57 protein-coding genes, 1 other RNA gene and 1 pseudogene (1 of these 59 running past the window's edge) are annotated in these 53,495 nt (G+C 67.7%); 27 read left to right on the forward strand and 32 right to left on the reverse strand.

Features of this window, described 5'->3' with window-relative positions; translation table 11 throughout:
* Positions 1-250: transposase (locus CJZ78_RS07290; protein WP_143592866.1), on the forward strand; the 250-nt coding region annotated here is incomplete at its 5' end.
* Positions 251-594: 344 nt separating this feature from the next.
* On the opposite strand, the gene CJZ78_RS07295 is transcribed toward CJZ78_RS07290, so the two are convergent.
* Genes CJZ78_RS07295 through CJZ78_RS07325 form a run of 7 tightly spaced genes read right to left on the reverse strand, consistent with a single transcriptional unit; the run spans position 595 to position 9,933 of the window.
* Positions 595-3,180, reverse strand: a complete 2,586-nt coding sequence (locus CJZ78_RS07295) for a ligase-associated DNA damage response DEXH box helicase (RefSeq protein WP_094560254.1) — start codon at positions 3,178-3,180, stop codon at positions 595-597.
* Complete coding sequence (locus CJZ78_RS07300) at positions 3,177-4,283, reverse strand: type III polyketide synthase (protein ID WP_094560255.1); 1,107 nt, start codon at positions 4,281-4,283, stop codon at positions 3,177-3,179. Before CJZ78_RS07300 ends, CJZ78_RS07295 begins: the two co-directional genes overlap by 4 nt.
* On the reverse strand, positions 4,274-5,461 hold the full coding sequence (locus CJZ78_RS07305) for an NAD(P)/FAD-dependent oxidoreductase (RefSeq protein WP_094560423.1): 1,188 nt from the start codon (positions 5,459-5,461) through the stop codon (positions 4,274-4,276). Before CJZ78_RS07305 ends, CJZ78_RS07300 begins: the two co-directional genes overlap by 10 nt.
* Positions 5,454-6,221: a methyltransferase domain-containing protein gene (locus CJZ78_RS07310; protein ID WP_094560256.1), complete on the reverse strand. Its 768-nt coding sequence runs from the start codon at positions 6,219-6,221 to the stop codon at positions 5,454-5,456. Before CJZ78_RS07310 ends, CJZ78_RS07305 begins: the two co-directional genes overlap by 8 nt.
* A gap of 58 nt (positions 6,222-6,279) precedes the next feature.
* A complete protein-coding gene (locus CJZ78_RS07315) occupies positions 6,280-7,914 on the reverse strand; it encodes an ATP-dependent DNA ligase (protein ID WP_094560257.1) in 1,635 nt (544 codons plus the stop codon).
* A gap of 2 nt (positions 7,915-7,916) precedes the next feature.
* Positions 7,917-8,942, reverse strand: a complete 1,026-nt coding sequence (locus CJZ78_RS07320; RefSeq protein ID WP_198953859.1) for a ligase-associated DNA damage response exonuclease — start codon at positions 8,940-8,942, stop codon at positions 7,917-7,919.
* 34 nt (positions 8,943-8,976) lie between these two features.
* Positions 8,977-9,933 carry an aldo/keto reductase gene (locus CJZ78_RS07325; RefSeq protein ID WP_094560258.1) on the reverse strand — a complete coding sequence of 319 codons (957 nt, stop codon included), beginning with the start codon at positions 9,931-9,933 and terminating at the stop codon, positions 8,977-8,979.
* Positions 9,934-10,092: 159 nt separating this feature from the next.
* Between CJZ78_RS07325 and CJZ78_RS07330 the strand changes: the two genes are divergently transcribed.
* Entirely contained in the window at positions 10,093-11,175 is a 1,083-nt protein-coding gene (locus CJZ78_RS07330) for a class I fructose-bisphosphate aldolase (protein ID WP_094560259.1), read from the forward strand.
* Between the two features lie 16 nt (positions 11,176-11,191).
* Here CJZ78_RS07330 and nadA read toward each other — a convergent pair whose 3' ends face one another.
* On the reverse strand, positions 11,192-12,145 hold the full coding sequence (nadA, locus tag CJZ78_RS07335) for a quinolinate synthase NadA (protein WP_094560260.1): 954 nt from the start codon (positions 12,143-12,145) through the stop codon (positions 11,192-11,194).
* A 47-nt stretch (positions 12,146-12,192) separates the two neighbouring features.
* On the opposite strand from nadA, the gene CJZ78_RS07340 reads away from it, so the two are divergent.
* From CJZ78_RS07340 to CJZ78_RS07350, 3 genes are all read left to right on the forward strand, one after another.
* Entirely contained in the window at positions 12,193-13,083 is an 891-nt protein-coding gene (locus CJZ78_RS07340) for a TIGR04168 family protein (protein WP_094560261.1), read from the forward strand.
* 14 nt (positions 13,084-13,097) lie between these two features.
* A complete protein-coding gene (locus tag CJZ78_RS07345; RefSeq protein ID WP_094560262.1) occupies positions 13,098-14,177 on the forward strand; it encodes a hypothetical protein in 1,080 nt (359 codons plus the stop codon).
* A 277-nt stretch (positions 14,178-14,454) separates the two neighbouring features.
* Positions 14,455-15,174: a glycoside hydrolase family 104 protein gene (locus CJZ78_RS07350; protein WP_233128567.1), complete on the forward strand. Its 720-nt coding sequence runs from the start codon at positions 14,455-14,457 to the stop codon at positions 15,172-15,174.
* On the opposite strand, the gene CJZ78_RS07355 is transcribed toward CJZ78_RS07350, so the two are convergent.
* Positions 15,166-15,981, reverse strand: a complete 816-nt coding sequence (locus tag CJZ78_RS07355) for a TPM domain-containing protein (protein ID WP_094560264.1) — start codon at positions 15,979-15,981, stop codon at positions 15,166-15,168. The two genes, CJZ78_RS07350 and CJZ78_RS07355, sit on opposite strands and share 9 nt — an antisense overlap.
* A gap of 47 nt (positions 15,982-16,028) precedes the next feature.
* Between CJZ78_RS07355 and CJZ78_RS07360 the strand changes: the two genes are divergently transcribed.
* Complete coding sequence (locus CJZ78_RS07360) at positions 16,029-17,207, forward strand: class I SAM-dependent methyltransferase (protein ID WP_233128568.1); 1,179 nt, start codon at positions 16,029-16,031, stop codon at positions 17,205-17,207.
* Here the strand turns inward: CJZ78_RS07360 and CJZ78_RS07365 are convergent.
* From CJZ78_RS07365 to CJZ78_RS07375, 3 genes are read right to left on the reverse strand one after another with little or no spacing between them, the layout of a single operon-like run.
* Positions 17,167-17,865: an SDR family oxidoreductase gene (locus tag CJZ78_RS07365; RefSeq protein ID WP_094560265.1), complete on the reverse strand. Its 699-nt coding sequence runs from the start codon at positions 17,863-17,865 to the stop codon at positions 17,167-17,169. The genes CJZ78_RS07360 and CJZ78_RS07365 overlap by 41 nt on opposite strands.
* Positions 17,862-19,817, reverse strand: coding sequence for a glycosyltransferase (locus tag CJZ78_RS07370; protein WP_094560266.1), 1,956 nt, complete (start codon positions 19,815-19,817; stop codon positions 17,862-17,864). The genes CJZ78_RS07365 and CJZ78_RS07370 overlap by 4 nt, the downstream gene beginning before the upstream one ends.
* A complete protein-coding gene (locus CJZ78_RS07375) occupies positions 19,817-20,512 on the reverse strand; it encodes a DUF4079 domain-containing protein (protein WP_094560267.1) in 696 nt (231 codons plus the stop codon). The genes CJZ78_RS07370 and CJZ78_RS07375 overlap by 1 nt, the downstream gene beginning before the upstream one ends.
* 95 nt (positions 20,513-20,607) lie before the next feature.
* Here CJZ78_RS07375 and CJZ78_RS07380 point away from each other — a divergent pair, with 95 nt between their 5' ends.
* The 4 genes from CJZ78_RS07380 (at position 20,608) to CJZ78_RS07395 (ending at position 24,654) form a co-directional block, all read left to right on the forward strand.
* Positions 20,608-21,606 carry an ATP-binding cassette domain-containing protein gene (locus tag CJZ78_RS07380; protein ID WP_094560429.1) on the forward strand — a complete coding sequence of 333 codons (999 nt, stop codon included), beginning with the start codon at positions 20,608-20,610 and terminating at the stop codon, positions 21,604-21,606.
* 50 nt (positions 21,607-21,656) lie between these two features.
* Complete coding sequence (locus tag CJZ78_RS07385; RefSeq protein ID WP_094560431.1) at positions 21,657-22,391, forward strand: ABC-2 family transporter protein; 735 nt, start codon at positions 21,657-21,659, stop codon at positions 22,389-22,391.
* Positions 22,392-22,394: 3 nt separating this feature from the next.
* The gene (locus CJZ78_RS07390) at positions 22,395-23,198 is read left to right on the forward strand and encodes an ABC transporter permease (protein WP_094560268.1); all 804 of its coding nucleotides are present in this window, start codon (positions 22,395-22,397) and stop codon (positions 23,196-23,198) included.
* A 64-nt stretch (positions 23,199-23,262) separates the two neighbouring features.
* Positions 23,263-24,654 (forward strand): Rieske 2Fe-2S domain-containing protein, encoded by a 1,392-nt coding sequence (locus tag CJZ78_RS07395; RefSeq protein ID WP_094560269.1) that lies wholly within the window; start codon positions 23,263-23,265, stop codon positions 24,652-24,654.
* Here the strand turns inward: CJZ78_RS07395 and CJZ78_RS07400 are convergent, their stop codons facing one another.
* Complete coding sequence (locus CJZ78_RS07400) at positions 24,655-24,855, reverse strand: Nif11 family protein (protein WP_094560270.1); 201 nt, start codon at positions 24,853-24,855, stop codon at positions 24,655-24,657.
* Between the two features lie 165 nt (positions 24,856-25,020).
* Between CJZ78_RS07400 and CJZ78_RS14415 the strand changes: the two genes are divergently transcribed.
* Complete coding sequence (locus CJZ78_RS14415; protein WP_233128569.1) at positions 25,021-25,428, forward strand: hypothetical protein; 408 nt, start codon at positions 25,021-25,023, stop codon at positions 25,426-25,428.
* On the opposite strand, the gene aroB is transcribed toward CJZ78_RS14415, so the two are convergent.
* Positions 25,413-26,534, reverse strand: coding sequence for a 3-dehydroquinate synthase (gene aroB, locus CJZ78_RS07410; RefSeq protein ID WP_094560271.1), 1,122 nt, complete (start codon positions 26,532-26,534; stop codon positions 25,413-25,415). The genes CJZ78_RS14415 and aroB overlap by 16 nt on opposite strands.
* 90 nt (positions 26,535-26,624) lie before the next feature.
* Here aroB and CJZ78_RS07415 point away from each other — a divergent pair, with 90 nt between their 5' ends.
* The 3 genes from CJZ78_RS07415 to ssrS all read left to right on the forward strand — a co-directional run bounded on the left by CJZ78_RS07415 (position 26,625) and on the right by ssrS (position 29,023).
* Positions 26,625-27,536 carry a carbohydrate ABC transporter permease gene (locus CJZ78_RS07415; protein WP_094560272.1) on the forward strand — a complete coding sequence of 304 codons (912 nt, stop codon included), beginning with the start codon at positions 26,625-26,627 and terminating at the stop codon, positions 27,534-27,536.
* Positions 27,537-27,601: 65 nt separating this feature from the next.
* Entirely contained in the window at positions 27,602-28,813 is a 1,212-nt protein-coding gene (locus CJZ78_RS07420) for a 5-(carboxyamino)imidazole ribonucleotide synthase (protein WP_233128570.1), read from the forward strand.
* Between the two features lie 26 nt (positions 28,814-28,839).
* Positions 28,840-29,023: non-coding RNA, 6S RNA (gene ssrS / locus CJZ78_RS07425), on the forward strand.
* 28 nt (positions 29,024-29,051) lie between these two features.
* Here ssrS and CJZ78_RS07430 read toward each other — a convergent pair.
* Positions 29,052-29,699 (reverse strand): NAD(P)H-dependent oxidoreductase, encoded by a 648-nt coding sequence (locus CJZ78_RS07430; RefSeq protein ID WP_094560273.1) that lies wholly within the window; start codon positions 29,697-29,699, stop codon positions 29,052-29,054.
* A gap of 78 nt (positions 29,700-29,777) precedes the next feature.
* Between CJZ78_RS07430 and CJZ78_RS07435 the strand changes: the two genes are divergently transcribed.
* Positions 29,778-30,209: a hypothetical protein gene (locus CJZ78_RS07435; protein ID WP_094560274.1), complete on the forward strand. Its 432-nt coding sequence runs from the start codon at positions 29,778-29,780 to the stop codon at positions 30,207-30,209.
* Here CJZ78_RS07435 and CJZ78_RS07440 read toward each other — a convergent pair.
* Together CJZ78_RS07440 and clpS are read right to left on the reverse strand one after the other, a co-directional pair.
* A complete protein-coding gene (locus tag CJZ78_RS07440) occupies positions 30,164-30,481 on the reverse strand; it encodes a DUF2103 domain-containing protein (RefSeq protein WP_094560275.1) in 318 nt (105 codons plus the stop codon). The two genes, CJZ78_RS07435 and CJZ78_RS07440, sit on opposite strands and share 46 nt — an antisense overlap.
* The gene (clpS, locus tag CJZ78_RS07445) at positions 30,481-30,771 is read right to left on the reverse strand and encodes an ATP-dependent Clp protease adapter ClpS (protein WP_094560437.1); all 291 of its coding nucleotides are present in this window, start codon (positions 30,769-30,771) and stop codon (positions 30,481-30,483) included. Before clpS ends, CJZ78_RS07440 begins: the two co-directional genes overlap by 1 nt.
* A gap of 149 nt (positions 30,772-30,920) precedes the next feature.
* Between clpS and petN the strand changes: the two genes are divergently transcribed.
* The 4 genes from petN (at position 30,921) to CJZ78_RS07460 (ending at position 33,833) form a co-directional block, all read left to right on the forward strand.
* On the forward strand, positions 30,921-31,022 hold the full coding sequence (gene petN, locus CJZ78_RS07450) for a cytochrome b6-f complex subunit PetN (RefSeq protein ID WP_094560276.1): 102 nt from the start codon (positions 30,921-30,923) through the stop codon (positions 31,020-31,022).
* A gap of 20 nt (positions 31,023-31,042) precedes the next feature.
* Positions 31,043-31,195 carry a hypothetical protein gene (locus tag CJZ78_RS14050; protein ID WP_158217050.1) on the forward strand — a complete coding sequence of 51 codons (153 nt, stop codon included), beginning with the start codon at positions 31,043-31,045 and terminating at the stop codon, positions 31,193-31,195.
* Between the two features lie 143 nt (positions 31,196-31,338).
* Positions 31,339-32,448, forward strand: a complete 1,110-nt coding sequence (locus CJZ78_RS07455; RefSeq protein WP_369802037.1) for a CofH family radical SAM protein — start codon at positions 31,339-31,341, stop codon at positions 32,446-32,448.
* Positions 32,445-33,833: a hypothetical protein gene (locus tag CJZ78_RS07460; RefSeq protein ID WP_143592867.1), complete on the forward strand. Its 1,389-nt coding sequence runs from the start codon at positions 32,445-32,447 to the stop codon at positions 33,831-33,833. The genes CJZ78_RS07455 and CJZ78_RS07460 overlap by 4 nt, the downstream gene beginning before the upstream one ends.
* Here the strand turns inward: CJZ78_RS07460 and psb29 are convergent.
* Entirely contained in the window at positions 33,769-34,515 is a 747-nt protein-coding gene (gene psb29 / locus CJZ78_RS07465) for a photosystem II biogenesis protein Psp29 (protein ID WP_094560441.1), read from the reverse strand. The genes CJZ78_RS07460 and psb29 overlap by 65 nt on opposite strands.
* Positions 34,516-34,564: 49 nt before the next feature.
* Between psb29 and clpP the strand changes: the two genes are divergently transcribed.
* Positions 34,565-35,182, forward strand: coding sequence for an ATP-dependent Clp endopeptidase proteolytic subunit ClpP (gene clpP, locus CJZ78_RS07470; RefSeq protein WP_254987201.1), 618 nt, complete (start codon positions 34,565-34,567; stop codon positions 35,180-35,182).
* Between the two features lie 87 nt (positions 35,183-35,269).
* On the opposite strand, the gene ftsH is transcribed toward clpP, so the two are convergent.
* The 4 genes from ftsH to pyk form a co-directional block, all read right to left on the reverse strand.
* On the reverse strand, positions 35,270-37,225 hold the full coding sequence (gene ftsH / locus CJZ78_RS07475) for an ATP-dependent zinc metalloprotease FtsH (RefSeq protein ID WP_094560279.1): 1,956 nt from the start codon (positions 37,223-37,225) through the stop codon (positions 35,270-35,272).
* A gap of 123 nt (positions 37,226-37,348) precedes the next feature.
* Complete coding sequence (locus CJZ78_RS07480) at positions 37,349-37,642, reverse strand: DUF1830 domain-containing protein (RefSeq protein WP_198953860.1); 294 nt, start codon at positions 37,640-37,642, stop codon at positions 37,349-37,351.
* Positions 37,643-37,785: 143 nt separating this feature from the next.
* Positions 37,786-39,015: an ABC transporter permease gene (locus tag CJZ78_RS07485; protein WP_094560280.1), complete on the reverse strand. Its 1,230-nt coding sequence runs from the start codon at positions 39,013-39,015 to the stop codon at positions 37,786-37,788.
* A 17-nt stretch (positions 39,016-39,032) separates the two neighbouring features.
* Positions 39,033-40,817 (reverse strand): pyruvate kinase, encoded by a 1,785-nt coding sequence (gene pyk / locus CJZ78_RS07490; RefSeq protein WP_094560445.1) that lies wholly within the window; start codon positions 40,815-40,817, stop codon positions 39,033-39,035.
* Between the two features lie 57 nt (positions 40,818-40,874).
* Here pyk and CJZ78_RS07495 point away from each other — a divergent pair, with 57 nt between their 5' ends.
* A complete protein-coding gene (locus CJZ78_RS07495) occupies positions 40,875-41,204 on the forward strand; it encodes a nucleoside triphosphate pyrophosphohydrolase family protein (RefSeq protein ID WP_094560281.1) in 330 nt (109 codons plus the stop codon).
* Between the two features lie 8 nt (positions 41,205-41,212).
* Positions 41,213-41,668, forward strand: a complete 456-nt coding sequence (locus tag CJZ78_RS07500; protein ID WP_094560282.1) for a hypothetical protein — start codon at positions 41,213-41,215, stop codon at positions 41,666-41,668.
* A gap of 12 nt (positions 41,669-41,680) precedes the next feature.
* On the opposite strand, the gene CJZ78_RS07505 is transcribed toward CJZ78_RS07500, so the two are convergent.
* From CJZ78_RS07505 to ilvA, 3 genes are read right to left on the reverse strand one after another with little or no spacing between them, the layout of a single operon-like run.
* Positions 41,681-41,968: a YggT family protein gene (locus CJZ78_RS07505; RefSeq protein ID WP_094560283.1), complete on the reverse strand. Its 288-nt coding sequence runs from the start codon at positions 41,966-41,968 to the stop codon at positions 41,681-41,683.
* 34 nt (positions 41,969-42,002) lie between these two features.
* Positions 42,003-42,626 (reverse strand): SMC-Scp complex subunit ScpB, encoded by a 624-nt coding sequence (gene scpB, locus CJZ78_RS07510; protein ID WP_094560284.1) that lies wholly within the window; start codon positions 42,624-42,626, stop codon positions 42,003-42,005.
* Between the two features lie 28 nt (positions 42,627-42,654).
* Complete coding sequence (ilvA, locus tag CJZ78_RS07515) at positions 42,655-44,226, reverse strand: threonine ammonia-lyase, biosynthetic (protein ID WP_094560285.1); 1,572 nt, start codon at positions 44,224-44,226, stop codon at positions 42,655-42,657.
* 73 nt (positions 44,227-44,299) lie between these two features.
* Here ilvA and dxs point away from each other — a divergent pair, with 73 nt between their 5' ends.
* Both dxs and CJZ78_RS07525 read left to right on the forward strand, forming a co-directional pair.
* On the forward strand, positions 44,300-46,228 hold the full coding sequence (gene dxs, locus CJZ78_RS07520; protein ID WP_094560286.1) for a 1-deoxy-D-xylulose-5-phosphate synthase: 1,929 nt from the start codon (positions 44,300-44,302) through the stop codon (positions 46,226-46,228).
* Between the two features lie 44 nt (positions 46,229-46,272).
* The gene (locus CJZ78_RS07525; RefSeq protein WP_094560287.1) at positions 46,273-47,466 is read left to right on the forward strand and encodes an NAD(P)/FAD-dependent oxidoreductase; all 1,194 of its coding nucleotides are present in this window, start codon (positions 46,273-46,275) and stop codon (positions 47,464-47,466) included.
* A gap of 28 nt (positions 47,467-47,494) precedes the next feature.
* On the opposite strand, the gene psaK is transcribed toward CJZ78_RS07525, so the two are convergent.
* From psaK to CJZ78_RS14805, 5 genes and pseudogenes are all read right to left on the reverse strand, one after another.
* Entirely contained in the window at positions 47,495-47,752 is a 258-nt protein-coding gene (gene psaK, locus CJZ78_RS07530; RefSeq protein ID WP_094560288.1) for a photosystem I reaction center subunit PsaK, read from the reverse strand.
* 66 nt (positions 47,753-47,818) lie between these two features.
* Positions 47,819-48,154 carry a DUF3593 domain-containing protein gene (locus tag CJZ78_RS07535; RefSeq protein ID WP_094560289.1) on the reverse strand — a complete coding sequence of 112 codons (336 nt, stop codon included), beginning with the start codon at positions 48,152-48,154 and terminating at the stop codon, positions 47,819-47,821.
* The gene (locus CJZ78_RS07540; RefSeq protein ID WP_094560290.1) at positions 48,151-48,456 is read right to left on the reverse strand and encodes a DUF2499 domain-containing protein; all 306 of its coding nucleotides are present in this window, start codon (positions 48,454-48,456) and stop codon (positions 48,151-48,153) included. The genes CJZ78_RS07535 and CJZ78_RS07540 overlap by 4 nt, the downstream gene beginning before the upstream one ends.
* A 4-nt stretch (positions 48,457-48,460) precedes the next feature.
* The gene (locus CJZ78_RS07545) at positions 48,461-49,327 is read right to left on the reverse strand and encodes a hypothetical protein (protein WP_094560291.1); all 867 of its coding nucleotides are present in this window, start codon (positions 49,325-49,327) and stop codon (positions 48,461-48,463) included.
* 9 nt (positions 49,328-49,336) lie between these two features.
* Positions 49,337-50,292: pseudogene (locus CJZ78_RS14805) on the reverse strand (sulfotransferase domain-containing protein).
* Positions 50,293-50,401: 109 nt separating this feature from the next.
* Between CJZ78_RS14805 and csaB the strand changes: the two are divergent.
* Together csaB and CJZ78_RS07565 are read left to right on the forward strand one after the other, a co-directional pair.
* Positions 50,402-51,481 carry a polysaccharide pyruvyl transferase CsaB gene (csaB, locus tag CJZ78_RS07560; protein ID WP_094560294.1) on the forward strand — a complete coding sequence of 360 codons (1,080 nt, stop codon included), beginning with the start codon at positions 50,402-50,404 and terminating at the stop codon, positions 51,479-51,481.
* 8 nt (positions 51,482-51,489) lie between these two features.
* Positions 51,490-51,816 (forward strand): hypothetical protein, encoded by a 327-nt coding sequence (locus CJZ78_RS07565; protein WP_094560295.1) that lies wholly within the window; start codon positions 51,490-51,492, stop codon positions 51,814-51,816.
* A 1-nt stretch (position 51,817) separates the two neighbouring features.
* On the opposite strand, the gene CJZ78_RS07570 is transcribed toward CJZ78_RS07565, so the two are convergent.
* Both CJZ78_RS07570 and rpmB read right to left on the reverse strand, forming a co-directional pair.
* Complete coding sequence (locus CJZ78_RS07570) at positions 51,818-52,399, reverse strand: peroxiredoxin (protein ID WP_094560296.1); 582 nt, start codon at positions 52,397-52,399, stop codon at positions 51,818-51,820.
* 7 nt (positions 52,400-52,406) lie between these two features.
* Positions 52,407-52,643 carry a 50S ribosomal protein L28 gene (gene rpmB, locus CJZ78_RS07575; RefSeq protein ID WP_015108262.1) on the reverse strand — a complete coding sequence of 79 codons (237 nt, stop codon included), beginning with the start codon at positions 52,641-52,643 and terminating at the stop codon, positions 52,407-52,409.
* Between the two features lie 204 nt (positions 52,644-52,847).
* Here rpmB and CJZ78_RS07580 point away from each other — a divergent pair, with 204 nt between their 5' ends.
* A protein-coding gene (locus CJZ78_RS07580; RefSeq protein WP_094560297.1) for a ParA family protein crosses the window boundary here: on the forward strand, positions 52,848-53,495 show its 5' portion. The gene runs 24 nt beyond the window's last position; 648 of the gene's 672 nt are visible here — the first part of the coding sequence; the start codon lies at positions 52,848-52,850; its stop codon lies off the right edge, out of view.

Consider the following 53,495-nt stretch of genomic DNA (forward strand, 5'->3'; position numbering starts at 1 on the left):
GCAGAACACCAGCCGCCCTGGTGGTTCCGCCATCGATGGCCGCACCACCTGCCACGAGGGTTACGCCAAGTCGATCCACGCCCGCCGCGGCATCGAGAAGGTGTTTGGCTGGATCAAGCAGTGGGGCGGTCTGCGCCAGTTCAAGCTGCGCGGCACCGAAAAGGTGAGCGCAGTGTTTGGCCTGCATGTGATCGCCTACAACCTGATCCGCTTGGGCAACCTGCTCAAGCCGGCAATGGCGGCGGCATGAGCACGTGGTTACCCAGAGGTGTGGCCAGGTGACAGCGATCAAGGAGCCCAAACGGGGCAAAACGGCTGAAATCGGGCGTTCTGAACCGTTGATCCACTGAAAGCCAGCTCGATCAGAACCTGATCACCTCTCAGGAGGGGAAAGCGAGGCCGTTCAGCCCGTTTTTCCGCAAACTCTTAACGGATGCGTGGGCCGTTGTAGAAGCCGCGGTGCGGTTCAAACATCATCTACGCTCGGGGAGGCGTTTGGAATCGAGCGCCAGAATTCCATCCACTTAAGTCCTTCTCTCTGACTGGTGATGAGGGCGAGCTTCTTAGTAGGACCTCAATTCATCCCTGGTTACGTCAGTCGATGTATTGAGTAAGCCCACCTTCTTCGGCGCGCTCAGCCTCCTGGCGCAAGCGCTCCAGGCGCTGCAGCAGCGACTCATTACTCATCCGGTTGTTTAGGCGCTCCGCCAGTAAGGGGAAGGCCAGGGGGCCGGGCCGGGGGGTGCGCTCTAGCTGCAAACTGCATCGCTGCAGCCGCTGCAAGGCCAGGGTGATCCGGGGCAGATCCAGCTGTTCGGTGAGCACTTCCGATCTGGCCTGGGCCAGGAGGCGGTTGGCGGGTTCGTGGCGGCTGAACACGTCGTAGAGCAGGGCGGCACTGATCTGCAGTTGACCGCCGGATTTGGACTGGCCGGGGTAGCCGTTCAGCACCAAGCCGCTGATCTGGGCAATGGCGCGGAAACGCCTCCGGCATAGCTCTGAGAGGTTGATTGCTTGCTCCAAGTCGTCCTTGAGATTGGTGGCGTCAAGCAGTTCTTCGGCGTGTAGCTCAAATAACTCTTCAAATGGATAGTTTTTAGGCGCCAGTAGTTCAAAGCCGTAGTCGTTTACCGACACCGTGATCGTGCTGGCTTGGTGACGGGCCAGGCGCCAGGCCCAGAGAAAACCCAGGCCCTCATGCACAAAGCGCCCCTCAAATGGATAGGCATAGAGGTGGCTGCCTTCGCGGCTGTTGCACACCTCCACCAGCAATTCGTGTTGCCTTGGTAGCCGGGAGAGCTGCACCTGGCGCTGCAGTAGGGGCTCGAGCGCCACAAGTTCGGGGCTATTGAGCTTGGCTTCTCCCGCCAGGGCGCGGCTGCAACGATCCACTTCGGCGCGTAGGTGGCGGCTGAGTAGGTCGGAGAGGGCCATCTGGCCGCCTGCCCAGGCGGGCACGGTGTTGCTTTTTTTGGAGCTGGCCTTCACCTGGGCCGTCATCTCCCGCAGCCGCACAAACTCCAGCTGCCGGCCCGCGAAGAAGAACACGTCGCCGGCTTTGAGCCGGCCGATGAAGGCCTCTTCCACATGGCCGAGCACGGCACCGCGCACAAAGCGCACCGTGACGGCTCGGTCGGCGGTGATGGTGCCGATGTGCAGGCGGTGCATCCGGGCGATCGCCTTTTCCTTTACGAAATAGAGATCGCCATCGCGCTCGAGCTTGCGGTAACGCGGATAGGCACCAAGGCAGTCGCCGCCGTGCTCGAGGAAGCGCAGACACCACTGCCAGTCGGCATCGCTGAGCTGCCGATAGCTCCAGGCCGTGCGCACCGCCGCCAGCTCCTGGGCCGGTTCGAAGCCCGGCCCGCAGGCCAGGCTGGTGAGGTGCTGGAGCAGCACGTCGATCGGGGCCGTTGGCGGCCGGCGCTCCTCCACCAAACCCGCGGCCAGGCCCCGCCGCAGGGCGCTCAGCTCCAGCAGCTCGAGAGCATGGGTGGGCATGAACAGCACCTGGGAGGTGCCGCCGGGGCTGTGGGCGCTGCGGCCGGCCCGCTGCAACAGCCGCGCCACGTTTTTGGCCGAGCCGATCTGCACCACCCGCTCCACCGGCTGAAAGTCGACGCCCAGATCCAGGGAGCTGGTGGCCACCACCCAGCGCAGGGCCCCATTTTTGACGCCTGCCTCGATCGCTTCGCGCTCGGCCCGGTCGATGGCGCTGTGGTGCAGGGCCAGGGCGCCCTCCATCTCCGGGCAGGCATAGCGCAGGCACTGGTGCCAGCGCTCGGCCTGGTTGCGGGTGTTGGTGAACAGCAGGGTGGACACCCCTGGCTCCAGCGCCGCCACCAGTTCCTCGTACATGCGCAGGCCCAGGTGGCCGGCCCAGGGAAAGCCGTCGATGCTCTCGGGCAGCAGGCTGCGGATCGCCGTGGCCCGGGCGATCGGTGCCGTAATCAGGCAGGGCTCGGGGCCAGTGCCAAGGGCGGTTTGAGCCGCTTCCTCAAGGTTGCCGATCGTGGCGCTGATCGCCCAGGTGCGCAGGCCGGGCCGCAGCCGCCGCAGCCAGCTCAGGCAGAGCTCGGTTTGGCTGCCGCGCTTGCTGCCCATCAGCTCGTGCCACTCATCCAGCACCACCGCCTGGAGCCCGCTGAACAGCTCCGTCGCCTTGGGATTGGCCAGTAGCAGCGCCAGTGATTCCGGGGTGGTGATCAGGATCTGGGGCGGGCTGCGCAGCTGCCGGGTGCGTGCGCTGCTGGCGGTGTCGCCATTGCGGATGCCCACCTGCAGCGGCCAGCCCATGGCTTCGATCGGTTGCTGGATGGCGAGGGCGAGATCGCGGCTGAGGGCGCGCAGGGGGGTGATGTAGAGCAGCCGCAGGCCCTGGATGTTGGTTTGGGGTGTGGTGGTGCGTCGGGGGCGCTTGTTGTTTTCAGACTCTCCCTGTTTCTGTACGGTCTGTACGCAATCCTGGAGACGGCGCTGCGTTGTGTCTGCCCCCTGCACGGCGAGCATCTCGGCGATCGGACCCATCACGGCGGCATAGGTCTTGCCGGAGCCGGTGGGCACCTGGATCAGGCCGCTCCTGCCCTCCAGGTAGGCCTGCCAGCTCTGGCGTTGGAAGGGCAGCGGCGTCCAGCCCTGCTGGCTGAACCAGGCCTCGATCGGCGCCATGGACAGCGTCATGCAGCGGCCAGCTCCAGCAGGGCCACCTCGGCGCAGAGCCCCGGCCCAAAGGCCAGGGCCAGGCACGGGCCGGGAACCGCCGCCTGGCGCAGGCGATCGAGGATGAACAGGATCGTGGCCGACGACATGTTGCCGTGCTCCTGCAGCACGGCCTGGGATGTGGCGATCTGGTGGGGCTCCAGCTGGAGGGCGGCGGCGCAGGCCTGCAGGATGCGCGGGCCGCCGGGGTGCACTGCCCAGCTGGCGATCTCCGCCAGGCGGAGGTGTCTGGGGTGCAGCCAGTGCTCGAGCCAGGGACCCAGCTGGGCGGCCACCGCCTCCGGCACCTTCGAGGAGAGGCCCATCTCGAAGCCGTGGTCGCCGATCTGCCAGTGCATCAAGTCGGCGGTGTGGGGGATCACGGTGGAGCCAGTGGCCAGCAGGTTGAGGAGGGAGCCAGGGCAGGGGCTGGGGTTGGCGGGCTTGGCGGTGGCCACCAGGGCGGCCGCCCCATCGGCAAACAGGGCATTGGCCACCACCTTCTCCGGATCCCAGCCGTAATACAGGTGCAGGCTGCATAGCTCCACCGCACAGAGCAGCACCACCGCCTCGGCATCCGCCTCCACGAAGGCCTGGGCCACCCGCAGACCGTTGAGGGCACCGTGGCAGCCCATGAAACCCACGTGGGTGCGCTGCACCCCCGGATCCAGGCCGAGCTGGTGGATCAGGGCCAGATCCAATCCCGGCGCCTGGAAGCCCGTGCAGCACACGGTGATCAGATGGGTGATCCGGGGGGCTTCGATCGCCGCATCAGCCAGGGCGCCGCGCACCGCGTCCAGGGCCAGAGGAGCGGCATGGTCGGCGAATGCGGCCATGCGGGCGGCCGTGGTGGGGCTCTGGTTGCCGTAGAAGGGCAGCCGCTCGTCGCTGGGCTGCTGGTTGGCGTTGCCCGTGGCCAGCACGCTGCCGCGCTGGCGCACCTGGGTGCGGCCCTGGATCCGCCGCACCAGGGCGGCCCGGCTGCCGTTGTCGGCACTCACCCGTTCCGCCAGGGCCATGGCTTCGGCCTGGTTCAGCTGGTGGGGCGGAGTGGCGGTGCCGATGCCGCGGATGCTCAGGGGCATGGCGACACCTGCAGGGAGGGGACAGTCACATGGTTGAGCTGGGCCACCAGCTGCTCGGCGACGGCCGGCAGGTGTTGGCTGACGCCAAAGGCCAGGGCTGTGGCCCCCGGCTGGCGCAACAGCAGGGCCAGGCCGCGGCAGAGCCGTTGGCGGCGGCCAATCTGCTGGCGCAGCTCCCGCTGCCAGCGGCGCTCCAGGGCTGGGCTCCAGCACTCCAGCCCCGCCAGTACGAGGGGCGCCGCGGCAGCGCCGGCGGTGAGGGCCCAGGCCATGCCTTCGCCGGTGAAGGGCTCCACATAGCCCGCCGCGTCGCCCAGCACCAGAAAGCGCTCGCCAGCCACCACCGCGGCGCGACGGCTGAGGGCGGGGGTGAGCTGCCAGCGCGCCTGCTCCAGCCCCATCGGGATCGGGAAGCCGGCGCTCGCCAGCACCGTTCGGGCTGCAGCGGCTGCACCGCTGCTGCTGCTTGGGCCAGGACACTGGATTGCCTGGCGATCGAAGGCCGCCGCCAGGTTGAGCTGGCCATCCTCGCGCCGCACCAGGCCCACGTAGCCCTCGCGGCCGATGGCCATGTGGATGCGGCCGGACGGATAGGCGGCCGCCGCGTCCGGCAGCACGCAGCCCGCCCCGATCCGGGAGTGACGCTGGATGATCGGGGCACCGGCCTCGCCGGCGGGGATGCAGCGCTGGGCCAGGCCGGCGGCCACCAGCACCACCTTGGCCCGCACCGATTGGGACTGGCGACTGCCGCGCTCGTGCAGCGTCACGGTCCGTCCGGTGGCGTCTGCCGGGCCCAGCTGGGCCGTGGTGCTGGCCCGGAAGCTGGCACCTGCGGTGATCGACGCCTGCACCAGGGCCTGGTCGAACCGCTCCCGCGACAGGGCGCGGCCATCGGGCAGGGCCAGTGACGCCTCCTGGCCCCGGTGGCCCAGTTGCAGCCGCTGCAGCGGCACACCACCCTGGCTCTCGATCAGCTGGCCCTGCCCCACCGCCGCCAGCACCGCCTGGGCCTGGGCATTGAGGCAGCAGCCACACACCTTCCAGCGGGGAAAGGCCCGCTTCTCCACCAGCAACACCCGCAGCCCCCGCTGGGCCAGATCCAGGGCCGCCAGGCCACCGGCCGGGCCTGCCCCCACCACCACCACATCCCAGCCGTTGGCATGCTGCAACTCAGCCATGGCCTTGCTCCAGGCCACGCTCCCAGCGCAACAGATAACGCTCGGGCCAGCAGCGCTGCAGGGAGGATCCAGCGAGTCCGGCCCGCTCGGCCATCGCCAGCACCTCCGCCGGTTGAAAGGCGGCGCGCACCGAGAGGAGCCCATCGGTGTGCACCACCCAGGAGCGGCTGAGCAGGCGGGTGCCGGTCCAGGCCAGGGCATACCCCAGGCGGCTGCGGATCAGGTCGTTCACCAGCACCAGGTGGAGGGCCCGCTGGGCCATCAGCGCCAGCAGCCGCTCGGCATCGGCGTCGGGGAGGTGGTGCAGAAACAGCGAACAGAACACCACGTCGGCTTCGCCCGGCGCTGGGGGAGCGGCGAGGGCATCGGCGCAGAAGAACTCCACCGGCGCGCCGCGCCGTTGGGCATTGGCCTCGGCGATTCGCACCGCCTCTGGGTTGAGGTCGCAGGCGCGCAGCTCCAGGGCCAGGCCTCGGCGCTGGGCCATCAGGGCCAGATCGATGGCGGTGTCGCCGCCACCGCAGGCCAGCTCCAGCACCTGCAGGGGTGCGCCACCCCGGCGGCGGGCCAGCGCCTCAATCGGTTTCAGCAGGCTCGCCGCCAGGCCGCTGATGCGATTGATGCGTCGCAGCCCGGCCAGGGCACGGGCGTGCTCGGCCGGATCCAGCCCCGGCTGATCCATCACCTCCGGTTGGCGATCGCGCCGCTGCAGGCCCTGGCCCGGTGGCGTGGCGGAGGGCGTGGGCGCAGCCGTGGGCATGGGCTCAGCCGAGGGATTCAGTCCATGATGGGCAGGTTGCGATCGATGTTGCGGTGCCTCAGGGCTGCAGCAGCGCCAGGGCACTGGCGAGGGTGTCGGCCTCACAGGCCGGTTTGTCGTGGCGCCAGCGGCGGATGCGGGGAAAGCGCACGGCCAGGCCGCTCTTGTGGCGCGGTGAGTGCTGCAGCCCTTCGAAGGCCAGCTCGAACACCTGCTGCGGCTCCACGGCCCGCACCGGGCCGAAGCGCTCGCTGGTGTGCTGACGGATCCAGCGGTCCAGGGCTGTGATCTCGCCATCGTCGAGGCCGGAGTAGGCCTTGGCGAAGCTCACGAGTTCGCCCTCCCCGTTCCACAACCCGAAGGTGTAGTCGGTGAACAGGTTGGCGCGGCGACCGCTGCCGGCCTGGGCGTAGAGCAGCACCGCATCAAGGGTGTAGGGATCGCGCTTGTGCTTCCACCAATGGCCGCGTTTGCGGCCGGCCAGGTAGGGCGACGCCAGCGCCTTGAGCATCAGGCCCTCGGCGGCGGCGGTGCTGGCCTGCTGGCGCAGCGGCTCGAGCTGTGTCCAGCTGTCCAGGGGGAGTCGGGGGGACAGGCGCAGGAGCCTGGCTTCCGGGGTTGGTGTCGTCTGCTGGAGCTGCTGGTGGAGCTCCTCCAGGGCGGCCCGGCGTTGGTTCAGGGGCCTGGGGCGCCAGTCTTCGCCCCCTCGCTCCAGCAGGTCGTAGGCCACAAAGCTGGCCGGGCACTCCGCCAGCAGCTTGCGGCCCGGTGCCTTGCGGCCGAGGCGACGCTGCAGCTGGGCAAAGGGGGCCGGGCGCTCGATGCCCTGGGGCCACACGAGCACCTCGCCGTCGAGCACGGTGCCCTCGTCCAGGCAGCCGGCCGCCGCGATCAATTCCGGAAAGGCGGCGTTGATCAGCTCCTCGCCGCGGCTCCACAGAAAGCTCTCGCCGCTGCGGCGGATCAGTTGGCCGCGGATGCCGTCGAATTTCCACTCCGCCAGCCAGGCGCTGCTGGGGCCGGGTAGGGGCGCGGCGCCGTCGGGGAGTTCCAGCGGTGCGGCCAGAAAAAACGGATAGGGCCGGCTGGGCAACGCTGCGCCTTGGTCGGTTGGGGCCAGCAGGGCGAGAAAGACCTCGGCGCTGGCCTCAAAGCCCCCCATCAACCGGTGCTGCAACAGAGCTTCCTCCAGGCCGCTCAGGCGTGCCAGGGCCCGCAGCACCAGGCCCTGGGCCACACCCACCCGCAGGCCGCCGGTGAGCAGCTTGTTGGCCACCAGCAGCTCGCCGGGGCTCAGGCCCTGCCACAGCTGCCGCACGGCTTCGGCCTGCGCGGCCCCGTCCAGGGCTGCGGCGGCAGGTAACAGCTCCGCCATCCAGTGGTGGAGGGGTCGGTCCGCCCGTGCCTCCTGGTCGGAGGGCTGCCAAAGCAGCGCGATGGTTTCGGCCGAGTCGCCAACGTGGGCGTAGCAGTCGTCAAACAGCCATTCCGGGATGGGGGAGCCCTCCAGGCAGATCTGGCGCAGCCGCCGTCCGGTGATCAGGCGCTTGCCCTGCTTGCCCAGCAACACGTGCAGGGCCCAGGCGGCATCGGCCGGATCGGCGCTGGCGAAGTAGGCGGCCAGGGCTGCGACCCGGGCACCCGTGCCGCTGCTCCCATCGAGCTCGCTGTAGAGCGCGGCGAAACGGCGCATGGTCAGGCGGCGGGGTCTGGGCTTTCGCGGCTGGGGCCATGGCCCCCCTCCAGCGCCTCGGCGCTGATCCCCTCCACCTCGCGCAGGTAGCGGGCCAGGCCATCGCTGTTGCCATGGGTGACGTACACCTGGCGGGCGCCGCTGTCGTTCACGCTGGCGATCAGGCCGGGCCAGTCGGCATGGTCGCTCATCACGAAGCCGCGCTCATAGCCCCGGCGGCGGCGGGCGCCGCGCACGGCCATCCAGCCGCTCACAAACGCCGTTTGCGGCAGCTTGAAGCGCTTCATCCACGGCGAGCGGTGGGCTGAGGGCGGGGCGATCACCAGCCGGCCGGCCAGGGATTCGCCCCTGGCGATGGCGCTCACGGCCTGCGTGGGCGGCAGCACCACACCGGCTTCGCGGTAGGCGGGCATCAGCGCCTCCACGGCGCCGTGCAGCAGCACCTCTTCCGTCACACCGATTCCGGCCAGCTCGGCCAGCAGCCGTTGGGCCTTGCCGAAGGCATAGGCAAACAGGAGCGAGGGGCGCTCCGGCGCCGCCCGCCACCACGCCAGGATCTCCCGGGCCACCGCGGCCCCGCTCTGCCAGCGGTAGATCGGCAGTCCGAAGGTAGCCTCGCTGATGAACACATCAGCCTGTACGGGTTCAAACGGCGTGCAGCTGGGGTCGGCGCAGCGTTTGTAGTCGCCGCTCACCAGCCAGCTCTCGCCGCCAGCCTCCAGACGGATCTGGGCGCTGCCGAGCACGTGGCCGGCGCTGTGAAACGACACCCTGGCGTCGCCGATGCGGTGCGCTTGGCCGTAGTCCACCGGGATCAGGTTGATGCTGGCTCCGAGCCGCTGCCGCAGGATCGCCTCGCTGGCGCCGATGGCCCAGTATTCGCGGCAGCCGGGCCGGGCGTGGTCGGCATGGGCATGGGTGATCAGGGCTCGGGGTACCGGCCGCCAGGGGTCGATCCAGGCCCCGGCCGCCCGGCAGTAGAGCCCCTGGGGGGTGAGCTCCAGCAGGCTGGCGGGGGGGAGAGGCATGGGAACTGTCGGTTGATGCGGAGGGCTCCGGGGATCAAGGTTCGTCCCAGAGGCTCTGCAGCGACCAGGGGCTGCCCGCCATCAGCCAGAACGATCCATCCACCAGGCGGAGGTGCTGATCAAGCTCGCTGATCCGCTCGAGATCGGCCGGCGTGAGTTCGATCTCTGCTGCCGCGAGGTTCTCGCGCAGCCGCGCTGGGCTCACCGACTTGGGAATGGTGGAGATGCCGCTCTGGAGCTGCCAGGCGATCAGCACCTGGGCGGGGCTGCAGCCATGCTCCGCGGCGATCGCGCTGATCAGCGGGTGCGTCAGCAGCTCGGGTTCATTCGCGCCCTTGAGGGCGGCTGGCCGGTCGCCAGAGCCCAGCGGTGAGTAGGCGGTGATGTGAACACCCTCGGCTGCGCAGTCGGCCAGCAAAGCCGGCTGTTGCAGCAGGGGGTGCCGTTCCACCTGATTCACCTCCGGCCGGATCCGGCAGTGGCTCAGGAGATCGTGGAGCTTGTGGCTGGAGACATTGCTCACACCGATATGGCGGGTGAGCCCAGCCTCCAGGGCGCCTTCCATCCCCTCCCAGGTGGATCTGAGCGACCCCTGCGCCGGTGGTAGAAAATCTTCCCCGCTGGAGGGAAAGGCCACGCCGGACTTGATCGGCACCGGCCAGTGGATCAGGTAGAGATCCAGCCACGCCAGGCCCAGATCCCCAAGGGTGCGGCGCAGCGCCGGTTCGACGTTGTCGCGGCCATGGGCATTGCACCAGAGCTTGGAGGTGATCCACAGCTCCTCGCGCCTCACCTCGCCGGCATCGATGGCGCTGCGGATCGCCTCGCCCACCTCCGGCTCGTTGCCATAGACGCTGGCACAGTCGATGTGGCGGTAGCCCAGCCGGATGGCTTCCTGCACCGCAGCACCCACATCACCAGGAGCCGATTTCCAGGTGCCCAGTCCCAGCAGGGGCATGCGGTCGCCATTGGCGAAGGCAATGGTGCGCATGGGTAGCCGGGGGAGTGAATGACCTGGCTCGGGCACCCTAGGCAGCGTGGCGACACGTGGCTTCCCTGCTCCGACCACCCCCCCTGCCTTTCCCCCCCAGTCCACCGTTGACGATGAGCGGCGGCCCGACTAGCCAGGGATCTCCCGCAGGCTGCCGCCATGGCCCTGGATGATTTCCGCGATGAGCTCGCCGCCACCGCTGCGGCCCTGGCGGCCCCGGGCACGGGGCTGCTGGCGGCGGATGAATCCACCGGCACGATCGGCAAGCGCTTCGCGGCCATCGGCCTGGAGAACACCGAGGAGCATCGGCGTGCCTACCGCAGCCTGCTGGCCACTACCGCAGGCCTCAGCGACCACATCTCCGGCGTGATCCTCTACGAGGAAACCCTCTTTCAAGACAGCACCGCTGCGGCTGGCGGCGTGCCGCTCGTGGAGCTATTTCAGCGCCAGGGAATCGTGCCCGGCATCAAGGTGGATCAGGGGGTGGAACCCCTGGCTGGTGGGGTGCCCGGCGAGAGCTGGTGCACCGGGCTCAAGGGCCTGGGGGAGCGCGCGGCCCGTTACTACGCCCGTGGCGCGCGCTTCGCCAAGTGGCGCGCTGTGTTGCAGATCAGCGCCAGCGGCGCGCCATCGGAGCTGGCGGTGCGTGAGAACGCCTGGGGGCTGGCCCGCTACGCCCGCACGGTGCAGGAGCACGGCCTGGTGCCGATCGTGGAGCCTGAGATCTTGATGGATGGCGACCATGACATCACCACCACCGCCTCAGTGCAGGAGTGGGTTCTGCGCACCACCTACGAAGCCCTGGCGCTGAATGGTGTGTTTCTCGAGGGGAGCCTGCTCAAACCTTCGATGACCTGCCCAGGCGCCGACTGCCCCCGGCAGGCGAGTGCCGAGGAGGTGGGGGAATTCACCATGCGCACCCTCAGCCGCACCGTGCCTGCGGCGGTGCCGGCGATCCTGTTCCTCAGTGGCGGCCTCAGCGAGGAGGACGCCAGCCTCTGCCTCAACGCCATCAATCAGGTGGCGGCCCAGGAGGGCGCCCCCTGGCACTTGGGCTTCTCCTACGGTCGCGCCCTGCAGCATTCCTGCCTCAAGCACTGGGGCGGCACGGATCGGGCGGCCGGCCAGGCGGCTCCGTTGGCCCGGGCCCGCGCCAACGGAGCCGCCAGCCGCGGCGCCTACGAGCCCGGCAGCGAGCCCTCCGACGACACCAGCTTGTTTGTGGCCAACTACAGCTACTGACTCAGGGGCGGTGGGTTCAGCGGCTCATCGCCAGCATCCGCTCGATCGGCGCCAGGGCCTTGAGCCGTAGCTCCTCGTCCAGCACGATTTCCGGTGCCATGTCGTGCAGGCACTGCCACACCTTCTCCAGGGTGTTGAGGCGCATGTAGGGGCAGGCGTTGCAGCTGCAGCCGTCGGCGCCGGGCACCTCAAAAAAGTGCTTGTGGGGCAGCTTCAGCCGCATCTGATGCAGGATGCCGGGCTCGGTGAGCACGATGAAACTGGTGGCGGGGCTGGCCTCGGCGCGGCGCAGCAGGCCGCTGGTGGAGCCGATGAAATCCGCCAGATCCAGCAGGTGCTGCTGGCATTCGGGGTGGGCCAGCACCTCGGCTTGCGGATGCTCGAGCTTGAGCTGCAGCAGGGCCTGCTCGCTGAAGGCCACGTGCACCTGGCAGCTGCCGGGCCAGAGGGTGAGCTCCCGGCCGCTCTGGGCCTGCACCCAGCGGCCGAGGTTCTCGTCGGGGGCGAACAGGATCGGCCGATCGGCGGGCAGTTGCTGCACCAGATCCACCGCATTGCTGCTGGTGCAGATCAGGTCGCTGTGGGCTTTCACCGCTGCCGAGCAGTTGATGTAGCTCACGGCGATGTGGTCGGGATGTTGCGCTCGGAAGCGGGCGAAGGCGTCGGCCGGGCAGGTGTCGGCCAGGGAACAGCCGGCCTCCAGATCCGGCAGCAGCACCGTTTTTGAAGGATTGAGGATCTTGGCCGTTTCGGCCATGAAGTGCACGCCGCAGAACACGATCACATCGGCCTCTGTGGCAGCTGCCTTGCGGGAGAGCTCCAGGGAATCGCCGATGAAGTCGGCGATGTCCTGGATGGCCTCGTCCTGGTAGTAGTGCGCCAGGATCACGGCGTTGCGCTGGCGCTTGAGCTCGGCGATCGCCGCGGGCAGGTCGACGGCTGGTGTGTGCTGGATGGCGGCGAAAACCAACCCGGGCCCCCAACTGATGCAGGATGGCCTCAGCCTAGGCAGCGGAGATGGCGGCACCCGGCGGGGGGAAAACGCTCCGCATCGCCATTGCCGGTGATCTGCACGGGGCCTGGGACCACACCGATCACGCTCTGCTGGCGACGCTTGCTCCGGATGCCCTGCTGGTGGTGGGCGACCTCAGCGATGGCCAGCAGCGGATCCCGGCACTGCTGCGCCAGCTGCCGCTGCCGGTGGCCTGCATCCTTGGCAACCACGACGCCGGCAAGGACGCCTCCGGCCGCACCCTGCAGCGCCAGATGGACCTGCTGGGCGACGTGCACTGCGGCTGGCGGCTGCGGGCCCTCAGCCCGCCGGGTCTGGCCGTGGTGGGGGGCCGGCCTGGCACGGCCGGTGGCGGCTACAACCTCTCCCGGGCAGTGCAGGCGGCTTGCGGGCCGGTGAGCCTGCAGGAGTCGGCGGACCGGATCACGGCCGCCGCCGCCGCCGCTCCCGCCGACTGGCCCCTGGTGCTCCTGGGCCACAGCGGCCCTTCCGGCCTCGGTAGCGACGCCGCCTCCCCCTGCGGCCGCGACTGGAAGCCCCCCGCCTGTGACTGGGGCGACCTCGACCTCTCCCTGGCGATCCAGCAGATCCGCCGCCGCCGCTCCGTGCCCCTGGTGGTGTTCGGCCACATGCACCATGCGCTCAGGCGGGGGCAGGGGGCGCGCCAGAGCTTCTGCCGCGACCGGGCCGGCACCGCCTACCTCAACACCGCCTGCGTGCCCCGTCACGGCACCGACGGCGCCGGCCAGGCCCTGCGCCACTTCAGCTGGGTGGAGCTGGTGGGGCAGGAGCTGCGCAGCGCCAGTCACCGCTGGTATGGCCTGGGCGGTGAACTGCTGTACGAGGAGCGGCTCTGGCAGGCCCCCAGCCAAGCCGCCCAGCTGGCACCGTGCTGATCCTGCGCTGACCCATGCTGATCGTTGCCTGCATCAGCGCCCATGGCTTCGGCCATGGCTCCCGCACCGCCGCCGTGCTCACGGCCCTGCATCAGCGGCAACCCAGCTGGCGGCTGGTGCTGTCCACGGCGTTGCCCGAAACCTTTCTGCGCACGGCCCTGGGGCCGGTGCCGTTTGAACGTCGCCCCTGCCGCTGGGATGTGGGCGTGGTGCAGGCCGATGCCCTGGGCGCGGATCCGGAGGCCACCCTGGCGGCCCTGACGGCCCTCGATGCCCAGCTGCCCGAGCAGTGGGCCGCTGAAGCGACCTGGCTGCTGGCCCAGGGGCAGCCGCTGCTGGTGTTGGGGGATGTGCCGCCGGCTGCCGCCGAGCTGGCCCGGCGGGTGGGTGCCCCGCTGATCTGGTTGGCCAGCTTCGGCTGGGAGGCCATCTACAGCCCGATGGGGCCGGCATTTCAAACCTGGGCCCGCCGCAGCCTGGAGGCCTACCGCCAGGGCGATCTGCTGCTGCGCTGCCCCCTGGCCATGCCGATGGACTGGGACATCCCTGAGGTGGAGGTCGGGTTAACGGCCGGCCAGCCCAGGCTCGACCCTGCGGCCCTGGCCCAGCAGCTGGGCCTGCCGTCTGAACGAGAGCGTTGCGTGTTGATCAGCTTCGGTGGGCTGGGCCTGAACCTGGCTGCGGAGCTGCTCGGTCGCTGGCCCGACCATGTGTTCATCTCCTCCGATCCCTCGCTGGCTGAGGCCCCCAATGCCCGGCTGTTGCCCCCAGGCGTGCGGCCCCTGGAGGTGATGGGGCTGTGCGGGCGGCTGCTCACCAAACCGGGCTACAGCTCCTTTTGTGAAGCCCTGAGTGCCGGTGTGGGGGTGCACCTGGTGCATCGCGACGGCTTTGCCGAGGCCCCGGTGCTCGAGGCGGCCCTGGTGCGCCATGGCTGGCACCGCCTGCTCAGCCAGGAGCAGGCCCGCAGCGGCGACTGGCAACTGGATCAGCCGTTGTTGCCGCCCCAGGGAGCCCCCCTGGCTGCCGATGGCAACGTCCAGGCGGCCCAGGCCATCGAGACCTTTGTGACCCAGCAATTCGCCCCGGCCTAGCGGCTCACTGGCGCCAAAGATCAGTTGTGTTTTGACGACAAAGGCTTGGCGCAGGAAGTGATCTGAACCGTTCACGGTGATTGTTGACACCAATGGACACTTGTGTGATTGGCACTAATGTTCTCGATTTGCGCGAATTGGTAGGCAAATTGACGCGAACAATAATTGTTTCGTTTTTCGAGTTTTTGCCGCCTGGATGCGGTTTTGCCGTCTGATTCGCTCCGGTATGACCTTGCCTTGCTCCAGCTCCCGTTCAGCTCGCTCTGTTCAAGTCGGTTTGGCCGGGCTGGCCCTCCTGGCCCTGATCGCTCCCGGGGTTCGGGCCGCTGAGGATCCGGCTGCTCCAGTGCTGATCCAGGCCCATCCCCACACGGCGATGGCGCTGCCCCTGCCGCCGCCGCCGCCGCGCATCTTCGCGATCACGCCTGAGCGCCGGGCGTTGCTCAACACCATTCGCTTCGCCGAGGGCACCTGGGCCAATGGCGACGACGTTGGCTATCGCATCATGTTTGGCGGCGGCCTGATGCCGTCGCTCGAGCGCCACCCCGATCGGGTGGTGCGCACGGCCCGTTACGCCAGTGCGGCCGCTGGAGCCTACCAGTTCATGCCCTTCACCTGGAACATGGTTTCGCGTTCCTTGGGAATCGCGGCCTTTGGCCCCCAGGTTCAAGACCAGGGCGCCATCTACCTAATCCAGCGTCGTGGTGCCCTGGCCCTAGCTGATCAAGGCGTGTTCTCGCCGCTGCTGGCGGCCAAATTGGCCCCCGAGTGGGCCAGCTTCCCCACCCTCGCCGGCCGCAGCTTCTACGGCCAGCCGGTGAAGCGCTTCCACGACCTCAAGCGTTTCTACGACGACAACCTGGGGCGCCTGCGCGGCCAGCTCACGGTTGCTGCCGCTGAACCGCCGAAACCGGCCTGCACCCCGGCGACCTCGTTGCGCTGTCAGCTCGAGAGCCTCGAGCGACTCGGGCCCAGAAGCCGCACCAGCTCACTCTGAGTCCCGCAGCCGGGCCTTTCCCACGGTGGCTCCGGCGATCAGGTAGGCAGCGAGCGCTGCCCCCAGGAAGGCCAGGGTGTTGCGGGCCACCGGCAGCAGATCGCTGGTGCGCGTCACGATCGGCCCCAGCCCCAGGGCACCAAACAGGATCAGCCACAGGGGCGAGAGCAGCAGCACCCAGGCCCATTCCACTTTGCGCCCCTCTTTGCGGGGATAGGCGGCGAAGCCCACCACCAGGCCCCCCAGCACCGAGGTGGAGAGGGTGAGCAGCCACTGCTCCCGCGGCAGACCCGGCACCACCTGGCAGCCGCCCTGCACCAGGCAGGTTTCCACCGCCGTCAGCGCATCGACGATCGCCGCATCCTGGCCGTTGTCGCGCACGTAGTACTGGTTGCCGTAGCGGGTTTGCAGCTCCACCCAGTAGGTGCGCGGCATCAGCGCAAACAGGGCATCGCCCACGTTGAAGTTGAGCAGGTTGCCGCCGCGCTCGTCGGCCACCAGCAGCAGGCTGCGCTCATCAAGCTCCCAGAAGCTCTTCACCGCCTGGCCTGGGGTGCGGTCGTACTGGGTGAGCACCCGCAGTTTCCAGCCGGTATCGGCCTCGAAGCGGGTGAGATTTTCTTCCAGGCTGATGCGCTGACCATCGGTGAGGGCCTTGGCCAGGTCGATCACCGGGGTGGGGTGGTCGGGTAGGAGGTCGGGGTTGTCGTAGGCCTGGGCTGGAGCGATACCCACACCCAGCCAGCAGGTCAGAACCAGCAGCAGCGACACCAGCGCAGGCAGCACGGCGTTCCAAGCGCGACCCATTCACCGGCCTCAGCGAAGATGCATTCTCCCTGAGCAGGCGTCTGAGCGTGAGCTTGCCCCCCTGGCTGCTGCAGCGCTTCGAGGCCGTCGGCGCAGCGGTCCCCTTTCGCACTTACATGGAATGGGTGTTGCACGATCCGTTGCATGGCGCCTATGGGGCTGGCCGGCTGCGCATCGGCCCGGCGGGGGATTTCGCCACTGCCCCCTCCCTGGGGCCCGATTTCGCCGCCCTGCTAGCTCCCCAGCTGGCCGAGTGGCTCACTGCCCTGGCGGCCGGTCCCGGTCCCCTTGCTCTGGTTGAGGCAGGGCCCGGCGAGGGCAGCCTGGCCCTGCAGCTGGCCGAGGCCCTGGTGGCGGGTTGGCCCCAGCTGGCCCAGCGCCTGGAGCTGGTGCTGGTGGAGCCCAACGGGGGCATGGCGGCCCGTCAGCAAGCCCTGCTGCAGGACTGCCCCTTGCCCTGTCGCTGGGCCAGCTTCGCGGAGCTGGCGGCCTCACCGCTGCGCGGTGTGGTGCTCGCCCATGAGGTGCTCGATGCCCTGGCGGTGGAGCGGATCGAGTGGGACGGGGCGCTCTGGCGCCAGCAAGTGGTGGCGCTGCACGAGGGTCCTGGGGCGGAGCTCTCGCTGCGGCTGGAGCCCGGCGCGCCCCTGGAGCCGGCAGCGGCCGCCCAACTCGAGCCCCTTGGACTCCTGCCCCCATCGCTCCAGCGCCCGCCCGGCTGGTGCAGCGAGCTGCACCCGGGCCTGGCCCCCTGGCTTAGCGAGTGCGCAGCAGCCGTGGCCGAGGGCCAGCTGCTGGTGATCGACTACGCCTTAGAGGCCTGGCGCTACTACGCCCCCCAGCGCTCTGGCGGCACCTTGATGGCTTATCGGGGCCAGCAGGCCAGCGGCGATCCGCTGCTGGAGCCAGGCGCTTGGGATCTCACAGCCCATTTGTGTGTTGAGAGCGTCGATGCTGCCGCCGCCGCCAGCGGCTGGCTGCCCCTGGGCCAGTGCCGCCAGGGCCAGGCCCTACTCGCCCTGGGCTTGGCCGAGCGGCTGCACGGGCTGCAGCAGGAGGCCCCGGCGGCGCTGGCCACCGTGCTGGCCCGGCGCGAGGCCCTGCTGCGGCTGGTGGATCCCGGGGCCCTGGGGGATTTCCGCTGGCTGGCCTACGGCCGGGGTGGGACCCCGGAGCTACCCCGCTTCAGCCGGGAGCCGGGATCGCTGTCTCCAGCCAATGGTTGAGGGACTGGGGCTGCTGGGTGGGACTGCTGGTGATTTCGATGATCTGCCCGCTGGCGGCCGGGGTTTCGAGGGCTTCTAGGCACACCCGGGCCACCAGGCGGCGGGGCAGGCTGCTGCTCTCCTGCTGGTTAGGGCCCGAATAAACCACCCCCTCCCTTTCGCTGCGGCTGTCGTCCTCACTGAGGCCGCCGGGGCGCACCACGGTCCAGTCGAGTCCGCTTTCTTCAAGCCAGCGCTCGCCCAGGCGTTTCCACACCAGGATCAAGCCAAACAGGTTTAGGGGGTGCTGCCAGCGACCGGCGCAGAGGGAGCTCACCAGCACCACCCGCTTCAGGCCCACCGCCTGGCAGGCGCGGATCTGGTCGCGCACCCCGAAGGCATCCACCTTGAGGGGGCCGGCCAGATCCACGGATGGCCTGGCGCCAGTGGCGATCACCAGGGAGTCACAGCCGCTCAGGGCGGCATGCAAGGCCTCGGTGGCACTTAGATCCAGTCGCCGCACATCGAGCCGCCCTTGCTGCTCTGCTTCGGCTAGGGCTGCTGGCAGCACGGAGCCGGGCCGCACGATCGCCCGCACCGCCAGGCCCCGCTTCAAGGCTTCATCCACCACCCGCCAGCCGGTCTTTCCGGATGCTCCCGTTACTGCTACCAGGCTCATCGCTGCATCTCCTCCATTCCAGCTCCATGTTGCTCGTTTGGCGGATTGGCTGGCAGCAGGCTGCGCCTCAGCCAGGTTTCAGCTGCCAGTGGCCGCAGCAGCCGGCTCAGGATCACAGCCAGGGCAAGCGGTTCGGCAGGCGCCCGCCGCGTCGGCCACTGGCCATCGCGGCGGTATAGCCGTTGCTGCAGCCACTCCTTGCGCTCCTCCGCAGGCTCGCTTGAAATCGGTGCCCAGCTGCAGCCCAGGCGCCTGCCATAGCAGGCCTCGAGCCTCAGGAGCCAGCGACGGCCGTCGCTGGTGGCGAGTTCCAGCTCTTGCCCCGGCTGCGGCGCTTCCCGCTCCAGTTCAAGCTCGAGGCCCGCTTCGCTTAAGGCCACCAGTTGGGCGGGCTGGCCAGCTAGCTGCACCGCCTCTCGCCAGGCCAGCCAGGGCACCGCATCGCTGCGGGGCCGATCCCAGCAGCAGCGCAGGGCGGCCAGCAGCAGCAGCACATTCACCAGGGCCCAGCCCACCCCGAGGGCCAGGGTGGCCTTGCTCTCGGGCAATAGGTCCAGCCGGACACCGCTGGCGATGGGCAGCAGATTCAGCAAGGCGACCAGCTGCAGGCTGAGCAGGGCCAGCAGGGGCAACAGCAGACGCGGTTTGGGGCTGGTTTGGCGGCCGCTGGCCAGGGCCTTGGGTGTGACCCGGAAGGGCAGGGGCCTGCCCAGCAGGGTGCTCAGCACCGCTCCCACCAGCGGCAGCAGCACCACCAGGCGGTAGAGCTCGCTGGTGAGTGCGGTGCGGCTGTGGGCCGTAAACCAGCGAGCCAGCACCAGCTGGGCGCCGTAGAGGGGCAGGGCCATCTGCAGCAGTCCGGCACCGCTGACGCGCAGTGGCGCGATGCCCAGCACCCCCAGGCTCAGGGGCATCAGCAGCAGCACCAGCTGGGGCAGGGCGTTGAGCCAGTGCAGGATCCCCTCGAGAAAGGCAAGCCGCTGGATCGGATTAAGGCCCTTGATCAGTAGGGGGTTGGCACCGGTGCGCAGGGTCTGCAGGGTGCCGCTGGCCCAACGGCAGCGCTGGCGGGCAAAGGCGGCGGCGGTGAGGGGCGCCAAGCCAGCGCTGAGCTTCTCCGGTACAAACAGCAACCGCCAGCCGGCGGCTGTGAGCCGAATGCCGGTGGCTAGGTCTTCCGAGGGGGTGCCCGTCTCGAAGCCACCCACCGCCAGCAGGGCTGAGCGGCGCAGCACAAACGACGTCCCGGCACACACCACCGCCCCGAGCCGTTGGCGCACTGGTTCAATCCAGCGGTAAAAGCTCTCCTCATCCGGCAACAACCACCGCTCCAGAGCCAGGTTGCGGATCACCGGATCGGCATTCATATAGGTCTGGGGTGTCTGCACCAGGCCCACTTCGGCTCTATCAAATAGCCCAACCGTTCGCTCCAGGAAGCCCCGCACCGGCACAACGTCCGCATCGAATACGGCGATCAGCTCGCCCTGCAGGTCCGGCAATACATGGTTGAGGTTGCCTGCCTTGGCATGCTCCCGCCGCTCGCGGCTGCGGTAGTGACAGCCCAGGCGCGCGCACAGCTCCGCCAGCTCCGGCCTGCCGGAATCGTCGAGGAGCCAGAGGTGGTAGCGGCCGTAATTGAGGGCGCGGCAGCCGCGCAGGCAGCGCTCCACCACCTCGATCGGCTCGCCGTAGCTCGGCACCAGCACATCCACCCAGGGCAAGCTGGCGGCCTGCTTGGGGTCTGGGCTAGGCGCTGCTTGTCTTTGGGCCGGCGCCAGGGTGAACAGCAGCTGCAGGAAGCCGTGGGCCAGCAGCCAGAGCTCGGCTGCCAGCAGTAGCAGGCTCAGCGCCGCAGCCAGGGGGCTATCGAGGTTCAGGGTGGCTGTGCAGCGCCAAAAGACGTAGCGACCCGCCAGCAGGGCCAACAGCGCTACGGCCCAGGGCAGGCGCATCAGCCCGGTGGAGCCAGGGGCGGGCAGACGCGCAAGCTGAAGTCACAGCTCCAGATGGTGGCTTTTTGCCAGCTCAGGGGAATTTCCAGCAGGTCCCTCGGGCCCGTGATCCCCTGGGCCAGAAAGATCAGGGCCGCCAGGGCGTTGGCGCTGAGGTGAAGGCGCCGCCAGCGCATTTGGCGCTGGATCTCCGGACGGGCCGCTAGGGAGAAGAGCAGCAAGCCGGTGAGCCCCATGCCGCCCCAGAAATGGGATTGCCAGAAGGCTGGATCGAGGGGGTTGTCGCTGAGCCGCCAGATTTCAGGCTGCATGCCCAGGCCGATCACCCCGATCCAGCAGAGCAGGGCAAAGCTGGCCCGGTAACTGGCTTGCCGCACCCGCCACAGAGCTACCAGGGCCAGCACGCTGCCAGTCAGCACGAGCAGCAGCAGGGAGCTGCGCATGGCGTCGAGCTGGCTGGGCTTCTGGGTGAGAATCACCACTGCATAGGCAAGCAGCTGGATGGCCACCACCGAGCTGGTGAGCCAGCGCCCCAGGGCGGTGTGTTCGCTGCCGGCACTTGCTGGCGCCTTGCCTGGGTTGAGGCGGCGCCGGCGGGTCTGGATGGCCAGCTGCAAGACAGCGCCCAGCAGGGGAAAAACCAGGGCTACCGCCAGGGCGGGATGGAGCAGCCAGAGCCAGTCAACGCTGGTCATCGTCTTGGAGGCTGTAGTTATGCGGTGCCTAAACCCTAATCAGCCCAGTTGGCTGCCTACCGTGCCCTGGATAGCAGAACGTTGTGGCAGGGCCAATCATTCGCGCTAGTGGGCTGAGCAAGACCTACCGAATCAGCGAGAAGCAGCCTGGCCTGGCCGGCACAATCCAGCATCTGCTGCGGCGGCGCCATCGCGATGTGTTGGCGGTGGATGGAATCAGCTTCACGATCGAGCCCGGGGAGATCGTTGGCTTCCTGGGCCCCAATGGCGCCGGCAAGACCACCACCTTGAAGATGCTCACCGGCCTGATCCACCCCAGCGGTGGCGAGCTGGAGGTGGCAGGCCACGAGCCCTTTCGGCGTCAGGCCCGCTTCTTGCGCCAGATCACCCTGGTAATGGGCAACCGCCAGCAGCTGATCTGGGACCTTCCGGCCCTCGATTCGCTGCGGGTGAATGCGGCGGTGTATGGCATCGAGGAGGCCGAGGCGAGGCGCCGCATCGCCGAGCTGGCCGAGATGTTGGAGCTGGGTCCCGAGCTGCAGCGCCCCCTGCGCAAGCTCTCGCTCGGTCAGCGCATGAAGGCCGAGCTGCTGGCGGCGCTGCTGCACCGGCCCTCGGTGCTGTTTCTCGATGAGCCCACCCTGGGGCTGGATGTGAATGCCCAGGCGCGGGTGCGCGATTTCCTGGCCGACTACAACCGCCGCACCGGCGCCACCGTGCTGCTCACCAGCCACTACATGGGCGACATCACCGCCCTCTGCCCGCGGGTGCTGCTGATCCACCAGGGTCAGCTGTTCCACGATGGCTCCCTCGCCGACCTCACCCAGCGGCTGGCCCCCTGCCGCCAGGTGCGCCTGGAGCTATCCGACCTGCAACCAACCGAGGCCTTCGCGTGCTTTGGTGTGATCGAGGCGCACCAGGGCCACCAGGTGCGGCTGTTGGTGCCGCGCGCGCAGCTCACCGAGCGGGTGGCGGTGCTGCTGGAGCGCTTTGCGGTGGTGGATCTGGAGGTGAGTGATCCACCGATCGAGGAGCTGATCGGTGGGTTGTTTCGCCAGCGCGGGGAGGCTTCGGTGACGGGAGGGGTGCCTTGAGCTGGGCCTGGCGCGTGGCGCGGGCGCTGCTGGGCAGCCAGTACGCGCTGATGCTCGAATACCGGGCCGAGATCGCCCTCTGGGCCCTCTCGGGCGTGCTGCCCCTGATCATGCTGGGGGTGTGGAGCGGCTCGGGCGCCGGCGTAGCGGCGGGCCTGACGCCCCAGCAGATCAGCCACTATTTCCTGGCGGCGTTTGTGGTGCGCCAGTTCACGGTGGTGTGGCTGATCCACGTGTTTGAGGAGGATGCCCTGCAGGGCCGCCTCTCGCCCCTGCTGCTGCAGCCCCTGGCGCCGCTGTGGCGCTACCTGGCGGCTCATTTCAGCGAGCAGGCCACTCGCGTGCCGTTTGTGCTGCTGATGCTGGTGGTGGTGGGGCTGGCAGCGCCGGGGGTGCTGTGGTGGCCTTCGCCCGCTGAGCTGCTGCTGGGACTGCTGGCGATTCAGGCAGCCTTCCTGCTGCGGTTTGTGTTGCAGGTGATCGTCACCACCTTGTGCTTCTGGAGCGAGCGGGCGGCGGCGCTGGATCGCCTGCTGTTGATCCCCTACCTGTTTCTCTCCGGTCTGGTGGCCCCGCTCGACACCTTTCCGCCGGCGGTGCGGCGGCTGGCCCTGGCCACGCCCTTTCCCTGGATGGTGGATTTCCCGGCCCGGCTGCTGGCCGGTGAGCCGGTGAATGTGGCGCTGGGATTCGGCGCCATCGCTGCCTGGTGTCTGCTGCTCTGGCCGATCAGTCGTGTGCTGTGGCGGGCCGGCCTGCGGCGCTACTCGGCGATGGGGGCCTGAAGCATGAAGCGCTACTGGCGCAGCCTGCGTTGCTTCTGGGGCACCTCGCTGGCGGCCGAGCTCGAGTATCCGCTCAATGCGGCGATTGAATTCGTGTCGGTGCTGGGCAACCTGGCCGGCAGCCTGTTTGTGCTGCAGCTGCTGTTTGCCGGCGGCCCCAGCCTGGGGGGCTGGAGCTGGAGCGGGGCGCTGGTGGTGCTGGGGCTCTACACCCTTCTGGATGGCTTCACCACCTGCGTGCTGCAGCCCAACCTCAGCCGCATCGTCAGCCACGTGCAGACGGGCACCCTGGATTACGTGCTGCTCAAGCCGATCGACAGCCAGTTCTGGCTCTCGGCCCGCACGGTGTCACCCTGGGGCCTGCCGGCGGTTGCAGCGGGGTTGGGGCTGATCGGCTGGGCCCTGGCCCAGGGCGGCCCCGAGGCTGCAGCTGGCCTGCGCTCGCTCGGGGCCGTGCTGCTGCCCCTGGCGCTGCTGCTGGCCGCCCTCGCGATCCTTTACAGCCTCTGGTTTGTGCTGGCGGCCCTGAGCATCTGGTTTGTGAAGGTGTGGAATGCCACCGAGGTGCTGCGCTACACGCTGGTCGCCGGTCGCTATCCGGTGAGCGCCTATCCGCCGGCACTGAGGTTGCTGTTCACCTTCGTGCTGCCCGTGGCCTTTCTCACCACCGTGCCGGCCGAGGCGCTTTTGGGCCGGGGCTCGGCGCTGTGGGCCATCGGTTCGCTGCTGGTGGCGGCGCTGTGCCTGGCGGGCAGCCGGCTGCTGTGGCGCTTCGCCCAGCGTTCCTACACCTCGGCATCGAGTTGAGCGGCCTCCAGCGAGGGCGCGCCATCATCAGCGCCAACCCTTTCGTCTTCTCTGCGGTTTCTCCATGGTTGTGTCCCCCACCGTTGTTGCCGCAAGCGATGCCGCAAGCGATGCCGCCAGCCAGGAGCGCTGGCAAGAGCACTGGCAGCAGCGCTGGTATCCGGTGGCCTACCTCCAGGATCTGGATCCCCGCCAACCCACGGCTTTCACCCTGCTGGAACAGGACCTGGTGCTCTGGTGGGACGCTGCCGCCGGCCAGTGGCGCGCCTTCGCCGACGTGTGCCCCCACCGGCTCGTGCCCCTCAGCGAAGGCCGGCTCAACGGCCGGGGTGAACTGGAGTGCCCCTATCACGGCTGGAGTTTCAATGGCGAGGGCCGCTGCACCGCCATCCCCCAGGCCGATCCCGGGGCGGTTGCCACCGCCTGCGCCAGTGCCCGCAGTGCCTGCCGCGCCTATGCCACGGCCACCGGCCAGGGGCTGCTGTTTGTGTTCGCCGGCGACCCGGAGCGGGCGGCAACGGCGCCCCTGCCCCTGGTGCCGGTGCTCGAGGAACCCGGCTGGCTGGTGCAAGACACCTTCCGCGACCTGCCGATGGATGCCCTCACCCTGCTGGAAAACGTGCTCGACGTGAGCCACGTGCCCTTCACCCACCACCGCACCGTAGGCCGCCGCCAGAACGCCGCGCCCGTTGCCGCCGAGCTCACCAGCTCCGGGCCCGAGGGGTTCACCCTGGCCTGGCCGGAGGGGCCGCGGCGGGGCAAGCTCGGCAGCCAGTTCACCACCTTCGTGGCCCCGGGCCTGATGTGGCACGACCTCACCGCCAAGGGGTTCGCCCGGTTCATGACCGTCGTGTACGCGACGCCGATCCGGGCTGGGGAATGCCGCCTGTTTGCCCGCTTTCCCTTCCAATTCCGCTCGGCCTTGCCGCGGCTGCTGCTGCGCGCCCGGCCGGTGTGGCTGCAGCACCTCGGCAACCACACGGTGCTCGAAGACGACCAGGTGTTTCTGCACGGCCAGGAGCGGGTTCTGGCGGAGCGGGGCGGCAGCGGCGCCCTGGCCCAAGCCTGCTTCCTGCCCACCAGCGCCGATGTCTACGTGCAGGCGCTGCACAACTGGGTCAACACCATCGCTGGACCACCGGCTCCCGGCAGCGCCCTCCCTCCCCGCTGGGGTCGGGCGGCCTTGATGGACCGCTACGACAGCCACACCCGCCATTGCCGGGCCTGCTCCGGTGCCCTGCGGGGTGTGCGCCGCTGGCGGCCGCTGGTGCTGGTGGCCTTGGGACTGGAGCTGGTGCTGGCGGCCTGGCTGCCGGGAGCCGCTGCTCGCGTTGGCCTGCTGGTGGCCCTGGGCTTCACGGCACTGCTGCTGCGCCAGCTCAACCGCTGGGAGCGCTTGCTGCTGCGCGGCGACGGCCATCCGCCCCGCAATGCCCTGGATCGGCGTGACGCCTGATCAGCCCCTTTCCTGGCGCAGGGGCTGCTCGCGGCAGTGGAGTTGCCAGGCCCGCAGCAGGTCGACACGGGTGATGCGATAGCCCAGCTGGCGGGAGGCCAGCACCAGCTCCTGCTGGGAGCGGCAGTGCCGCAGCGCCCTTTGCACCGTGGTGTCGGCTTCGGCGTCTTCCACCAACCGTTCCAGTTCGCTCCAGCTCATCGCGCGGCCGTCCGGGCCTCTCACCATGCCCAGCGCAGCGCCAGGGTGCAAGGTTCCGTTCGTCACCAAGCGCGGAAGGATCAGGGCTGCTGATCGGCGCCCTCAGACGATTGGCAATCCGGGCTGGCGGCCCTAGCTAGGAGGGAGAAAAGCCGGGCCTGGGTGATGGTGAACAAACCCACGGATCAACCCGGGGATCAACCCGGGGACCAACCCGGGGATCAACCCGGGGATCAACCCAGGGACCGCGCTGAAGAGGGTTTTGAGGTGGAGCCGCCGCCACCGATCACACCCCATGCCACGCCGGTGATGGATGAGCAGGGCCAGCTCACCTATGTCGGCGATGACGGTCGCCGCTACGTGGTGGGCTTGCCGCCGGAGGCCGATGAGCAAAGCGTGGAGCGGGTGATGGCCACCCTGGCTGCCGGCGGCGACCTGTTTCAGCAGATCGAGGGGCTTTGTCATCGCTGGATCTCAGCCGTGACCGGCCCCGACCTCGACTCCCGGGCGGCCTTGGTGCTGCTGATCACCACCTTGGAAACGGCCCTGGAAGATGCCTACGGGGAGGCGTAGAGCGCGCGGCGGATGATCGCCTCGCTCACGTCGCTGCGGATCTCCACGCTGCCGATCGCTGTGGGTAGCACGAAGCGCACCTGGCCGTCGCGCACTTTCTTGTCCCCTTGTAGGCAGGTGAGCACCGCTTCGGGGTTGAGCTCCGGCCAGCGGTGGGGCAGGCCGGCCGCTTCAATCAGGGCCAGCTGGCGTTGCTGCTCGGCAGCGCTCCAGAGGCCCATGGCCAAGGCGATCTCGCCGGCGGCGGCCATGCCGATGGCCACCGCCTCGCCATGCAGCCAGGTGCCGTAGCCGCAGAGGGCTTCCACCACATGGCCCAGGGTGTGGCCGTAGTTGAGGATCGCCCGCAGGCCGCCCTCGTGTTCATCGGCGGCCACCACACGGGCCTTGGCTGCGGCGGAGCGCTCCAGCAGGGTCTGCAGCAGCTCGGGCCCCACCGCTGCCATCGCGCTGAGGTTGCCGGCTGCCTCCAACGCAGCAAACAGCTCGGCGTCGCCGATCACGCCGTACTTGATCACCTCGGCCATGCCGGCTCGAAATTCCCGCTCCGGCAGGGTGGAAAGGGTGGTGGGATCGATCAGCACCAGCCGCGGCTGGTGGAAGGCGCCGATCAGGTTCTTGCCGCCGGGGTGGTTGACGCCCGTTTTGCCGCCGATGGCCGCATCCACCATCGCCAGCAGCGTGGTGGGCACCTGCACCACGGCGATGCCGCGCAGCCAGGTGGCGGCGGCAAATCCCGCCATGTCGCCCACCACACCGCCGCCCAGGGCCACGATCAGCGAGCCGCGCTCAAGCTTGCGGGCGAAGGCAGCGTCGTGGATCAGTCCCACGGTGGCAGGTGTTTTCTGGTCTTCGCCCGCCTCAATCACCAGGGTGCTGGCGTCGAAGCCGGCGGCCTGCAGGCTGGCCAGGGCGGTGGCGCCGTAGTGCTCCTGCACCACGGGGTTGGTCACCATCAGCACCTTGGTGCCGGCCTTGAAGCCCCGCGCGCGAATCTGCTCGCCCAGGCCGGCCAAGGCGCCGGCGCCGATCACCACCGGGTAGGGGTTGGCGCTGAGCTCTACCGCGATGGTGCGCAGCGGGCAGGCGGCTGGGGTCGCAGTCATCGGTAGGGGCGGGCGTCGCCTGAGGCTAAAGCCGCCCCTGGGACAGCACTGCGGCAGCGGGTTCCACAATGGAACGACCCGGAGTTGTCCATGTCTCTCTCCGCCCCCCGCACGGCCACAGCCTGGGGTTTTCTGCTGCCGGCCCTGGTGCTGATCGGGCTGTCGGTGCTGATCCCGGCGGCGATGGCCCTGGTGATGAGCGTCAGCCAGGCTGGCCTGGATGTGAGTGAGCCCCTGCGCTTCGTGGGCCTGGCCAACGTGCGGCGGCTGCTGGCCGATCCGATGTTTTTCCGGGTCACCGGCACCACTTTTCTCTACCTGGTGGGTGTCGTTCCCCCGATCGTGATCGGTGCCCTGGCCCTGGCGGTGCTGGTCAACCGCCAGCTGCCGGGGATGCATTGGTTTCGAGGCGCCTTTTACACGCCGGTGCTGGTGTCGATCGTGGTGGCGGCGATCGCCTTCCGCTGGATCTACGCCGAAAACGGCTTGATCAACGGCTGGTTGAGCGCGCTTCTGCGCGACGGCTGGCTGAGTGCCCTTCTGCCTGGCTCTTTTCAGCCCATCGGTTTCCTCACTTCGCCGCTGCTGGCGCTTCCCTCGGTGATGCTCGTCACCCTGTGGAAGGGGCTGGGGTACTACATGGTGATTTTTCTGGCCGGCCTGCAGGGCATCTCCCCCGACCTCTACGAAGCGGCGGCGCTCGATGGCAGCGAGGGTTTGCGCAAGCACCTCGACATCACCCTGCCCCTGCTGCGCCCCTACATCACCCTGGTGGCGGTGATTTCGGCGATTGCCGCCACCAAGGTGTTTGAGGAGGTCTACCTGATGACCCAGGGAGGACCGGCCGACTCCACGCGCACGCTGGTCTATTACGTCTACGACCAGGCCTTCGCCGAGCTGGAGATCAGCTACGCCTGCACGATCGGGCTGGCGTTGTTTCTGATCGTGCTGCTGCTCAGCCTGGTGCGGTATCTGTTCGCCGGCGACCGCGGATTCAGCTGACCCCCGGCGCCGTAACCTGATGGATTGCCATCGAGAAGGGGCGATTCCCGACTCAGCCAACACCTATGGCCGAGCCAACAGCCACCCCCTTGATGCCATCCATCGGCGTGGTGGGTGGCGGCCAGCTGGCCTGGATGCTCGCGGCGGCGGCCCAGCAGCTGCATGTGCCTCTGCATGTGCAAACCCCGGGGGCCCACGATCCCGCCACAGCCCTGGCCACCAGCGTGGTGCAGGCCGAACTTGACGACATCGCTGCCACCCGCGAGCTGGCCCGTCGCTGCAGCGCCATCACCTTTGAAAACGAGTGGGTCGACCTGCCGGCCCTCGCGCCGCTCAGTTTTGACGGCATCAGTTTTCTGCCCAGCCTGGAAGCCCTCTCCCCATTGGTGAGCAAGCGCAGCCAACGTGAGTTGCTGCAGCAGTTGGGTTTGCCGGCTCCCCGTTGGTGTGATCTGCCCTCCGATGGGGTTTTGCCGGATGGCTTCTCCTACCCATTGATGGCCAAGGCCTCCACCGGCGGCTACGACGGCAAGGGCACGGCCGTGCTCCAGGGGCCAGAGGATCTCCAGGCGCTGCTGGCCCGTATTCCCGCCAGCGACTGGATCCTCGAGGAGCTGGTGTCCTTTGAGCTGGAGCTTTCCCAGCTCGCCTGCCGCGACCGGGCCGGCAATCTGCAGTGCTACCCGCTCGTGCAGACCCACCAGCATCAGCAGGTGTGTGACTGGGTGCTGGCACCGGCGTCCGTGCCCCATGCGGTGCAGGCCTACGCCCGCAACATCGCCGCCTCCCTGCTCACCGCTATCAACTATGTGGGGGTGCTGTCGATTGAGTTCTTCTACGGACAGGGCGGCCTCCAGGTCAATGAGATTGCCCCCCGCACCCACAACTCCGGCCACTTCACGATCGAGGCGGCTCACACCAGTCAGTTTGCGCAGCAGGTGCGCATCGTTGCCGGGCTGCCGATGGGACCCGTGGAGTTGCAGGTGCCCGGGGCCCTGATGGTGAATCTGCTCGGTTTTGAGAGCTCCGACGTCGACTACCAGAGCCAACGCGACGCTCTCGCGGCCCTGCCCCAGGCCACGGTGCATTGGTATGGCAAGCAGGGGTCCAGCCCGGGGCGCAAGCTGGGCCATGTCACCTTGCTGCTGGAGGGCGTCACCCCCCAGGAGCGGGACGATCAGGCGCAGCAGCTGCTGGAGCAGGTGCGCCTGATCTGGCCCCTACCCCCGGCGGCGGCACCAAGTGCCATGGCGCCATCGCCCGAGGAACCGGGCTGACTCGGCGCAAATCGGCTTACAGTGCCAGAGGACTGCCGCGTTGGTCACTGCCTTTTACAGTTTTCTGATCTGACTCCCTTTTCGACATGGGGGGTCTGCAGCGGAAGCAACGTAAGCCGGCCTCGTAGCCGGAAACGGCGCCCCGCCCTTGACCCCCCTTCTGGTTCCACCAGGTCGAACACTGGGGCAAAACGGCACGGCGGTCCACCCCATTTCCAACCTGATCACCCCTGCGCCTTCAGCGCACTTCGATCAGCTCACTAGCCGAGTAGCGCACCTTGGTCAGGCTGGCGTACTTGTCGCTGGCCGAGCGGTAGCCCACGGCGCACACCACGCAGCTGCGGTAGGGCGCGTTATCCAGCCCCAGGATGCGGTCATAGGCCGCTGGGTCGAAGCCCTCAATTGCGCAGGTGTCCACCTCCAGCAGGGCAGCGGCCGTCATCAAGGTGCCCAGGGCGATGTACACCTGGTTGCTGGCCCAGCGCTCGATCTGCTGGCTGCGGGGGCCGTTGATTAGATCAACGTCGATCATCTGGCGGTAGGAGGCCAGATCGGCGGGATCGAGGCCGCGGGTCTGGGCCATGGTTGTGATCAGTCGGTCGGCTTCCGCGGGGCCGATGTGGCGTTGCACCAGAAACACCACCAGATGGGAGGCGTCAGTGATCTGGCTCTGGTTCCACGACTCGGGCCGCAGCTGCTCGCGCACGGCTGGCTCGCGGATCACCAGGAATTTCCAGGGCTGCAGCCCGTAGCTCGACGGGCTCTGGACCAGGGCGTTCTCCAGGGCGCTCCAGGTGGCCGCGTCGATCCGGCGGCTTGGGTCGAACACCTTGGTGGCATAGCGCCACGCCATGGCCCCATCGAGCTGGGCTGGGGTGATCGGCATGGGCGGCGACAGGGGGCGGGATCAGGCGGCATTCTGGACGCCATGGTTGTTGAAGACGGGTTCTGCCCCCCTGCCTCGATGGAGTCCTTTCAGCAGGCTTTTGAGTCGTTGCTCTGCCTTGCTCCGGGGCCGGTTTTTCCCAGGGCCCGGGAGCTTTATTTGCGCAAATATCCGCTGGAGGGCAGGCTGATCGAAGACGGTGCGCCGGCTCCCTCCAGCGGGGTGCGCGATCGCTTCCGCACCTTTCTGCTCGAGGAGGAGATCCAGGAGTCGAGTGGTGGGATCGTGCGGGTGCGGGCCCTGGCGTTTGCGGTGGTGCACTGGCAGGCCCCCCAGGTCAACGCGAACGACTACACCGCCTATCTGCAGCAGCGCTGGCAGCTCCAGCCCGATGGGCTGTGCTTGGAGCCCGGCAGTTGGTTTCGCGAGGGGGGCGCCTATGCGCGCTTCCGGGCGCCGGCGGTTTACGAGCGATCGCCGTCCGGCGAATTGCTGTTGGGCGACGCCTGACCCAACAGCGCATCCAACTGCTGCTGCAGTTGCTCACGGCTCCAGCCGGTGACCACGAACACCTCCTGGGCACTGCTGCCGCGCCGGGCGACCAGCTTGTGGCCACCGGTGATTGGGGCTGACACCCGCAGCCGCAGCTGGGCGCTGCGGCCTCGCACCCGGCTGATCACCGCTGGGGTCACCGTGTCGATGCCGGGGCAGCGGGCCAGTCGCTTGAGCAGTGGCACCAGGCCCTCGACGTAGGTGCTGTGGGTGATCACTACCCGGCCCATCAGGCGGGCTCCAGGGGTGCCATGGTCAGCCCTTCGGCTCCGAGTTGCTGGTGGTAGAGCTCGGCCTGCTCCTGGGGCCCGCACCACACCACTGCCGAGCCCTCACTGTCGATGCGGTGCGCCAGGGCCCAGGCTTGATCTGGCTGCATCGCCGGGATCAAGCGCACCAGACACTCCACAACGTGCTGGAAGGTGTTCACGTCGTCGTCGAGCACCACCACCTTGAAGTGGGGGTAGGGCTGGCGCAGCCGCTGCCGCTCCTGCACGGCGGTGGGGGAGGAACTCACCATCAGCACCGGCTGAACCCCATCCCTAGCCCAAACATCCACAACAGTTTCACCTTCCACAACAGCCCAACCATCCATCACCAAGACCTCTACCGCAGACGCCTGATGGGCCCACCCTAGGTAAAGTGCCGCCAACGACTGATGGCAGCGCCATGTTGATCACTTTGGGTTGGGCGTCGCTGGCAGCCCTCTTCAGCTTCTCGATCGCGATGGTGGTCTGGGGTCGTCATGGCGACAACAGCATCAAGTTCTGACCGCGGCCCGGCAACTTTCGGTGCCTGAGCTGCCCATTTCCCTCCCCCAGCTGCTGTCGGCCATCGCCGCCTTGCTGCTGGTGTTTGTCAGTGGTGGGGTGATCTACCTCTCCACCGTTGAGTGGCGAGATCGCCGTCGCCGCAAGGCGCTTGAAGGCAAGCGACGCTCGTGATTGCTGCCGGGCTCGCCGACTGGGCCTGGCACACGGCCGATGAACTGTTGGTGCCGCCACCCGAGCAGGTGGCGCCCGGCTCCCTGTCTGACTTACTAGAGGCCATCGCCGATCTCCACGCTGCGGCTGGATCCGGCGAGGAATTGACTGATCCTGCAGCTCTGCCTCGGGCCTTGACACCGCTAGCCCTGGCCCTGCTCAGTCAGCCCAGCAGCGGCGCGGCCGACGAGCACCTGCGCGGCGCCGCCGATGCCCTGCGGCACGTCTTGGCGGGCAACACGGTCACCTACGTGGTGAACCGCAACCTCAACGTGTCCAACCACTGCATCAAGCACTGCAGCTTCTGCGCCTTTCGCCGCGATGCCGGTGAACCGGGTGCCTACTGGCTTGATGAAGCGGACCTGGAGCGGCGGGCCGCCGAGGCCTGCGATGCCGGTGCCACCGAGCTCTGCATCCAGGGCGGCCTTAACCCCGCGGCCACCGTGGAGGGCAGCCAGCTGGCCTACGCCGAACGGCTGCTGCAGCGGTTGCAGCAAGCTGCCCCGGGCCTGCATCTACATGCCTTCTCCCCCCAGGAGCTCCTGTATTTCGCCCAGCACGACGGTGTGCCCCTGGATCATGTGCTGGAGCGGCTGCAGGCGGCGGGGCTGGGCTCGGTGCCGGGTACGGCAGCCGAGGTGCTGAGTGAGCCTGTGCGGCGGGTGCTCTGCCCCGAGAAGCTGACGGCGCGGGACTGGGTGGCGGTGATGCTGCAGGTCCATCAGCACGGGCTGCCGTCCACCAGCACCTTGATGGCCGGCCACATCGAGGGCCCGGCCGATCGGGCGGCCCATCTGCTCACCCTGGTGGCCGTGCAGCGCTATGCCTGGCAGCATCAACGCCAGGGTTTCACGGAGTTTGTGCTGCTGCCGTTCGTGGGCGCCTCGGCGCCGGCCGCCCTGCGGGCCCGGGTGCGGCGCGACCAGCCCGATGCCGCGGCGATGCTGCGGCTCACGGCCCAGGCCAGGATTCTGCTGGGGCCCTGGTTTCCCTTCCACCAGCCGAGCTGGGTGAAGCTCACTCTCGCCGGCGCCACCGAAGCCCTGCGCTGGGGCTGCAACGACCTGGGCGGCACCCTGATGGAGGAGCACATCACCACGATGGCGGGGGCCAGCGGCGGCACTTGCCAGTCGCCCGAGGCTCTCGAGGCAGCAGCCCGTCAGCTGGGCCGTCCGGTGCGCCGCCGCACCACCCTCTACGGGGATGTGGCATGACGCGTTTGCGTTGGACCGCAGCCCTCACCGCTCTGCTGGTGCTGGTGCCGGCTGTTGTGTTGCTGCGCTGGCCCCGGCCGCGGGCCCAGGGTTTGGAGCGGCTGCTGGGTCAGGCGGCGCTGATGCAGAGCTTTCCCGCCTCGCCGCAGCGGCCCGTGCCGGCCCTGTGGAGTCAGCGGCTAGGCCCAGCTCTGGCCCGCAACGTCTGGCAGCAGCAGCGCCGGGTGTGGTGGCAGTTCTGGGGGCGCGACGGCGATGGTGGCGCCTACCTGGCGTTCCCTGCCCATACCCTGCCCCCGGCGCTCACGGCCGGCGCCACCAGTGGCCTGCCGCCCCACAGCCTTCGGGTCGATGACCTGGTGGTCGTCGCGGCCGATCCTCTCTCCCAGCAGCTGCTGCAGGACCAGCTGCGGCTGGCCCAGCGCCAGCGCCGCGGCCTGGAGCAGCGCTGTCTGCTGCGGCTGCAGCAGGAGCAGGCGGTGTTCTGGGCGCCCCTCGGCCTCGGGGTGATGGCCGGACCGATGGCGCCCCTGCTCCAGCGTTTCCAGGAGGGTTGCCTGAGCCTGCGGTTGGAGGGGGCCAGCTTGGGCCTGACGGGCGAGGCGAGTGCCGCCAGCGGCCTCCTGAGCGCCCCCGGCCGGCCCCAACCGGCTCCACCGCTGCCGCCTCTGCCCGCCGATTTGCTGCTGGAGTGGCGCGGCCCAGTTTTGGATGCGCTGGTGCAGGGACTGCTCAGCCGCCAGTTGATCCGCGAACCCTTGGCGGCCCGCTATGGCATCGGTGATGGCCAGCTGACCCTGCTGCGCCGGGTTCCCTTTGTGCTGCGGGTGCGGCCGCTGGCTCAGGGGCCGTTTCAGGCCGGTCTTGAGGTTCAGTTGCATGTCAGCGGCGAATGCCGCCCCTGGACCCAGCTGCTGGATGGATTGGTGGCGCCGCTGGAGGCGCAGGGTCTTGCCGCGACCCGCACCGGCTCAGCTGCCCTGCCCGCCATCAGCTGGCGCCGCGAGGATGGCCTGGTGGTGGGTGGCTGGCGCTGGGTGCTGGCCGCCTCGGGCGAGCCCCAACTGCTTCTGTATCTGGGGCCTGAGCCCCCCTTGGCCAACTCCGCTGCGACCCTTGCCAATCCAACCCTTGCCGCTCCCACCCCGTCCCTCGGGCTGCCCGGCTCAGCTGGGGCAACGGTGTTGCGGGCTCGCCCCCAGGCCTTGGCCCGCTTGGGCTTGCTGCCTCCGGAGCTGCCGGAGCTGGTGCAGCAGGCCGCCCAGCTGGATCTGGTGGCCATGCATGCGGCCAGTGGCGCCGGAGTGCTCGGCTCGCCCCTCAGCCAGCTGACGGGGCAGCTTCAGTTGCAGCTTCGCTCCCAGCGTCCGCCGGTGGCTCGCTAGCGCTGGGTGCAGCCTCAGCAGCTTGCTGCTGCCGTTCGCGTTTGCGGCGCTCAGCGGCAACGGTTTCCTCCATCAGTTCCACCGCCTGGGCCATCTTCTCGAGATTGTTGGCATAGAGGCTGATGTCCTTGTCGAGTCGATCGCGCAGCAGGCCCATGGCGCTGCCCAGGTCGTGGGCGTAGCTGCGCAGGGCCGTGGGATCCATGGCATCAGCTCCCTGGGCCTGCTCCAGCAGGCTCAGCAGGCCGACTGCCATCAGCCGGGAGTAGTGAAAGTCGGGCCGGCGGATGCTCGCCAAAGCAGCTGCAACCGGCTCGGGTGCACCGGCCCCTTCCTGCTCGATCCACTGCTTCACCTGCTCGACGCTGTGGCTGCCCATGGCGGCCATGGCCTGATCGCGCTGCTGACGCAGGGCGGCGGCATCAAAGCCTGAGGCGGAGCAGAGCGCTGCCAACAGCGGCTCCCGCTGGCTGTCGGGGCGATAGCCCTTGGCAAAGCTGTCGAACACCTGAATCAGCCCGCAGGCAAACAGGGGATCACTGCGAAAGCCGCTCTGGCGGCTGAGCAGGTGCAGCTCTACCAGCAGCTCATCCACCAGGCGCCGGTAGAGCGGCGCAATCACGTGGGGAAAGGTGCGGTGGAAGGCACGCTTGCTGTCGGCAACGGTGAGGGCTGCGCTCACGCTGAATCGGGCCAAGATCCGCCGACCCTAGCCGCCCAGGCTCAGTAGGATCGGGTCCAGTCGCTCCAACAGCTCCATGATCCCGATCGTGATTGAAGAGTCGGGCCGGGGTGAACGCGCATTCGACATCTATTCCCGTCTGTTGCGGGAGCGAATCATCTTCCTGGGCGAACCGGTCACGTCAGAGTCGGCCAACCGCGTGGTGGCCCAGCTTCTGTTTCTGGAAGCGGAAGATCCGGAGAAAGACATCTTCCTCTACATCAACTCCCCCGGCGGATCGGTGTACGACGGCCTCGGCATCTTCGACACGATGCAACACATCAAGCCCGATGTGCAGACCGTCTGTGTGGGGCTGGCCGCCTCGATGGGAGCCTTCCTGCTCTGCGCCGGCACCAAGGGCAAGCGCAGCAGCCTCACCCACTCGCGGATCATGATTCACCAGCCCCTGGGCGGTGCCCGCGGCCAGGCCAGCGACATCCGCATCCAGGCCGATGAGATTCTCTATCTCAAAAAGAAGCTCAACACGGAGCTGGCCGATCGCACCGGCCAGCCCCTGCCGCGCATCGAAGAGGACACTGACCGCGACTTCTTCATGTCGCCGGCTGAGGCGGTGGAGTATGGCCTGATCGACAAGGTGATCGAGAAGCGTCCCGTTCGACCCGTTTGAAGCTCAGCTTCGACTGATCTGAGGCCCAGCGAGGTTTCAAAAAAGCCCCTCCCGAGGTTGATCCACGGGGGGGCTTTTGGGTCTGGTTTAAGCAGCAGGGGCTGGTTCAGCCACAGCCGCATCAGAAAGAAGGGGCGAGAAACGCTCCTTCTCGGGGACTGTGGTGAATTCGGCAACGATGGCGCGGAACTCTTCACCATCGAGCGTTTCCTTCTCGATCAGAAGCTCCACCACCCGGTCCATGCAGGCGCGGTGCTCCGCCACCAGCTTCACCGTGTCGGCGTAGCAGCTCTGCACGATCTGGCGCACGGCGTCATCGATCTTGCTGGCAAGACGATCAGAGCCGTCGCTGCGGGTCATCAGGTCGCGGCCGAGGAACACCTCTTGGTTGCCCGCTTCAAACGACACCTGGCCGAGGTCACTCATGCCGAAGCGCGTCACCATCTGGCGGGCGATCGAGGCCACCTGCTGGATGTCGCCGCCAGCACCGGTGGTGACCTCCGCATAGCCGAACACCACATCCTCAGCAGCGCGGCCGCCCAGGGCGCCCATGATCCTTGCCCGCAGCTGGGCCCGGCTCACCAGCATCTGCTCTTCATCGGGGGAAAACCAGGTGAGGCCCTGGGCCTGACCCCGGGGGATCAGCGTCACCTTTTGCACCGGGTCGTGGGCCTGCACCAGGGTGCCCACCAGGGCATGGCCGACCTCGTGGTAGGCGATCAACCTCTTGCTGCGCCCGTCGGTGAGCGGTTTGCCCTCCATGCCGGCGATCACCCGGTCCACGGCGTCGTCGATCTCGGCCAAGGTGGTGGCTTCCTTGCGGCGGCGGGCGGTGAGGATCGCCGCTTCGTTGAGCAGGTTGGCCAGGTCGGCGCCTGAGAAGCCAGGGGTGCGGCGTGCGACGGCTTCGAGGCTCACATCCGGCGCCAGCTTTTTGTTGCGGCTGTGCACATTCAGGATCGACAGGCGCCCCTTGATGTCGGGCACGTCAACCTGCACTTGGCGGTCAAAGCGGCCGGGGCGTAGCAGCGCCGAATCGAGCACGTCGGCCCGGTTGGTGGCGGCAATGATGATGATGCCACTGTTGCCCTCGAAGCCGTCCATCTCCGTCAGGAGCTGGTTGAGGGTCTGCTCCCGTTCGTCGTTGCCACCTCCCACGCCGGCGCCACGCTGGCGGCCCACCGCATCGATTTCGTCGATGAAGATCAAGCAGGGGCTGTTTTCCTTGGCCCGCTTGAAAAGGTCGCGCACCCGGCTGGCACCCACGCCCACGAACATCTCCACAAATTCCGAACCGGAAAGGGAGAAAAAGGGCACGCCGGCCTCGCCGGCAATGGCCTTGGCCAGAAGGGTTTTGCCGGTGCCTGGAGGCCCAACCAGCAGCACGCCTTTGGGAATCTTGGCGCCCACGGAGGTGAAGCGCTCCGGCGTTTTCAGGAAGGTCACTACCTCTTGTAGGTCTTGCTTGGCTTCTTCCACGCCGGCCACGTCGTCAAATTTGACGCCGGTTTCGGCCTCCATCGCAAAGCGGGCCTTGGTCTTGCCGAACTGCATCGCTTGGCCGGGGCCGCCAGGCATGCCGTTACCGCGACGGGCCAGGAACACCAGCGAACCGATCAGCAGCAGCGGGAATAGCAGATTGCCCAGCAGTCCCAGAGCCGGAGGGGCGGTTTTGGGTGGATGGATGTCGAAGCTGATGGCCTGATCCTTGAGCTTGTTCACCAGCTCCGGCGCCACTCCTGGAAGATCCACCCGCAGCCGCTGCACCCGGTTGTCGAGGTCGGGATCCACCGCTTCGATCACGGCGCTACGGCCACCATCAAAGATGTCTACGGCCGTCACGCGTCCGGCGTCGACGTAGTCAAGGAAGCGGCCATAGCTCATGCGGGCTACCGCCGCATTGCGGGGCGCAACGGTGGGACTGGCGGAATTATTGGGATTGAAGCGGGCCGTGCCTCCGCTGCTCAGCAACTGCCATCCGAGAAAGGCAACCACCGCCAGGGGCAGCAGCCAGAGGGCAATCAGACGCCAGCGCTGGTTCATAGCTGAAACACATTCTTAACAAGTGTAACGGCGCTGCGGACCGCTGTAGCTTCCCTGGATGTGCTTGTTCACGCCGAATTCAACAGAGGCAGGCTGGCGCTCTGTGCACCATCGAACCCTTCTTCAGCCTGCTTGCGCCCAGGGCAGCTCGTTGAAGCTGGCACCGGCGAGGGCTTCGAGCTGGGCAGGACTGCTGGGTGGCTCAACCAGCAACTCCTGGGCCTGGATTGTTTCGACCAGTTCAGGACCGCCGAGGCCATGGGTCCAGATCTTGATCACGCTTAGTGGCGGGCATTGAAAGCTGAGGAGCTCAAACGGAAACACCACCCGTTCGAGGAAAAACTGCTCGGGTCCGACGCAGCGCAGGATCACCATGCGATCCCTGGTGTTGCGGTAGCCGCACGAGAGCAGAGTCAAGGCCAGTTCTGGTGAGGGCACACCATGAAGCCATCGCCTCACGTGCGGATTTGGTGACGAACGCCACGTTTTTAGGTTTTTAATAGTTTCTTCGGTTTTGCGGGCCGGTTGGGCTGGAGCAAAGAGGGTCTGGCCCGGCTGGCTCAGAGGCTGCGCAGGGCCACGATTGGATCCAACCGGGCGGCGCGGCGGGCCGGCACCACGCCGAAGAACAGGCCGATCGAGCCCGACAGCCCCACCGTGGCCAGCACCGTGGCGGCTCCGATCGTGGCGGGCAACGGCGTAACGGCGGCCACCATGACCACCGTGCCGATGCCCACGGCGCTGCCGATCACGCCGCCGAGGCTGGCCAGCACCAGCGACTCCACCAGAAACTGCAGCAGCACGTCGCCGCTGCGGGCGCCGAGGGCCTTACGCAGACCGATCTCCTCGGTGCGCTCGCTCACCGACACCAACATGATGTTCATGATGCCGATGCCGCCCACCAGCAGCGACACGGCGCCGATGGCTGCCAGCATCAAGGTGAGTCCACCGGTGATCGTGCTCACGATTGTCAGGGCGTCCTTCTGGGAGCGCACGGCGAAGTCGTCCTCCCGCAGGATCCGGTGCCGTTGGCGCAGCAGGTTGGTGATCTGAAAGCTCGCGGCTCCGGTGCTCTGTTCGTCGCGGGCCTCGACGCTGATGAAGTTGAGGTTGACGCCGTAGGTGGGATCGCGGCCGGAGAGCTTGCTCACCATCGTCGTGAGCGGCACGTAGGCGTTTTCGTCCTGGTTTTGGCCAAACACCGCCCCCTTGGGCTCCAGCACGCCGATCACCTCGAACAGCTGGTTGCGGATGCGCAGTTGGCGCCCCACCGGCGCCTTGCCGGGAAACATCTTGGCGCCCAGATCGGGCCCCACCACAGTGACGTTGCGGGCGCTGCTGAGGTCGCTGGCGGAGAAGAAACGGCCCTGGGCCACCTCAAACTGACGCACCGGCAGAAACTCGGGTGTCACTCCCGATACCGAGGCGGTGCTGCTGATGCCGCCGGCTTGAATCACCTCGCTCAGGGTGATCTGGGGCGCCACCCGTTTGACGCTGGGCACTTGCTCGGCGATCGCCTCGGCGTCTTCGAGCACGAGGGTTTTGGGGAAGTCGATGCCCTGGCGCCGGGTGTCGTTGTTGCCCGGCACCACAAACAACACATTGGCCCCGAGGTTGCTGAGCTGGCCTTCGGCCAGGTTCTGGGCTCCCCGTCCCACGCCCACCAAGGTGATCACCGAGGCATTGCCGATCACGATGCCGAGCATCGTGAGCAGGCTGCGCAGCCGGTTGGCCCGCAGGGTGGTCAGAGCCATGACTACGGTTTCACCGACGGGCAATTTCGAAGCCATGGGCACGTGCTGGGGCCCTAAACGATGGCGGTTCCGCTGTCCGCGTTGTGGCTGCGGGCGCCGCGATGCACTTCCCCGCGGAGCAGATCCAGGGTCACGATCTCGCCCTGACGCAGGCTGGCAAAGGCGTTGTCGACGCCCACAATCGCCGGAACGCCGGTGCGCTGGGCGATCACGGCCGCGTGGCTCTCCATGCCGTCGGCTTCGGCAATCACGGCCTTGGCTTTGCGAATCGCCTCGATGTAATCAGCCGAGGTTTCACGTACCACCAGGATCTCCCCCGACTGGATCGCCGCTGCTGCCTCGGGGCTATCCACGAGGCGAACCCGCCCGCTCACCGAGCCGTTGCCGATGCCGGTGCCCTTCGACAGCACGGCCGACACGATGCCGACCTTGATGAAGTCGGTGGAGCCGCTCACCCCAGACAGGGTGCCAGCGGTTTGCACCACCAGGTCGCCGTCCTGCAGGAAGCCCAGCTCCCGGGCCATGCCCATGGCCAGGCTGAAGGTGCTCGTGGAGGAGCTTTGTTCCGCCACCAGCAGGGGATTCACTCCCCAGCAGAGCTGCAGCTGGCGGGCCACCTTCACCTCGCTGGTGATCGCCAGGATGGGCGTGCTGGGCCGAAACTTGCTGACGTTGCGGGCGGTTGAGCCACCCTTGGTGAGGGGCAGGATTGCCGCGGCATTGAGCTGGCGGGCAATGCTGCTCACCGCCTGGCAGATGGCGTTGGGAATGGTGGTGGCCATGTGGCTGTCGAGCACCCGCTGGGGGTAATCACGCTCGATGCGCCGGGCGATCGTGGCCATGGTGGCCACCGCTTCCACCGGGAAATCACCCACAGCGCTCTCGTTGGACAGCATCACGGCGTCGGTGCCATCGAGGATGGCATTGGCGACGTCGCTCACCTCGGCCCGGGTGGGGCGGGGGCAGCTCACCATCGAATCGAGCATCTGGGTGGCGGTGATCACCGGGATGCCGAGGCTGTTGGCTTTGCGGATCAGCTCCTTCTGCAGCAGCGGCACCTCTTCGGCAGGCATCTCGACGCCCAAATCACCGCGGGCCACCATTACCCCGTCGCAAAGGGGCAGGATGTCGTCGATCTGGTCGATCGCCTCAAATTTTTCAATCTTGGCGACCACCGGCGTGCTGTGTCCGTGGCTGCGGATCAGCTCGCGGATCTCGCGCATGTCCGAGGGGTTGCGCACGAAGCTGAGCGCCACCCAATCGACACCGTGTTGCAGGCCAAAGGCCAGGTCGATCCGGTCTTTTTCGGTAAGCGCCCGGATCGAGAGCTGCACGTCTGGAAAGTTGACGCCCTTGTTGTTGGAGAGCACGCCACCGACGGTGACGCTGCAGAACAGGGTTTGCTCGGGCTTGTCGACGCGCTCGACCAGCATTTCGACCCGGCCGTCATCCAGCAGGATGCGGCTGCCGGGCACGACCTCGTCGGCGAGATTGTCGTAGGTGACTGTGGCAATCGATTGATTGCAAGCCACATCCCTCGAGGTGAGCGTGAAGGGATCACCCTTGGCCAGGGTGATGGGCCCGTCGGCGAAGCGGCCCAGCCGGATCTTGGGACCCTGCAGGTCCTGGAGGATGCCGATCTCGATGCCCAGCTCGGTGGAGACCTGGCGGATCGTGGCGATCCGAGCCGCGTGCTCGCTGTGGTCCCCGTGGGAGAAATTGAGGCGAAAGGTGGTAGCCCCGGCGGCAATCAACTCGCGCAGGCGTTCCGGAGATTCCGTGGCGGGCCCGATCGTGGCCACGATCTTGGTGCGACGCATGAGATCGGGCTGGGGCATCAACACGCCATCAGACAGCTGGAAACTACCATCCAGGCCTGCAACGAGCTGCCGCAGTTGGACTTTCAGGCTTACCAACAGCGCTCCCGCGCCACCGCCCTCTATCCCGAGGCCGGCGACAACCCCATCTATCCCACCCTGGGGCTGTGCGGTGAGGCCGGTGAGGTGGCCGACAAGGTCAAGAAGGTGATGCGCGACCAGAACGGCGTGTTCACCCCCGAGGTGATCGCCGCCCTGCAGCTGGAGCTGGGGGATGTGCTCTGGTACGTGGCGCAACTCGCCACCGAACTGGGCCTGGAGCTCGATCAGATCGCCCAGGCCAATCTCGACAAGCTGGCCAGCCGCGCCGCCCGTAACGTGATTGCAGGTAGTGGGGATACGCGGTGATCAGAGTCGTGCTAGCTCCTTTTCTGGTGGCGTTGTTGCTGCTTGTGCCTGGTCCTGCCTGGGCGGCCGAGCTGCAGGTTTCGCAGGTGAGTCTCGAGCCCTGTCCCGCCGAAGATGTTGGCGCCCAACCCGAGTTGCGGCGCCCTTCCGGCGCCAGCTGCTACGCCCTGCGTGGCACTGTGCTGAATCCGGGCCGCAAACCTGTGGTGGACACCGATGTGTTTGCTCTGATCGTCGATTCCAGCGGCGAGCCGGTGCTCCAGAACCGCACCCGCGTGGGGTCGATCGGCGACGTGCCCCCAGGCAGCTCCGGCTTTGCCCTGCGCCTGTCGGTGCCGGCGGGCACACCAGGGCCCCTCAGCTTCCGCAGCGTCAAGGCGCGTGGTTTCAGTGCCCCGGTGCGCACCCGCGCCGGTATCGACGACGAATTGCTGCCGCTTGAGCAGGCTCTCGCCGATCAGTAACGCGGAGCCCGATCAGTAACCGGCGCTCAGCACCGACACGCTGGCGCCTGCGAGCAGGCTCTGCACCAGTTGCAGGGCGATGAAGGCCACAATCGCCGACAGGTCGAGGCCGCCCAGGGGCGGGATCAGGCCGCGGAAGGCATTGAGGTAGGGGTCGGTGATCGAACTCACCGTGGAGAGCAGCGGATTGCTCCAGTCGAGGTTGGGGAACCAGCTGAGCAGCACCCGCACCAGCAGCACCACGGTGTAGATGCTGAGGGTTTGGGCCAGCACCTGCAGCAGAAAACTCAGCGCGTCCATGGGTGCTCGTTGGCGGAATCTCGATCGGGAAACTCTAGGCAGCCTCGTCCCAGGCTTCATCCTGAGTTGGAGCCTTATTACCAGCCTGATCCTCAGCCTGATCTAGAGCTGGTTCGGGATCCACCACCTTGGCCTTGGCCGCCCTCGGACGGGGTTGCAGGTCGTCGGCCTTGACGGCGAAGGTGCGGTGAAATTTCTCGCTCAGGGTGAGCCAGTAGGAGCGACCCTCGCTCTGGCGCTTGCGCTCGATGAAGTTCTGGGCCAGGAGCTCCTTGATGTGCTCGTAAGCACCCGAACCCCGCAGCTCCACCAGATCCGACTGCAGGATCCGTTTCTTCAGCGCGATCGTGGCCAGGGTGCGCAGGGCAGCGGTGGAGAGGTCCACCGGCAGCAGGTTCTGCACCAGGTCGCCCAGGCCGTCGCGCAGCTGCAGGCTGTAGCGGTTGCCCTCCTGGCGCACTTCCAGCGCGGTGTCGCGGTGGGCGTAGTCGGTGATCAGGGTGATCAGCCCCAGCTCCGCCTCTTCCCGACCAACGGCGGCAATCTCGGCCAGCTCAGCGAGGCTCAGGGGTCGGCCCTTGAGATAGAGAATCGCCTCCATCCGGGCCGGCAGCGACAGACCCTGGATCGCCTCAGTGGCCGCTGCGCCTGTGTGCATGGCGGCACGGTACCGCAGGTGTTCGGGCTCAGGCCAGGGCTGGCAGGGGAGCGCTGCTGGGGCCGAGAAACAGCCGGTAGGCGGGGTTGTCGCTTTCATCCCAGTGCTGGTAGCCCAGGCCATTGAGGAAGGCCTGCCACTGCGACCGTTCGCCGCGGGGCACTTGCACCCCCACCACGATCCGCCCCACGTCGGCGCCGTGGTTGCGGTAGTGAAAGATGCTGATGTTCCAGTTGGCGTGCAAGGCGTTGACGAACGCCATCAGGGCCCCGGGTTTTTCGGGAAACTCGAAGCGGTAGAGCAACTCCTCCCCCTGCTCCAGGGCGGGGCCGGCGCTGGCGGGCAGGCGTCCGCCCACCATGTGGCGTAGGTGCAGCTTGGCCAATTCGTTGTTGGAGAGGTCGAGGCAGGGGAATCCGGCGGCCTGCACGTCGTGGATCAGTTGCTGCTCGTCGTCGCTGCCGCTGGTCTGTACCCCCACGAAGATGTGGGCGACGCGGGGATCGGCCAGCCGGTAGCTGAATTCGGTGAGGCTGCGCTGGCCCAGCACCCCACAGAAGCGCCGCAGGCTGCCGGTTTGCTCGGGGATCTCCACCGCCAGCATCGCCTCGCGGTCTTCGCCGATTTCGGTGCGTTCGGCCACGAAGCGCAGCCGATCGAAGTTCATGTTGGCGCCGCAGGCCACCGCCACCAGCGTCTGACCATGCAGGCCCTGCTGCAGCACATCCCGCTTCATGCCCGCCACCGCCAGGGCGCCGGCCGGCTCCAGGATCGAGCGGGTGTCCTCGAACACGTCCTTGATGGCGGCGCAGATGGCGTCGGTGTCGACGGTCACCATGCGATCCACCGTCTGGCGGGCCAGATCGAAGGTCAGCTTTCCCACCTGGCGCACGGCCACCCCATCGGCAAACAGACCCACCTGGTCGAGCTGCACCCGCTCGCCGGCGGCCAGCGAGCGGGTCATGGCATCGGCATCCACTGGCTCGACGCCCACGATCTGCACCTGGGGCCACAGGGTTTTGACGTAGGCGCCGATGCCGGCGATCAGGCCGCCACCGCCCACCGCCACGTAAATCACATCCGGTGGCGCGGAGCACTGGCGCAGGATCTCCAGCCCGATCGTGCCCTGCCCGGCGATCACATCCGGATCGTCGAAGGGGTGGATGAAGGTGAGCCCCCGCTCTGCGGCCAGTCGGGTGGCTTCGGTGCAGGCTGCGTCGTAGTTGTCGCCGTGCAGCACCACTTCGGCGCCGCGGGCGGCCACCGCTTTGACCTTCATCTCCGGTGTGGTCACCGGCATCACAATCACCGCCCTGCAGCCCAGCTTCTGGGCCCCCAGCGCCACCCCCTGGGCGTGGTTGCCGGCGCTGGCGGCGATCACGCCGCGCTCCAGCTCCGCCGGCGAGAGGCCCGCCATCTTGTTGTAGGCCCCCCGCAGCTTGAAGCTGAACACGGGCTGCAGGTCTTCGCGCTTCAGCAGCACCCGGTTGTGCAGGCGCGCCGAGAGATTGGGTGCGGGATCGAGCGGCGACTCGATCGCCACGTCGTACACCCGCGCCCGCAGGATTCGCTGGAGATAGCTGTGGGGAGCCTCGCTCATGGCACCAGTGTCGCAATCCGCACCGCTGGGCGGGATCCAAGGCCTAGATTGCACCCCACCTCCAGGGTTGTGCATGCATCTCAGCGAGCTGAATCACCCGAATCAGCTGCACGGCCTGAGCACGGCTGAGCTTGAAGCCATTGGCCGCCAGGTCCGGGAGCGCCACCTGGAGGTGGTCAGCACCAGCGGTGGTCACCTGGGGCCAGGGTTGGGGGTGGTGGAGCTCACCCTGGCCCTGTATCAAACCCTCGATCTCGATCACGACAAAGTGGTGTGGGATGTGGGCCACCAGGCCTACCCCCACAAGTTGTTGACGGGCCGCTACAAGGATTTCGACAGCCTGCGCCAAAAGGGCGGCGTGGCGGGCTATCTGAAGCGCTGTGAAAGTCGCTTCGACCACTTCGGTGCCGGCCACGCCAGCACCTCGATTTCAGCCGCCCTGGGCATGGCCCTGGCACGGGATCGCCGCGGCGAAGTCTTTAAATGCGTCGCCGTGATCGGCGATGGTGCCCTCACCGGCGGCATGGCCCTCGAGGCCATCAACCATGCCGGCCACCTGCCCAAAACCAAGCTGCTGGTGGTGCTGAACGACAACGACATGTCGATCAGTCCACCGGTGGGAGCCCTCTCCACCTACCTCAACCGCATGCGGCTGAGCCCGCCGCTGCAGTTTCTGCAGGGCAACGCCGAGGAGGCGATCAAGCACCTGCCCTTCCTGCACGGCGAGCTCCCCACCGAGCTCAAGACGCTCAAGGAGAGCATGAAGCGCCTGGCGGTGCCCAAGGTGGGTGCCGTGTTTGAGGAGCTGGGCTTCACCTACATCGGCCCGATCGATGGCCACGACATTGCCGGGATGGTGCGCACCTTCGAGCAGGCGCATCGCACCGAGGGTCCCGTGCTGGTGCACGTGGCCACCACCAAGGGCAAGGGTTATGCCTACGCCGAGGCCGACCAGGTGGGCTACCACGCCCAGAGCGCCTTTGATCTGGCCACCGGCAAGGCCTATCCCTCCAGCAAGCCGAAACCGCCGAGCTACAGCAAGGTGTTCGGCCAAACGCTGGTGAAGCTCTGCGAACAGGACCCCACCGTGGTGGGCATCACCGCCGCCATGGCCACGGGCACCGGTCTGGATCTGCTGGAGAAGGCCCTGCCCGATCAATATTTTGATGTGGGCATCGCCGAGCAGCATGCCGTCACCATGGCTGCGGGCATGGCCTGCGAGGGCCTCAAGCCGGTGGTGGCGATTTACAGCACCTTCCTGCAACGCGCCTTCGACCAACTCATCCACGACGTGGGCATCCAGAAGCTGCCGGTCACCTTCGTGCTGGACCGGGCCGGGATCGTGGGTGCCGACGGCCCCACCCACCAGGGCCAGTACGACATCAGCTACTTCCGTGCCATCCCCAACTTCACCGTGATGGCTCCCAAGGATGAGGCTGAGTTGCAGCGCATGCTCGTGACCTCAATTCATCACAGCGGCCCCTGCGCTTTGCGCATCCCCCGCGGCGAAGGCGAGGGCGTGCCTCTTGCGGAAGAGGGCTTTGAACCCCTGGAGATCGGCCGCGGTGAGCTGCTTACCGATGGCGACGACCTGCTGATCGTGGCCTACGGCGCCATGGTGGCCCCGGCGATGGCCACCGCTGGGTTGCTGCAGGAGAAGGGCATCCGCGCTGCGGTGATCAACGCCCGCTTCCTGCGGCCCCTCGATGAGGCGCTGATCCTGCCGATGGCCCAGCGCATTGGCAAGGTGGTGACCATCGAAGAGGGCGCCCTGGCGGGTGGCTTCGGTGCCGCGGTGGTGGAAACCCTCGTCGATCACGACGTGCTTGTGCCCGTGCTGCGCATTGGCATTCCCGATCTGCTCGTCGACCACGCCAGCCCCGACCAGAGCAAGCAGAGCCTCGGCCTCACCCCTCCCCAGATGGCCGACCGCATCCTGGAGCGCTTCGGCTCTCCCCGCCCCACCAATCTGGCGGCCGCCGGTCAGCCCGTTGCCGTCTGAGCCTCAGCGAGCGTTCCACCACGGATGAGCCCGACCGCTGCGAGGTGCTGGTGGTGGGTGCCGGCCCGGCGGGAGCTGAGCTGGCCCGGTTGCTGGCCCTGGCGGGGGTGGATGTGTTGCTGGTGGATCGCTTGGCCGACCTCCGCCAGGCGGCCTTCAGCAGCGCGGCCCTGCCCTTGGCGGCGGTGGAGCGCTACGGCTTGCCGTCTGCGGTGGTGGCGGCCCGCTGGAGCGGCTGGCAATTGGTGGGCCCCGGAGCGCAGGGGCGTCAGTGGAGTTCCGATCAGCCGCTGGGGGCCGTGCTGGATTTCGGCGCCCTGCGCCAATGGCTGGCGGATCAGGCCCAGGGCTGGGGCGCCCGGCTGCAGCTCGGGGTCACGGCGCTGGGCTGGCAGCCCGATGGGGAGGGGGCCTGCACCTGGGTGCGGGATGGCCGTGGTGGCCGCCGCGCCATCCGCAGCCGTTGGCTGGTGGATGCCAGTGGTGAGAGCCGCGCCCTGATTGGCGAGCCCAGCAGCTGCCCGGGCGATCCGCTGGTGGCGGGGCTGGGGGTGGAGTGGTTGCTGCAGGTGAGTTCCGATGCCTACGCCGCCTGGGCGGATCGGCTCAGTTTTTTCCTCGGCAGCGACTGGGTGCAGCAGGGGTATGGCTGGGTGTTTCCGATGGGCCCGGGCCAGCTCAAGGTGGGGGTGTGCCGCTTGCACGACGGCCATCGGCCCCAACCACCGCTTGGGCAGGAGTTGCAGAAGTTGCTGCAGCGCAGCGGCCTGGCGGGAGCTGTGGTGCTCGATCGCCATGGCGGCCGCATCCGCAGCACGCTGCGGCGCCGGGAAGCGCACCGCCAGGGGCCGCTGATCGGCCTGGGCGACGCTGTGAGCACCGCCAACCTGTTGGGCGGTGAAGGGATCCGCCACGCCCTGGCCAGTGCCCGGGTGCTGGCACCGTTGCTGCTGCAGGTGTGGGGCGATGGTGGAGGCCAGCGCGGTGATACAGCCACGCCGCTCGATCGCTACCCGATGCTGCTGCGCCGGGAGCTGGGTTGGCGCTGGAGCCTGAGTGGCCGGTTGGCCCGGCGCACCTGGCTGGGCCTGGCCCATGCGCAAGCCGACCGACGCCTGGAGCGACTGCTGGCGGGATTGCAAACAAAACGGGCGGAGGATCTCTCCGCCCTGCTGTTCGACTACCGCTTTGAGCGCTACGGGCTCAAAGCCTTGCCCTATCTGCTGGGCTGGCGTTGAACGCCAGACTTCAAACCAGGCTGACGATTCAAACCACGCCGCGGGAGGCCAGGCCGAGGATGGCGCCCATGCCGAGGATGTGACCCAGGCTCAGGGTTCCGAGCATGGCTCCGTGGCCGAAGCCGCCAAACAGGCTGGGGCTGGGCAGCTGCAGGCCCACGTTGGGGTGCTTGATCGTGGCCTTGCCGATTGCAATGGCGATCACATTGCAGACGATCATCACCAGCGCCACCTTGGGCGACCAGGTGATCGTGGCGGGGGCCAGGGCCAGAAGCGGAGTGATCATGGAGCAAGTGCCGACGCCCCATCTTCCGGGCACCGTTGGCATTGCATCCCCCTGCTTAAGACTTGTTCATTCCCCTCTCTTCTGGGGCCGTGTGGTGACCGCGGCGCCCACACCGCTAAAGCCGAGCACCACCAGCAGGTTGGAAACGGTGAGCAGGGATTCGGCGCCCCCGTGGAGAGGATCCACGTTGGCGAGCAGGGCGCCATAGCGCAGCTGGGCGATCACGGCGGCACCGATGGTGACCGCCACAAACACCAGGGTGAACTGGAAGCCGCGCAGGGCCAGCTTTGGGAAGCCTTCGATCCGCCCCGCCCACCACAGAAAGGCCAGGTAGGGGAGCAGCGACAGCACAAACAGCGGCGTGGGATCGATCCCGGCCAGCCAGCTGAGCGGGCCGCTCATGGCGCTGCCTGCCGCTGTTGACGCAGCAGGTTCCAGGCCGCCAGGGCCAGGGTGCCGTTGCCGAGGGTGGTGAGCCCGGCCTGCAGCACCACAAGGCCTTGCAGCTCGGGGCTGTTGTCGAACAGGTGCCATGTGCAGGCGGCCATGGCACTCACCAGGGCCGGCAGCATGCCCAGGCTCAGCCAGCGCCACCCCTCTTCCCGGCGGGCAACGCCCAGCCGTTGGATCGCCACCATCGCCACCACCCACTCGAGCACCGAGGTGACATGGATCCACCATGTGGGTAGGGACAGGGCGTGCATGGGGTCAGTGGATGGCGATGAGCTGTGATTCGGAGCGTGACAGTTCGAGGATCTGCCGGCGGAGCAGCTCAACCAGTTGGGCAACAGCCGGCTCATCCCGGTGTTCGTGCAACACCACCAGGCTTTCCACGTAGTGAGACGATACGGCCACCTTGACGCGGACGACGTCAATTTTGTCGGCCAGGGCTTTGAGCATGAGGCTGTTGGCGAAATAAACAGGATCCGTGTCGGGGTGTCGCGTGCCTCTGCGGGTGCGAGCAGGCCGGAAATGGTGGTCATAGAAGCCGCGGATGAACTGCTTCTGGGGGCGAGGGTTGAAGGGGAAGGTGTCGATGTGGCAATGGGTGCCGATCTCAGCCCTGCTGGGCTGGGTGATTCGGCTCACCCGTGCTGAAGGGCGCGTGACCAGATGGATCGGAGAGTGGAACAGGTCAAAGCAGGCAAATCGGGTGTCATCGCTGGCCGGCCGTTCTGGCAGGGTGGCCAGGCAGGCGTCAACCACCCGTTGCTCGAGCAGGTCCAGGCAGTGGTGGGCGGAGCCCAAGGAGCTGAAGGGGTTGCTGATCCAGTGGGGAGGCAGGTTGTTGAACAGGGCATCGGAGCTCCAGTAAGGAGCCTGCAGGCGCAGGGCTTGCCGTCCCAGAAACCGGCCGCGTTGGTGCAGCTGCCGCTCTAGGCGGAGCAGCAGTGGGTCGCCCGTCGCTTGCCAGGCTTCTGAGACGCGGCGCAGTTTGAGGTTGAAGGTGGCCAGGGTCTGCTGCACCCGACGCGACACGGTGCTCTGGTTGCAATGAGCGAGCTCACTGGCATGGGTGCCATTCCCAAGCCAGATCAGCAGATCGAGGGCCTCAAGGGCTTCCTCCGTCACCATTGTGGTCTGTTAGCACCACTCAAGTGCTAGCGACGATTCCCTGTCGACGCCATGCAGCCAGCTGTGACAGGCCGGGCTGAGGGCTTCCCGGCTGACCCGGTCGTAGGCCTCGAGCTGTTCCGGACGCAGGACGCCCCGCCAGCGGCCGTTGCTGCCGCGGTAGAGGAATGTGGTGGCGCCGCCTTTCCAGAGACGTCCCCCGCAGGGCACGTAGCGATCGCTGTGGAGTCGCATGGCATCAAAGGCAACCGCGGCCGCCACAGTTTCGAGCCGCGGAGCATCGATCTCCATGCCGAGAAAGCTGGCAATCCTGGCGATCTGGGCCGGCAGATCGGCCTTGAGGTCGCTGTAGTGCAGCAGCAGGATGTTGGCTTGATGGTGGTGATCCCACCACGACTGCACGTTGTGAAAGAACGACCAGAAAGGCCAGCCATCCTTCTCCCAGTCCAGCCAACCGTTGTGCAACCAGCGATCAAAGAAGGTCTGCACGTCTGCCGGGGGAAGGGGGAAGGTCTCGCCCCGTTCGTTGGGCACCTGGTTGACCAGGGCATGGGCCTGATCGCTCCAGTTCAGGTAGTGATTCCAAAGCGACATCGCCACATCCCCTCCATCGCGGGCGATGTAGAGAAAACGCCGCCGGGGATCCCATGGCAGGGCATCGAGGGTAGGTGGCTTTTGATGAAACGGCGGTGGCGTTGCTGCTCCAGCGTCAGCACCAAAGCGTCGAGATCGTGGTAATTGGCTTCCAGCCAGGGCGAGAGGTCGGCCAGAGGGGCCGCCAGTTCACCGTCAAACACCAGGTGGGCCACGATGGCTTGCAACCAGGTGGTGCCGCTCTTGTAGGGGCTGGCGATGACGATGTCGTCATCGCGGAGCGCGACATGATCCCAGCGACGGCTGTCGAAGTGGTGGTTGTGAATGCGGCGGGTGCGCTGCGGATCTCCGCTTCCAGGGCTGATGGCCATCAATCTGCATCGATGCAGCGATCTGCACCAATCTGTTTTGGTGCCATGCTGATTGGGCGGTGAGGCCCGGCTCGTGCGCGAGACCAGACAGAAGACTGACCCGGCTCCGATGGGCCTGGTGCGCAAGACCCTGGCGCCTCGCAGGGTTTTGCTGTGCGGTTACTACGGGGAGCACAACCTCGGCGATGACGCCCTGCTGGAGGTGCTGATAAGCCAACTGCCTGCGGGATGCCAGGCGGTGGTGACAGCCCATGACGCTGCTTTGGTGCAGGAGCGCTTTGGAGTGGAGACGGTGCCGCGCCGCAGCCTGCCGCTGGTGCTTAAGGCGCTGCGGCGCTGCGATGCCCTGGTGCTCGGCGGCGGCAGCCTGTTGCAGGATTCCACCAGTTTCCGCAGCCTGCTCTACTACGGCGCTCTGATTGCGGCGGCCCGGCTGGAAGGCAAGCCGGTGCTGCTCTGGGGCCAGGGTTTGGGTCCGCTACGGCGCCGTCGCAGCAGGCTGTTGGTGGGCCGCCTGTTGCGCTTGGCCACGGCGGTGAGCTGGCGGGATCCGGAATCGGCGGCTCTGGCCAAGCGCCTCGGGCGCGAGGGCCCGGTGGGCAGTGATCCGGTGTGGGCCCTGCCGGCCCAGCCCTGGCGCGGGCGTGGTGGCCCCTTGGTGCTCTGTTTTCGGCCAACCGGTCAGCTGCAGGGAGCAACCTGGCGCCCCTATCTCGAGGCCCTGGAGCAACTGGCCCGCGAGCACGACCGCGAGGTGATCTGGTTGCCCTTCCACGCCACGCAGGACCGGGGCCTGTTGGAGCACTTGCGCCAGGAGCAGCTGCTGCCAGCAGGCCTGGCGGCCCGCAGCCGGGAGGTGCTGGCGGAGCGGCCCAGCGAAGCAATGGCGATGGGCAGTGGTGCCGGACTGGTGGTGGCGATGCGCCTGCATGGCCTGATCCTGGCGGCCCTCTCCGGAGCGCCCTGCGCCGCCCTCAGCTACGACCCGAAAGTGGCCGCCGCCGCCTCTGCCCTGGGCTGCCCCTGCCACAGCCTGGATGCGGCAGCAGCGCCGGCCGAGCTGGTGGCCGCCTGGACGACCGTGCTCGACAGCCCGCCGCCCAGCGCCCGGCTAGCGGAGCTCCGCCAGCAGACGGCGGTGCATCGCCAACTGCTGGAGAGCCTGGACACCTGCAGCGGCTCTTGCTAGCAGGGGGCATGAGCGTTTCCGCTGGAACCGTCCTGCCGGTGCGTCAGTACTACGTGCAAACCGACAGTGCCGTGCCGGGCCAGGCCCATCGCATGTGCTTTTCCAGCACCTGCGCCATGGCCATCAAATACCTGCGCCCTGGGGCATTGCTGGGGATCAATGCCGATGACACCATCTCGCCGACGGCCTATGGCGAACTCGACAACCCAGGTGGCGGGTACGTGCAGGTAGGCCGGGGAGGCCACGGCGTGCGTTACAGCTGGCGGCACTGGCTGCCGCGCTGGGAGGTGGAAGGCCCCCGCACGGGATGGTTCATGACCTATCGGCTGGCCTGACCTAGCGGCTGATCTGAAGCTCCTGCAGGGTGGCCAGCACTTCGGCGCTGTGGCCGCTTGGACGCACGGCCACCCAGGTGGATCGCAACACACCAACGGGATCGATCAGGAAGGTGTGGCGTTGCGAAAACGGTGCGATCCAGCTGCCGTAGGCGCGGCTGACGCTGCCCGCTGGATCGGAGAGCAGCGGAAAAGCAAGCCCTTCACTGCTGCAGAAGTCGGCGTGGGATTCGGCGTCATCGGCGCTCACCCCCACCACAGCGGCGTTTGCGGCTTCAAAGGCAGCCAGATCCTTCTGAAAGCCGCGTGCCTCCAGGGTGCAACCGCCGGTGAAATCACGCGGATAGAAATACAGCACCAGCCAGCGTCCTCGGAAATCAGCAAGCTGCAACTGGGTTTCGACGGCCTCACCATCGGCCGCGGGAGCGATGCCCGGCAGGGCGAAATCCGGAGCGGGCTGATTCAGGGCCGGAAGCGTGCCTCCCAAAGCAAAAGCCTGCCGACCGAAGGCCAGCAGGCTTGTTGCCCCGAGAGTGGCAGGCACCAGGGCGGCCAGGCTGCGCAGAACTGCCCGGCGTTGCATGGTGCCCTCAGATCTTGGCCAGGTTGACACCGAGCTCTTTGGCATAGGCGCCCAGGCCCTTCTTTTGAATGGTTTTCAGGGCGCGGGTGGAGACGCGCAACTTGACAAAGCGGTTGCCTTCGGCCCACCACAGGCGCCGCTCCTGCAGGTTCACCTGTTGCAGCTTCTTGGTGCGCACGTGGGAGTGCGAGACGGCCATGCCGTTGTTGGCGCGCTTGCCGGTGAGCTGGCAGACCCGGGACATGACCGATTTCCGAAACGACGTGCAGGGCACAATGCCCAAGACACCACTGTACCAACTGGTCTGCAGGGGGGTGTCGGCCCCGGCAAGGGATGGCGCCTGGGCCTGGGCTTGCGTCGGCTTTTGCTCACAACGCCTCCCCAGGTCGCGGATTTGATTGATCGATTCGAATAACACCTCTATTTTTGAACCAGTTGTTGAGCTGCGGTGTTCATCACCGTTTCCGGCCAAAAGGGTGGGGTCGCCAAAACCTGCACCAGCATCCACCTCGCCAGTGTCTGGGCGGAGCTCGGCCGCTCGGTGTGCGTGGTGGATGCCGACCGCAACCGCTCGGCCCTGGCCTATCGCATCCGCGGCGAATTGCCCTTCCAGGTGGTGCCGGTGGAGGCCGCCGCCAAGGCCAGCCGCTTTGCCGATGTGGTGATCACCGATGGCCAGGCGAGCAGCGATGAGGAGGAGCTGCGTCACCTGGCCGACGGTTCCGACCTCGTGCTGCTGCCCACTGCCCCCAAGGCCCGTGCCGTTGAGCTCACCGTAGAGCTGGCCCAGCTGTTGCAGCGCGTGCAGGTGCCCCATGCCGTGCTGTTGGTAAAGGTGGATCTGCGCCAGCAGCGGGCGGCCCACGAAGCCCGCAAAGCCCTCGAAACCTTTGGGCTGCAGGTGCTCAGGGCCGAAATCCCCCTGCTGGCAGCCTTCGATAAGGCCGAAACCCAGGGATTGCCCGTGTTTGCCGCCATCGACGACCGCGGCCGGGCTGACCCTCGCCGCATGGCCGGTTGGTCGGCCTATCAGTCCGTTGCCCAGGAAATTGAATGCCTGATTTCGAAGCCCTCATCCGTCGCCAGCAGGACCATC

The sequence above is a fragment of the Synechococcus sp. 8F6 genome, from assembly GCF_002252665.1.
In the GTDB taxonomy this organism is placed as follows: Bacteria; Cyanobacteriota; Cyanobacteriia; order PCC-6307; family Cyanobiaceae; genus Cyanobium_A.

Excerpts from the sequence above, each read along its gene's own strand:
- CJZ78_RS07295 (WP_094560254.1), bottom strand. The coding sequence starts at position 3,180 with ATGACGCTGTCCATGGCGCCGATCGAGGCCTGGTTCAGCCAGCAGGGC.
- CJZ78_RS07300 (WP_094560255.1), bottom strand. The coding sequence starts at position 4,283 with ATGCCCCTGAGCATCCGCGGCATCGGCACCGCCACTCCGCCCCACCAG.
- CJZ78_RS07305 (WP_094560423.1), bottom strand. The coding sequence starts at position 5,461 with ATGGCTGAGTTGCAGCATGCCAACGGCTGGGATGTGGTGGTGGTGGGG.
- CJZ78_RS07310 (WP_094560256.1), bottom strand. The coding sequence starts at position 6,221 with ATGCCCACGGCTGCGCCCACGCCCTCCGCCACGCCACCGGGCCAGGGC.
- CJZ78_RS07315 (WP_094560257.1), bottom strand. The coding sequence starts at position 7,914 with ATGCGCCGTTTCGCCGCGCTCTACAGCGAGCTCGATGGGAGCAGCGGC.
- CJZ78_RS07320 (WP_198953859.1), bottom strand. The coding sequence starts at position 8,942 with ATGCCTCTCCCCCCCGCCAGCCTGCTGGAGCTCACCCCCCAGGGGCTC.
- CJZ78_RS07325 (WP_094560258.1), bottom strand. The coding sequence starts at position 9,933 with ATGCGCACCATTGCCTTCGCCAATGGCGACCGCATGCCCCTGCTGGGA.
- CJZ78_RS07330 (WP_094560259.1), top strand. The coding sequence starts at position 10,093 with ATGGCCCTGGATGATTTCCGCGATGAGCTCGCCGCCACCGCTGCGGCC.
- CJZ78_RS07340 (WP_094560261.1), top strand. The coding sequence starts at position 12,193 with ATGGCGGCACCCGGCGGGGGGAAAACGCTCCGCATCGCCATTGCCGGT.
- CJZ78_RS07345 (WP_094560262.1), top strand. The coding sequence starts at position 13,098 with ATGCTGATCGTTGCCTGCATCAGCGCCCATGGCTTCGGCCATGGCTCC.
- CJZ78_RS07355 (WP_094560264.1), bottom strand. The coding sequence starts at position 15,981 with ATGGGTCGCGCTTGGAACGCCGTGCTGCCTGCGCTGGTGTCGCTGCTG.
- CJZ78_RS07365 (WP_094560265.1), bottom strand. The coding sequence starts at position 17,865 with ATGAGCCTGGTAGCAGTAACGGGAGCATCCGGAAAGACCGGCTGGCGG.
- CJZ78_RS07370 (WP_094560266.1), bottom strand. The coding sequence starts at position 19,817 with ATGCGCCTGCCCTGGGCCGTAGCGCTGTTGGCCCTGCTGGCGGGTCGC.
- CJZ78_RS07375 (WP_094560267.1), bottom strand. The coding sequence starts at position 20,512 with ATGACCAGCGTTGACTGGCTCTGGCTGCTCCATCCCGCCCTGGCGGTA.
- CJZ78_RS07385 (WP_094560431.1), top strand. The coding sequence starts at position 21,657 with ATGCTCGAATACCGGGCCGAGATCGCCCTCTGGGCCCTCTCGGGCGTG.
- CJZ78_RS07390 (WP_094560268.1), top strand. The coding sequence starts at position 22,395 with ATGAAGCGCTACTGGCGCAGCCTGCGTTGCTTCTGGGGCACCTCGCTG.
- CJZ78_RS07395 (WP_094560269.1), top strand. The coding sequence starts at position 23,263 with ATGGTTGTGTCCCCCACCGTTGTTGCCGCAAGCGATGCCGCAAGCGAT.
- CJZ78_RS07400 (WP_094560270.1), bottom strand. The coding sequence starts at position 24,855 with ATGAGCTGGAGCGAACTGGAACGGTTGGTGGAAGACGCCGAAGCCGAC.
- CJZ78_RS14415 (WP_233128569.1), top strand. The coding sequence starts at position 25,021 with ATGGTGAACAAACCCACGGATCAACCCGGGGATCAACCCGGGGACCAA.
- aroB (WP_094560271.1), bottom strand. The coding sequence starts at position 26,534 with ATGACTGCGACCCCAGCCGCCTGCCCGCTGCGCACCATCGCGGTAGAG.
- CJZ78_RS07415 (WP_094560272.1), top strand. The coding sequence starts at position 26,625 with ATGTCTCTCTCCGCCCCCCGCACGGCCACAGCCTGGGGTTTTCTGCTG.
- CJZ78_RS07420 (WP_233128570.1), top strand. The coding sequence starts at position 27,602 with ATGGCCGAGCCAACAGCCACCCCCTTGATGCCATCCATCGGCGTGGTG.
- CJZ78_RS07430 (WP_094560273.1), bottom strand. The coding sequence starts at position 29,699 with ATGCCGATCACCCCAGCCCAGCTCGATGGGGCCATGGCGTGGCGCTAT.
- CJZ78_RS07435 (WP_094560274.1), top strand. The coding sequence starts at position 29,778 with ATGGAGTCCTTTCAGCAGGCTTTTGAGTCGTTGCTCTGCCTTGCTCCG.
- CJZ78_RS07440 (WP_094560275.1), bottom strand. The coding sequence starts at position 30,481 with ATGGGCCGGGTAGTGATCACCCACAGCACCTACGTCGAGGGCCTGGTG.
- clpS (WP_094560437.1), bottom strand. The coding sequence starts at position 30,771 with ATGGTGAGTTCCTCCCCCACCGCCGTGCAGGAGCGGCAGCGGCTGCGC.
- petN (WP_094560276.1), top strand. The coding sequence starts at position 30,921 with ATGTTGATCACTTTGGGTTGGGCGTCGCTGGCAGCCCTCTTCAGCTTC.
- CJZ78_RS07460 (WP_143592867.1), top strand. The coding sequence starts at position 32,445 with ATGACGCGTTTGCGTTGGACCGCAGCCCTCACCGCTCTGCTGGTGCTG.
- ftsH (WP_094560279.1), bottom strand. The coding sequence starts at position 37,225 with ATGAACCAGCGCTGGCGTCTGATTGCCCTCTGGCTGCTGCCCCTGGCG.
- CJZ78_RS07485 (WP_094560280.1), bottom strand. The coding sequence starts at position 39,015 with ATGGCTTCGAAATTGCCCGTCGGTGAAACCGTAGTCATGGCTCTGACC.
- pyk (WP_094560445.1), bottom strand. The coding sequence starts at position 40,817 with ATGCCCCAGCCCGATCTCATGCGTCGCACCAAGATCGTGGCCACGATC.
- CJZ78_RS07505 (WP_094560283.1), bottom strand. The coding sequence starts at position 41,968 with ATGGACGCGCTGAGTTTTCTGCTGCAGGTGCTGGCCCAAACCCTCAGC.
- scpB (WP_094560284.1), bottom strand. The coding sequence starts at position 42,626 with ATGCACACAGGCGCAGCGGCCACTGAGGCGATCCAGGGTCTGTCGCTG.
- ilvA (WP_094560285.1), bottom strand. The coding sequence starts at position 44,226 with ATGAGCGAGGCTCCCCACAGCTATCTCCAGCGAATCCTGCGGGCGCGG.
- dxs (WP_094560286.1), top strand. The coding sequence starts at position 44,300 with ATGCATCTCAGCGAGCTGAATCACCCGAATCAGCTGCACGGCCTGAGC.
- psaK (WP_094560288.1), bottom strand. The coding sequence starts at position 47,752 with ATGATCACTCCGCTTCTGGCCCTGGCCCCCGCCACGATCACCTGGTCG.
- CJZ78_RS07535 (WP_094560289.1), bottom strand. The coding sequence starts at position 48,154 with ATGAGCGGCCCGCTCAGCTGGCTGGCCGGGATCGATCCCACGCCGCTG.
- CJZ78_RS07540 (WP_094560290.1), bottom strand. The coding sequence starts at position 48,456 with ATGCACGCCCTGTCCCTACCCACATGGTGGATCCATGTCACCTCGGTG.
- CJZ78_RS07545 (WP_094560291.1), bottom strand. The coding sequence starts at position 49,327 with ATGGTGACGGAGGAAGCCCTTGAGGCCCTCGATCTGCTGATCTGGCTT.
- csaB (WP_094560294.1), top strand. The coding sequence starts at position 50,402 with ATGGGCCTGGTGCGCAAGACCCTGGCGCCTCGCAGGGTTTTGCTGTGC.
- CJZ78_RS07565 (WP_094560295.1), top strand. The coding sequence starts at position 51,490 with ATGAGCGTTTCCGCTGGAACCGTCCTGCCGGTGCGTCAGTACTACGTG.
- CJZ78_RS07570 (WP_094560296.1), bottom strand. The coding sequence starts at position 52,399 with ATGCAACGCCGGGCAGTTCTGCGCAGCCTGGCCGCCCTGGTGCCTGCC.
- rpmB (WP_015108262.1), bottom strand. The coding sequence starts at position 52,643 with ATGTCCCGGGTCTGCCAGCTCACCGGCAAGCGCGCCAACAACGGCATG.